Consider the following 55827-nt stretch of genomic DNA (forward strand, 5'->3'; position numbering starts at 1 on the left):
CGCGCTGCCGGGCCCAAAACCCAAGAAGGGTCGGCGAAGCCGGGCCGCCGCGGGTGCGGGAGCCTTTGGTCTGTTTAGGTCAGGTCCTTGTAACTGATCTCGCGCGTGTCCGCTCCGGGGCCTGCTTTCTCACGACGCATGATCAGACGGTTCAGCGCGTGGATATACGCCTTGGCCGAGGCTACGACGGTATCTGTGTTTGCAGATTGGCCGGTGGCGATCATGCCGTCTTCTTCCAGACGCACCGAGACGGTGGCTTGCGCGTCCGTGCCTTCGGTCACCGCGTGCACCTGATAGAGCTGCAAATGCGCTTTGTTGGGGTAAATCGCACGGATCGCCTTGAAGGTGGCATCGACCGGCCCATCCCCATGTTCGGTTGCGATGATGTCCTTGCCGTCCATCTCCAGCTCGACCGTCGACTCGGCCTGTCCGCCAGTGCCGCAGGTGACCTTCATCGACACCAGTTGCAGGTAGTCATCCGCCTCGTCCAGCGTCATCAGGGCGATCAGGTCGTCGTCAAAGACCTCTTTTTTGCGGTCGGCCAGGTCCTTGAAGCGGACAAAGATATCGCGAAGCTGGTTGTCCCCGACCTCAAAGCCAAGCGTCTCAAGTTTGTCGCGCAGGGCGGCGCGGCCCGAATGTTTGCCCAGCGGCAGGGATGTGCCGGTAAGGCCGACATCTTCGGGGCGCATGATCTCGAAATTGTCACGGTTCTTCAGCATACCATCCTGATGGATGCCGCTTTCATGAGCGAAGGCGTTCTTGCCGACGATGGCCTTGTTGAACTGCACGTTAAAGCCCGACACGGTGGCGACCCGGCGTGAGATATGCATGATCTTGGTGGTATCGATACCGGTGTGGTAGGGCATGATATCGTTGCGCGTGCGCATGGCCATCACGACCTCTTCCAGCGCAGTGTTGCCCGCACGCTCACCCAGACCGTTGATGGTGCATTCGATCTGACGCGCGCCGCCGATGACGGCCGCCAGCGAGTTCGCCGTCGCCATGCCCAGATCATTATGGCAGTGGGTCGCAAACACGATCTCATCCGCGCCGGGCACGGTTGCGATCAGACGCTTGATCAAATCAGCCGATTCCAGCGGTGCGGTATAGCCCACCGTGTCGGGGATGTTGATCGTGGTCGCACCCGCCTTGATCGCAATCTCGATCACACGGCACAGGTAGTCCCATTCAGTCCGCGTTGCATCCATCGGCGACCACTGCACGTTTTCGCACAGATTGCGGGCATGGGTGACGGTGTCGTGGATTTTCTCGGCCATCTCGTCCTGGGTCAGGTTCGGAATGGCCCGATGCAACGGAGAGGTGCCGATAAATGTGTGAATGCGTCTTTTCTCGGCGTGTTTGATCGCCTCCCAGCACCGGTCGATATCGTTGAAATTGGCGCGGGCCAGACCGCAGATGCGGCTATTCTTGGCGCGTTGAGAAATTTCGGTGACGGCTTTGAAATCGCCTTCCGAGGCGATGGGAAAACCCGCCTCGATGATATCGACGCCCATCTCGTCCAGCAGTTCGGCGATCTCCAGCTTTTCTTCATGGGTCATGGTGGCGCCGGGGCTCTGCTCGCCGTCGCGCAAAGTGGTATCGAAGATCAAGACGCGGTCTTGGTCGGTCACGTTGGTCATGGGATTTCTCTTTCTTCTTCTGTCCTAAAGCCTATGGCGCGCGGGCGTCCTCCTCTGAGCGGGCGCGCCGGATGGCACGCTCAGAGGCGGATTAGGATCAGTAGGCCACGCAGCGACGTACCGCCAAAGGCGGTGTCGGCAAAAGGGATATCTGCGCGGTTGATCATGGGCGAAACTTATACAGAGCAGAAGGGGAATGAAAAGAACCAATTTTCAGGCTTTGCGGATTTGGTCCGGTTTCTTTTGCTTTGCGTGTTGAACCCATCTGTGCTGCCGCTAGGTGGGGCGGTATGAAGACAGCTTTGATCATTGGTGCATCCGGGGGGATCGGTGGCGCGATCTGCGACCGGCTTGTGGCACAGCGCGTGGCGGTGACAGGCCTGTCCCGGTCGCAAGACGGGTTCGATCTGACCCGGCCCGAGGTGGCGTTGGCGCGTCTGGATGACCTGCAGGGGCCGTTCGATCTGGTTCTGGTCGCCTCAGGCGCATTGGAGATCAATGGTGCACAGCCCGAGAAAACCATGCGCGCTGTGACGGCGCAGGCCATGATGGATCAGTATGCTCTGAATACGGTCGGCCCTGCGCTGATCCTTGGCCGGGCGCATCGGTTGCTGCCGCGCGACAGGCGATCCGTGATTGCGGTTTTGTCAGCGCGGGTCGGATCGATTGGCGACAATCGAATGGGCGGGTGGGTCAGTTATCGCGCGGCCAAGGCTGCGGTTAATCAGGTGGTTCACACGGCGTCTATCGAGTTGGCCCGGACGCACAAACAGGCGATTTGCGTCGCCTTGCACCCCGGAACGGTCAAAACCGAGTTCACGCGGAAATACCTAGGCCGACACCCCGCTGTCGCGCCAGAGGAGGCTGCTGAAAACCTGCTGCGTGTGACGGGGGCGCTGACCCAAGACGACACGGGTGGGTTCTTCGACTGGGCCGGGAAGCGGGTGCCCTGGTAGCAGGTCAGTTCTCTGCGGGGGCCTCGGTTTCCGGTTCCCCGGCGCTTGGCGCATCCGGTTCTGCGTCTGGTGTGCCCTCGGTGGGTGCCGCATCTTCTGACGACAGGGCGTCGTTGTCCCAAAGGCCCGATTGCTCTTGCCCGTTGGCATAGCGCATTGTGCCCTGTCCCTGACGTTTGTTTTCGAAAAAGCCGCCCTCATACACATCGCCCGAAGCATAGGTTGCCACGCCTACACCGGTGATTTTGCCGTCAAACCAGTCGCCGGTGTAGGTAAAGCCGCTGGGGGCCGTGATCGTTCCCTTTCCATGGCGAGCGCCATCGATGAAATCGCCCTCGTACACCGTGCCGTCGGCAAAGGTTGATTTCCCTTTGCCTTGCCGCGCACCGTCGATCCATTCGCCTTCATAGCGATAGCCATTGGCAAAGGTGACCGTGCCGGTGCCGTGGCTCAGGGCGTTGCGGAACTGGCCTGAATAGACCGTGCCATTGGGGTAGGTCGCCGTGCCGCGCCCCTCAAAAACCCCGGCAATCCAGTCGCCGTCATAGACGGTTCCGTCGGCATATGTGCTTTGGCCCTTGCCGTGCGGCAGATCTGCGCTCAGCTCACCGATATAGGCCGAGCCGTCCGGATAGGTGATCTCGCCAAAGCCTTCGATCTGGCCTTGCGACCATTCCCCGGAATAGCGGTAGCCATCGGTGCCAACGAAGGTGCCCTTGCCATGGCGGCGGTCGTCTTCATAATTGCCCTCGTAGACGCTGCCATTGGCGTAGGTTTCTTTGCCCTTGCCTTGACGGCGGCCTTTCGCAACTTCGCCTTCGTAGACATCGCCATTGGCCAGCGTCATTCGCCCGGTGCCGGTCATCAGGTTCTCGACCCACTGGCCGTCATATTCCAGACCGTCCGACTGGATCCAAAGACCCTGCCCATGGCGTTGGCCCTGCTGCACGTCGCCGTCGTAAACCGACCCGTCCGGGTAGGTGATCCTGGCCTTGCCCTGCATTTGGCCATCAGCCCAATCGCCGTCGTAGACATAGCCGCTGGGGTCCGTGCGCGTGCCCGTGCCATGGTGGCGCGAGTCCTTAAATTCACCCTTGTAACGCACGCCGCTGGCGTATTCCGCGACACCGGTGCCGTTGATGCCGCCACCTTGCCATTCGCCTTCGTAGGAACCGCCATCGGCATAGCTGATCTTGCCCTGACCCTCGGGCTTGCCTTCGGCGAATTGCCCGACATAGACCGACCCGTCGGCAAAACGCGCCGTGCCCTGGCCCTGAATGACGCCTTCGACCCATTCGCCGGTATATTCAAACCCGTTGGGTAGGCGGTAGGTTCCGGTGCCATGGCGCAGCCCGTTTTCGAACGTGCCCTCATAGACGCCGCCGACCTCGTCATCCTTGGTGATCACCGTCCCGTCCTGGGCAAATGCGGCTGTCATCGTCAGGGACAGAATCCCGACTGTGAGAGAGTTGCGGATCAGCTTCATGTATCGTCCTGCCTGCCCGGTGATCGTTTTCGCTTTGGTTGGCGCAAAAATAAGGGACCGCACAGGTCAGAGCAACGGCTTTTGCGGCATTGGTCTTTCACTCGCGCAACGATCTGCTAAATGCATTAGCACCAACGAGGGCAAGAGGGCAGCATGGCCGACCGTTTCCGCATCACTCTGGCACAGCTTAACCCCACCGTGGGCGATATCGAGGGCAACGCAGCCAAAGCCTTGGCCGTGTGGGAGCAAGCCCGCGAGGCCGGGGCCGATCTTGTGGCGTTTCCCGAGATGTTCATCACCGGGTACAACACGCAGGACCTGATCCTGAAGCCGGTCTTCCACCGTGCCGCGATGGCAGCGGTGCAGGATCTGGCCGCGCAATGCGCGGATGGTCCGGCTGTGGCGATTGGTGGACCTTGGGCCGAGAACGACAGCCTGTTCAACGCCTATCTGATCCTCAAGGGCGGGCGGATCACCAGCAAGGTTTTGAAACATCACCTGCCGAACGAGACGGTTTTTGACGAGGTGCGCCTGTATGATTCCGGCCCTCTGGGCGGGCCGTATTCGGTCGGGAACTCGCGCATCGGCAGCCCGATCTGCGAGGATAGCTGGCACCCGGATGTTGCCGAAACGCTGGAAGAAACCGGGGCCGAGTTTCTGCTGATCCCCAATGGCTCGCCTTATTTCCGGGACAAATACGATGTGCGCCTGAACCATATGGTCGCGCGGGTGGTCGAGACCGGCCTGCCGCTGATTTACCTGAATATGGTGGGTGGGCAGGACGATCAGGTGTTCGACGGTGCCACATTCGGCCTGAACCCGGGCGGAGAGCTTGCCTTTCGCATGCCGGTTTTTGACGAAACCGTCACCCATGTGGACCTTGAGCGGGGCGATGACGGCTGGCGGATTATCCCCGCCGAGATTGTGCCTCAACCCGATGCGTGGGAACAGGATTACCGCGCCATGGTGGAATCCTTACGCGATTATATGGGGAAGACCGGTTTCAAAAAGGCGTTGCTGGGTCTGTCGGGCGGTGTAGATTCCGCTCTGGTCGCGGCCATAGCCGTGGATGCCATCGGGGCAGAGAATGTGCGCTGCGTGATGCTGCCGTCGGAATACACCAGCCAGGCCTCACTGGACGATGCCGAGGCGGTCGCCAAAGCGCTGGGCGTGCACTACGACTTTGTTCCGATCTCGGACAGCCGGGCTGCGGTAACGGATACGCTGGCCCCCCTGTTTGAAGGGCGCGACGCGGACCTGACCGAAGAGAACATCCAGTCCCGCCTGCGCGGTGTGCTGCTGATGGCGATCTCGAACAAATTTGGCGAGATGTTGCTGACCACGGGCAACAAATCCGAGGTCGCGGTGGGCTATGCCACGATCTATGGGGACATGAATGGCGGCTACAACCCAATCAAGGACCTCTACAAGACCCGCGTGTTCGAGACCTGCCGCTGGCGCAATGCCAATCACCGTGCGTGGATGATGGGCCCGGAGGGTGAAGTCATTCGCCCCTCGGTCATCGACAAACCTCCAAGCGCGGAGCTGCGCGAAGATCAGAAAGACAGCGACAGCCTGCCGGATTATCCGGTGCTGGACGGTATTCTGAACATTCTGGTGGATCAGGACGGTTCCATCGCCGATTGTGTCGCGGCCGGATATGGCGAACAGGACGCCCGCAAGGTCGAACATCTGGTCTATATCAGCGAATACAAGCGGTTCCAGTCTGCCCCCGGCACCCGTCTGACCAGCCGTGCGTTCTGGCTGGACAGACGCTATCCCATCGTGAATCGCTGGCGGGATCGGGGCTGAGGCCGATACGCGGCCTTGTTTCTGAAAACAGTTCCGCATCATGACCTTATATTGTTTCCATTTGTGGGTCATTGAGGCTGAAATCATGGCCCCAAAGGGGTTCTTAACCTTGTTCGGCTGACATTTTTCTGCCACATTTATGCTTGGAAGTTGCCCAATGTGGGGCGGATGTGACGCATTGCTGTTAAGTTCGCAGTTTTTCGACAAGTGATTTTTGTCTCGTGCGGCGCATCCGGGGTTGGATGTCTGAGTTAATAGTGTGGTGTTAACATGTACGAGGAATACGATAAGTCTCTGCACGCGCCGTGGCAGTACAGAACGATGGAATCTCCGGCGCAGGAACTGGATGAAGAAAAGCTGGACGCGGCCATTGCTGACCTGCTTGGCGAACAAGCAGCGGAAGACAAGGCCGAACCATCGCAGCGGCTGGAATTTCCCGATCTGAAATCGCAAAAAGAGGTTTCGGCGCAAGCCGACGCAAAAGAGGCCGGATTGTCGGCGTCACTGCGTCAGAAATGGGCTGAACTGTCCGGCGCCGCCTAACTCTGAGTCAGAACCTGAAGTGACCCGCCGGGCGTATGCTTTGGCGCGGCTGCCACACGTCCGCACATTTGATAGGGCTGTGCTGAAAACCTGTTGTCAGGACCGGCAAGTTCAGCATCCTTGTACTCTGATAAATTGAGTATGAGCGGTAAATGCCCGGTCCCAAACCGACCCCATTTGAATCCGATCTTTCCCTGCCAAAATCCGTAGACACCGTCGTGATCGGCGGCGGTATCATTGGCGTTTCAACCGCGCTGGAACTGGCCGAACGGGGCGTGTCCGTCCTGTTGTGTGAAAAGGGGCAGATCGCGGGGGAACAAAGTTCGCGCAATTGGGGTTGGGTGCGTCTGGGGATGCGCGACCCGCGCGAAATTCCGTTGATGCAGGAAGCCACCCGGATCTGGCAAAACCTGGACAATCGTCTTGGACGGCAAACCGGATACGTGCAATCGGGCATCCTGTTCGGTGCATCAGGGGCGCGGGAGGCCGGCAATCTGCAATGCTGGTTGCGCCATTTGGACGGATTGCAAACCGGGGCGCGGATTGTGCCAGCGTCTGAACTGGCGGAAATGTTGCCCGGCTATACCGGCACACTCGATTGCGCGCTGCACATGCCGCAGGACGGGCGCGCCGAGCCTCAGCTTGCGGCACCTGCGATTGCCGAAGGGGCCCGCGACCGGGGGGCGGCGATCATGACCAATTGCGCCGTGCGCAGCCTTGACGTGCAGGGCGGACGCGTTGCCGGCGTGTTCACGGAACGCGGGCGCGTGGCCTGCGACAGGGTGGTGCTGGCAGGCGGCGCGTGGTCGCGCTTGTTTGCGGGCAATGCAGGCATTGATCTGCCGCAGCTGAAAGTGCTGAACACCGTCCTGCGAAGCTCACCTGTCGAGGATGGGCCGGACACAGCGCTGTGGTCCGATGACTTTGCAATCCGAAAACGCGCGGATGGAGGGTATTCCATCGCCTCGGCCCATCAAAACACCTATGACATCGTACCCGACAGCTTTCGCCTTGCATGGCAATTCCTGCCTGCGTTTTTTCAGGAATGGAAATCCCTGCGCTTTCGGCTCTCTGGTCGTTGGAAGGCCGAGGTGGCGCAGGACCGGTCGTGGGTGCCTACCGACGTGACCCCGTTCGAGCATTGCCGCGTTCTGGACCCCGAACCATCGCCGAAGACCCTGCGCACATCCTGGGCCAACGCGATAAAGGCCTTTCCGGCGCTACAGCAGGCCGAAGTGGTGCAAAGCTGGGCCGGGCTGATCGATGTGACGCCCGACGCGATCCCGGTGATCTCGGGCGTTGAGGATATCCCCGGCATGTTCATCGCCACCGGGTTTTCGGGCCATGGCTTCGGTATCGGGCCCGGTGCAGGTCGCCTGATGGCCGATCTGGTGATGCAGTCCACGCCCTGTGTGGATCCGGCCGCCTTCCGCCTGTCGCGTTTCACGGATGGCTCAAGGGTGCGGCCGGACCCCGGGTATTGAGGCGTCAGCCCATCATCTGATAGCTGACCGGGACAAAACGGAACCCTTCGCCGCGGGTCTCGACATACCCGGCAGCCGGGAACGGCATGTGATAGCCGATCATCGGCACCTTGTCGGCGGCCAGCAGACCCAGGATTTTGCGGCGGGAGTCAGTGGCTGCAGCCTTGTCCATGTCAAAACGAACCTCCCATTCGGGGTGCGCGAAGGACCAGACATAGTGATTGGCAAGGTCTGCCGTCAGGATCAGCCGCTGGCCATTGCTTTCCAGGTGATAAACCATATGGCCAGGCGTATGGCCGAACGTCGCCATTGCCGTCACACCAGAGACAACGTCGCCGCCATCTTCGATGAACGTCATTTTCTCGGCCAAAGGTGTGACTTTTGCCGCGACCAGATCACCGACCCGGTTGCCAGCCTCCTGCGCGGACCAGAAATCATATTCCTGCGCGGCGGTGACATAGCGCGCATTGGGGAATGTCTCAGCGTCATTGGTGGTCATACCGCCAATGTGGTCGGGATGCATATGGGTGATGACAACGACGTCGATCTGATCCGGTGTCACCCCGGCATCTGCAAGGGCCGCCTGAATGCCGCCCTGACCAAGCCCGGTGTCGAACAGAGCCAGCTCGGCCCCCGTATTCACCAGCGTCGGCGTAAAGAAGAACTGCGCAACGTCGGGCGAAATGAAGTTTTCCGCCGAGACGCGTGCAAAGTCTTCGTCTGATGCACCGCCGCCAAAGATCTCTTGCGCACCATCGCGCGGCAGACTGCCGTCCAGCAGCGTTGTGACGGTGAAGTCGCCCAACTGGAACGATCTTGCAATGGTCGAGTTCGCCTTGGTCTCGGCCCCGGCTGCCAAAAGCGGGGTTGTTGCGGATGCAAATGGAAGGGCTGCGGCGGCGCCCAGGGCCGCTCTGCGTGTTAAGTTGATGGCCATGTCTTCGTCTCCCTGTCAGAACGCCAGATAATAAGTTAGTTCGTTGCGGGTCGTGCGCCAGTGTATAGCCCGGTTTGGCGCGCAATTGGATGAACATTACGTGTTCCATGGTTTTCGCCCCGCGATCTTGAAGCTGGGTATAGTGCGAACGATCCGAAACCCCTGCTGGACAAAATCGCGCCTTTGTGACAAGAGCCGCGCCAACAGGAGACACCCATGACAACCACCCGTTTCGCCCCGTCGCCCACCGGTTACATCCATGTGGGCAACCTGCGCACCGCCCTGATGAACTATCTGATCGCCCGCAAGGCAGGCGGTACGTTCATCCTGCGCATCGACGACACAGACCCCGAGCGGTCGAAGGAAGAATATGTCGACGCGATCAAGCAGGATCTGGAATGGCTGGGGCTGCATTGGGACAAGGTCGAGCGTCAGTCGGACCGTCTGGACCGCTATGCCGAAGCCGCCGACAAGCTGCGCGAGATGGGCCGGTTTTACGAGGCGTTCGAGACGCCGACCGAGCTGGATCTGAAGCGCAAGAAGCAACTGAACATGGGCAAGCCGCCGGTCTATGACCGCGCCGCGCTGAACCTGTCGGACACTGAAAAAGAGGCGCTGCGGGCCGAGCGGGGCAACGGCGTCTGGCGGTTCAAGCTGGATCATGAGCGGATCGAATGGACCGATGGCATTCTGGGCGACATTTCCATTGATGCGGCGTCCGTTTCGGACCCGGTGCTGATCCGTGGCGACGGTCAGGTTCTTTATACGATTGCGTCTGTGGTCGACGATACCGAGATGGGCGTGACCGACGTGGTGCGCGGTTCGGACCATGTGACCAACACGGCGACGCAAATTCAGATCATCGAGGCGCTGGGCGGAACTTGTCCGCGTTTTGCGCATCATTCGCTGCTGACCGGCCCGCAGGGTGAGGCGCTGTCGAAACGTCTGGGCACGCTGGCGTTGCGCGATCTGCGCGAGCAGGGTGTTCAGCCGATGGCGCTGCTGAGCCTGATGGCGCGGCTGGGGTCGTCTGATCCGGTCGAGCTGCGCTCGGACATGGCCGAGTTGATCGATGGTTTTGATGTGAACCGCTTTGGGGCTGCGCCGACCAAGTTTGACGTGCAGGACCTGTTCCCGCTGACCGCGAAACAATTGCAATCGCTGCCGCTGGCGGAAGTTGCTGATGCTGTGGCCGATGCGGGTGTTCCTGCCGAACTGGCCGAGCCGTTCTGGGCCATGGCGCGTGAAAACATCACCACTCTGTCCGATCTGAAAGGCTGGTGGGAACTGTGCCGGGATGGGGCCGAGCCCTTGATCGCGGATGAAGACCGGGAGTTCATCTCGGACGCCATGGCGCTGCTGCCCGAAGGCCCGTTTGACGGAGAGACCTGGGGCACCTGGACCAAAGCAGTAAAAGAAGCGACGGGCCGCAAAGGCAAGGGCCTGTTCATGCCGCTGCGCAAGGCGCTGACGGGGATGGAGCGCGGGCCTGAAATGGCGGCGCTGCTGCCCTTGCTGCAGGTGATCCGCGCGCGGGGCTGAATGCCCCTGACAATCTAGAACTTGAATGAGGCAGGCAGTTCGTCTGCCTCTTTTTGTTGTTGTGGTTGGATGATCTTCACCGACGCGCGCTGCAGGCGGTCATCCACAAAGGCGATCTCGTCCGGTTTGAGTTGTTGGTGGCGCGGATACCTCGGTTCGGCCCGGTCATTCAACACAGGTGCGTCCCAGCCATCGGTCGTGGCAAAGAACCGGTCCACCCCGTCTGGTCCGAAAATGCGCAGGTACCCTTGCACGACAACGTCAATGTAGCTGAGCAGTAAAGGATGGTGATCGGTCGGCGCATTATGCCGGGCCTGCGGGACGGCATAGACCGCTATTTCAACGTCATGGGTCAGCGGATGTGTGACCGATTGCGTCGCGGGTATCCGGTCGTAGGCCCATTCCCTTTCATCCAGCGCGGCCCAGTCGTTCTTGGGAACATGCGCGATCATGCCTTCGATCTCGGACTCGGGGTCCGGAACCGCCGTCAGAAAGGCGACCGGACGCAGATCGGTGTGTTTCCAGGCCCGCCGCCAGCCCTTCAGTTTTGCCGGTCGTGGGTCGGGAAAATCATGGGTGGCCAGGTTCACAAGGCTGCCATAGCCAAAGAAATAGGGGTCTGCCATCTGCGAACGCGCCTTTCGATCGATTGATGTATGTCAAACCGCTTTTTTCCCGGACATGCAATAAGGCTGCATCATTATGTGAGGGAGGCCCATATGCGGATTACCAAACGAACGAATATTGCTGTGCGCCTGCTGATGTATTGCGCGGCGCACCCGGACCGGCTGGTGACGAAATCCGAGATCGCCGAAGTGTGCAACATCTCGGAAAACCATCTGGCGCAGGTGATCAATCAACTCGGACAGTTGGATTATCTGAGCACGCAGCGCGGCCGGAATGGTGGCATGTCTCTGGCGCGCCCGGCGGATCAGATCCGCATTGGTGCCGTATTCCGGCATGTGGAAGGATCGCTGCCGATTGCCGAGTGTTTTGCGGATGCCGACAATACCTGTCCGCTGACCGACGCCTGCCGCTTGCGGGTTGCCTTGCAGGACGCAGCCGAGGTGTTTTACGCATCGCTCGACGACATCACGCTGGATGCGCTGGTCTGCGATAATGATCCGCTGCTGAAAATCCTGCAGCCGGTCGCGTGTATGCGTTAAACTCAGTCGCTGGCGCGCAGAATGCGGGCGGGTCGGACGGATAAGGGGCGCAGCGCAAAGATCAGCCCCGCGCCAAGGGTGACGATGACCCCTGTGATCACGATGCCCAGTGCCGAGGGCCAGATCACCGCGAACCCGGTGTCGAAGATATAGGTCGCCACAGCCCAGCCGCCCAAGATACCGACCAGCAGGGCGACGCAGCCTGCGGCAGCACCCAGCAACATCGCACGCAGGGTGAAGCTGAGCAGAATGCGGCGGCGGTCGGCCCCGATTGTTTTCAGGATTGCAGCCTCGTACCGACGGGCCGGTTCTCCGGCTGCGGCTGCGCCGATCAGCACCAGAAACCCGGTCAGCAGCGACACCCCGGCTCCGTAGGACGTTGCCGAGGCCAGCCCCGCCAACAGGCCCGAGACCCGGTCGATCGCATCGCGCACCCGGATGGCCGTGATATTGGGGAACTGACCTGCCAGATCGCGCAGGATGGCGGCCTCGGCCTGTTCTTCGGCATAGACGGTGGCGATGAAACTGTGCGGTGCGCCCGCCAGCGCCGACGGGTTCATCGACATGATGAAGCCGATGCCGGCGGTCGAAAAATCAACCTCGCGAAAGGATGTGATCGTCGCGGTGATGTCGCGGCCCAGAATGTTCACGGTCAGCGTATCGCCCAGGGACAGGCCCATTTCTTCGGCCTCTTCAGCGGCAAAGCTGATCTGGGGGTCACCTGCATAGCCCTCAGCCCACCATTCGCCTGCCGTGATGCGCGCATTCTCGGGCGGGAGGGCAGAGTAAGTGATGCCCCGGTCTCCCTCCAGTACCCAGTGGCTGCCTGCAACCTCGCGGGCGGGCTGGCCGTTGATCCGGGTGATGATCCCACGCAGCATCGGGGCGCTTTCAAGGCGACTGACGGCGGGGTCGGTTTCCAGACGCTCGGTAAAACCGGGCATTTGATCCTTCTGGATGTCGACAAAGAAATACGAGGGCGCAACGTCCGGCAGATTGCCCGAGATGGCATTGCGCAATGTACCATCGATCTGGCCCACGGCGGCAAGCACAGAAAGGCCCAGACCAAGGGACAGAACCACAGACCCCGCGCCTTCGCGTGGGTCCGAGATGGCGGCTAGCGCCCATCGCAGTGGCGGGTGGCCGCGCGACCACGGAACGCCCTTGCGGGCCAGCCAGCGAATTGCGAAAGCGGCCAGTGACAAAAGGAACAGCGCCCCGACCAACCCGCCGCTGGTCCAAAGCGTCAGCCGCGCCGAGCCGTTGAACCACGCCGCCGCTGCGATCAGAATGGCCAGACCCAGCCCGGTTGCCAGAACGTAAATCAACCGGGGTATCCGCCGGGCCGAGGTCAGGGCGTCGCGGAACAGGGTGGCGGCGCGCACCTCCTCGGTTCGGGCCATCGGCCAGAGGGTGAACAGAAACGCTGTCAGCAAGCCATACAGGGCAGCCTCGGCCAGGGGTTGGGGATAGATCGAAAACACCGCCGGGACGGGCAATTGGCTTTCGATGATGGGGGCCAGCAGGACAGGGGCCAATCCACCCAGGGCCAATCCAATGACGATGCCGATCCCGGACAACAGCCCGATCTGGATCATATAGGTCTGAAACACGGTCGCCCGATCCGCCCCCAATGTGCGTAGTGTGGCGATGGTTTCCGTTTTCTGCGACAGGTACGCCCGTACGGCGGCGGACACGCCGATACCGCCCACGGCCAAGCCAGACAGGCCCACCAGAACCAGAAAGGCGCTGAGCCGCCCGACGAATTCGGCAATGCCGGGCGCTCCGTTTCGGGCATCCGTCCAGCGCATTCCGGTGCCTTCAAAGGTCTGGGCGGCCTCGGTTGCGGTTACCTCAAGATTGGCTGTTTCCGGAAGGTCCAACCGGTATTTGGTCGAAAACAAAGTGCCGGGTTCCAACAAGCCAGACGCGCTAAGATCTGCGGTGCGAACCAGCGTTCTGGGGCCAAGGCCAAACCCGTCTGCGGCCCCGTCAGGCTCGGCGGTCAGGGCGGCCCTCAGAACGAAATCCTGCGTTCCCAGCGCAAATACATCGCCCACCGAAAGGCCAAGCCGGTCCATCAGGACCTGTTCCATCACCGCGCCCGGTAGATCGTTGTGCCCCTCCAACGCATCAGACAGCTGCATGTCAGGGTTCAGCCCGACCTCACCAAGCAAGGGATAGGCGGCATCAACGGCCTTCACCTGCGTCAACGCGCGCTCGGTGCCCGTTTCAAGCGGGGCAACCGCCAGTGATCGGAAATCCACAACCTCCGAGACCGCCTCGGCGGTGTTTTCCATCCATGCACGCTCTTCTGCGGTGGCAAAACGGTAAGTGAATTCCAACTCGGCGTCGCCGCCCAGCAGTGCCGCGCCTTCCTGTGTCAGCCCGGTCTGGATGGCGTATCGGACCGATCCCACAGCGGCGATAGCCGCGACCCCAAGGGCCAGACAGGCCAGAAAGATACGAAATCCGCGCAGGCCTCCGCGCAGTTCCCGCCGCGCCAGCCGCCCGGCCAGTCGTAGGCTCATTCTGCAGCCTCTTTCCGTGCATCCTCGGCAATGCGCCCGTCGCGCAGGCGGACAACGCGGTCGCACCGGTCGGCCAGTGTATGGCTATGGGTCACGAGGATCAGCGTCGCGCCGTGTCTGTCGCGCAAGCCAAACAGCAAATCGACAATGGCGGCCCCGTTTGCCTCATCCAGATTTCCCGTGGGTTCATCCGCCAGCAGGATCTGCGGGCGCGGGGCCGAGGCCCGGGCCAGTGCCACGCGTTGCTGCTCACCGCCCGACAACTGCGCCGGATAGTGGTCGCGCCGATGCGACAGGCCAACCGAATCCAACTCGGCCTCGGCCCGGGCAAAGGCATCCTTGTGACCGGCCAGTTCCAGTGGCGTGGCTACGTTTTCCAGCGCAGTCATGGTCGGGATCAGGTGGAAGTTCTGAAACACCACACCCATCGTATCGCGCCGGAACCGCGCCAGATGATCCTCGTCCATCCCGGTCAGGTCCTGCCCCAAGGCCGTGACGGAGCCTCCGGTCGCCTGTTCCAGCCCACCCATCAGCATCAGAAGGGATGACTTGCCCGACCCGGATGGCCCAACCAGCCCCAAGGTCTCACCCTGCTTTACCGACAGCGTGATGCCATGCAGAATATCCACACGCCCGGCATTGCCATCCAGCGACAAAGCGGCATTTTGGAGCGAAAGAACAGGCTGAGTCATAGGTCTTTCCAAATGGAGGCAACACTTGTGGGATATGGAGCGGATACGACTTTGCGCAAGACTTTGATCGCAGGCCTTTTTGCAAGCTGCGGTTTTGCGGCCACAGCCGAACCTGTGATTATCGCCGCATTGGGGGACTCGCTGACGCAAGGCTATGGGCTGGTTGAAGAGGACGGGTTTGTTTCGCAACTGGAACGGTGGCTGCAGGCGCAAGGCGCGGATGTCCGGTTGATCAATGCGGGTGTTTCGGGCGATACCACGGCCGGTGGTGCTGCGCGAGTGGACTGGACCCTGACGCCCGAGGTGGATGGGATGATCGTCGCGCTGGGCGGCAATGATCTGCTGCGCGGGATCGACCCGGATGTGTCTCGATCAAACCTCGAGAAGATCCTGACCACCGCGCAAGCGGGGGAGGTTGAGGTGTTACTGGTGGGCATGCAAGCCCCCGGCAATTATGGCCCGGACTACAAGCAAAGTTTTGACAGCATCTTTCCCGATTTGGCGCAGCAATATCAGACGTTTTATGCTGACAGTTTCTTTGAAGGGTTGGCGGCGGTTGACGATCCGAATGCTGTTGGCGCGTTCATGCAGCCCGATGGCATTCATCCCAACGCCAAGGGCGTCGCCCTTATTGTCGAGGCTTTGGGGCCAAAAGTGCTGGAACTGGCCAATGAGGTCGCAGAACAAGGGTAGCTCATGCCGGGACGGTTCTTTCTGACGCGACCTATCGCCGAAATCGCCGATTTGCTTAGTGTTTCGGCGGATGCCCCCGAACAACCGCCCCGCAGCAACATCCAGCCTGGTCAAGAGATGCTGGTTATGACGCAAACCGGGCTGGTACCGATGCGCTGGGGCATGATTCCGGTCGGTCGGGTCAACGCCCGAGGGCGCCCGGTGATGGAGACCATCATCAATGCCCGCTCCGAGACCGTGTTCGACAAGACCGCGTTTGAGGGCGTTGGCCGCGCAGTTGTCCCGGTGGATGGGTGGTACGAATGGACCGGAGAGAAACGCCGCAAGACAGCGTGGCGTATCTTGTCGGCTGACGGCGCGCCACTGTTCTTCGCGGCGATTACCGACACCTGGCAGGCCCCGGGTGGGTTGCAGGTCGATCAGTTTGCGGCCGTCACCTGCGAGCCGAATGGCGACGTGAAACCCATCCACCACCGGATGGGCGTGCTGCTGGATCGCGCAGGCATTGATTTATGGCTGACCGGCTCGGAAGATCAGGCCAAACAGTTAACGCGCCCGTGGCCGGACGGGCTGCTGCATATCGAAGAAGTAAAGGACGCAGACTGGTCCGCGCCCTGACCAGCCGGTCAGACCACGGTTACAACCGTTCCAATCGGAACCCGGTTATACAGATCGACCACATGTTCGTTCAGCATACGGATGCAGCCGTTCGAGGCCGCCCGTCCGATGGTCTGCGGCTGTGTCGTCCCATGAATGCGAAAATAGGTATCGACCCCGTTCTGGAAAAGATAGAGCGCACGGGCGCCCAGCGGATTGTCCCCTCCGCCCGGTTGCACATAATCGTTGTCCTTGAACTTGGCGTAAGCCACCGGATCACGTTCGATCATCTCATCGGTGGGCCGCCACGTGGGCCATTCCTTCTTGACGTCGATGGTCGCGGTGCCCGTGAACTCCAGCCCCGCCTTGCCGACACCGCAACCGTAACGGATCGCCTTGCGCGGTTCGGTCACGTAATAGAGGTAGAAGGATCGGGGCACGACCAGCAATTGACCGGGGACGAATTGCTTCTTGATCCGCACAAATTGCGGCGTTGGATCATACTCGACCGCCTTCTTGGCGCTGGCGATACCCGGCAGCAGGCTGGCAGCCGTTCCGGCAAGAAACACACGGCGTGTGAACATGGATGAGCCTCTTCAAATGACCAATGCAATCATGACTATACTGTCAGGATGATAGCAAATCTGGTCATTTCTAGGGCAAATATAACGGAAACGTGATGTGTTCCGCTTGCGCGCTGCGCCGTAAGTAAAAAAGGGTGAGGATTGCGCCTCACCCTGTGACTGGCTTAGGCCAGCTCGATATTGTCGGCGCTTTCGCGACCGTCACGACCCGAGCGCAGCTCGTATGTGACTTTCTGGTTGTCGGCCAGACCTGTTAGGCCCGAACGCTCGACAGCCGAGATGTGAACGAAGATGTCTTTGCCGCCATCTTCGGGTGCGATAAAGCCGTAGCCTTTGGTGGTGTTGAACCATTTTACGGTGCCTGCGGGCATATCCGTTGTCTCCTGATTGGTGCTGCCCACGTGGATGCGGCAGCCTGGCGTCGTAGTCTGGATCGAATGACTGAGCGCCGTAGAAGGAGACAGTAGGTCGAAAAAGAAAAACGTAAGCCCTTTGCATATGGCATTGGGGTGGGCATGTGGCAAGGGTGGAGTGCCATAGTTCGCTTAATTTAGCCGTTAGAATTGATGATCTTGGCATTGTGCGGCTCAAGATTTGTTTGACTGAGCGCTTCATTTCGGCAACACTGTTAGAACAGATTTAGGGATACTATCATAAGCGTTATCCCTATCTTAGCGCGACTGACATTTTAGCTGTCCCTTTTGGGTACTGATCAACCTCGGATAATTTCAGTTTCTACTTTGTTTGAATAAAGAAGTGTCTTTGGATTATGGTCAATGAGCATTAGAGAGCGAATAGAGAATAACATAATTGTGGTTTTAGTTAGTTGTTCGATCGCAGCAGGCGGCGTGGCAGCAGCAGTTGATAGTTTCTTTTGGTCCAGGGAAGTTAAGCTGATCGAAAAAAACCACAGAAACAATGTTCAGGCGGTTGAGGCTCGGCTCACAAGCGAGATTTCCAGCTTGAAGACTTTATTAGCGTCAATTGAGCGTCGTGTGGGTGATGAAAAGTTATTTCTAGATGTTACTAGAATTCCCATTTCTCTGGATCAAATTTCAATGATTGCGGCGACGCATAAGTCATTTCAAAATGGGGCTTTTTTTGTGGCCCCGCCAGATTTTGAAGAGTGGGAGCTTGTTGAAGCTTCGCAGCTCGACCTGCTACCCCTATTCCTTGGAGAATCGGCGAGCGACGAGATGCTAGGTTTCATTGGAGGTGCTCTGGACCCTATCGACAAAAAGAATGCCTATTTGTGGGTTTCCAATGATGGTGTTGAGGTTGAACTTTCCGCGTCCGAATTCTTAGCTTTTATGGGCATTGAGAAAATCAGCTTGAAGCCCTTCGTATTTGCAATGCAAGTTGATGAAGAACTCTTCAACGCGACGGCACAGGCTATCGCAGGTTTGTTAAGTGATGAGCCTATAGACTATTTCAGTGATATCGATGTTCCACTTGAAGAAATTCAAGGCATTGAGGAGCTTCTTTCATCGGACGCGGTAGATCCGAAGGAAGTTTCGGACGAGTTGGAGAAATTAACCCGATCAGATTTAACTGGTTTTATGTTTGTGGACTCTTTGCTGTCAAACTTTTTGCAGTGCACACAAATGTTCTCGGGTGAATTTAGTATAGCATCCGCCCAGAAGAAGGGAAACGTAGCCTACTTAAGAATTCATTGCAATGTAGCTGCAAGAAATACTGACACAGACCTATCGGAAACTTTGATCATTGACCAAGAGATTTTCTTGTTCGCAACGTTAAGAGGCGGGATATTGGTTAGAACAATGGTTCCCTCTTTGTCATTCAATTCCACAGCATATTCGTGGACGCAAGCTTGGTTAAACACGCTTCATATCCCGATTCGCTAGGGAAGTGATCACCGCGCAAACTTCTTATGCTTCAACCGCTTGGGCTCCAGCGCATCCGGTCCCAACCGCCGTTTCTTGTCCTCTTCGTAATCCTCGAAGTTGCCCTCGAACCACTCCACATGCGCATCCCCCTCAAACGCCAGAATATGCGTGCAAATCCGGTCGAGGAAGAAGCGGTCGTGTGAGATCACAACGGCGCAGCCGGCGAAGTCGACCAGAGCGTCTTCCAGCGCGCGCAGGGTTTCGACGTCCAGATCGTTGGTTGGTTCGTCGAGCAGCAGGACGTTGCCGCCCTCTTTCAGCAGGCGAGCCATGTGGACGCGGTTGCGCTCACCGCCTGATAGCAGCGAGACCTTTTTCTGCTGGTCGCCGCCCTTGAAGTTGAACGACGAGCAATAGGCGCGGGAATTGACCTGCGCGTCGCCCAGTTGGATGATCTCGGCACCGCCGGTGATCGCCTCCCACACGGTGTCGTTGTCCTTGAGGTCGTCGCGGGACTGGTCGACATAGGACAGCTCGACCGTGTCGCCCAGCGTGATGGTGCCGCTGTCGGGCTGTTCCTGACCGGTCAGCATCTTGAACAGGGTCGATTTGCCCGCACCGTTGGGGCCGATGACGCCGACAATGCCGCCGGGGGGCAGGGCAAAGTCCAGCCCTTCGATCAATTGCTTGTCGCCCATGTGCTTTGACAGGCCCTCGACCTCGATCACCTTGCCGCCAAGGCGCTGGCCGTTGGGGATGACGATCTGGGCGCGGGTCAGCTTTTCGCGTTCGGACTGTTCGGCCAGCTCGTTATAGGCGTTGATCCGGGCCTTGGATTTGGCCTGACGGGCCTTCTGACCCTGACGCATCCATTCCAATTCGCGCTGCAGGGTTTTCTGCTTGGACTTGTCCTCGCGCGCTTCCTGTTCCAGCCGTTTTGCCTTTTGTTCCAGCCATGCGGAGTAGTTGCCCTCGTAAGGAATACCCCGGCCACGGTCGAGTTCAAGGATCCAGCCGGTGATGTCATCCAGAAAATAGCGGTCGTGGGTGACGATCAGGATGGTGCCCTTGTAGTCGATCAGGTGCTGTTGCAGCCAGGCGATGGTCTCGGCGTCCAGGTGGTTGGTCGGTTCGTCCAGCAGCAGCATGTCGGGCGCTTCGAGCAGCAGCTTGCAGAGCGCCACGCGGCGTTTCTCACCACCCGAGAGGTTGGCGATGTTGGCATCATCCGGCGGGCAGCGTAACGCCTCCATCGAGACGTCGATCTGGCTGTCGAGGTCCCACAGGTTTTCCGCGTCGATGGCGTCCTGCAGGGTGGTCATTTCCTCCATCAGCTCGTCCGAGTAATTCTCGGCGATCTCCATGGCGATCTCGTTGAAGCGGTCGACCTTGGCCTTTTTCGCAGCCACGCCCAGCATGACGTTTTCGCGGACGCTGAGGCTTTCATCCAGTTGCGGTTCCTGTGGCAGATAGCCGACCTTGGCACCTTCGGCCGCCCAAGCCTCACCGGTGAAATCGGTGTCCAGACCAGCCATGATCTTCATCAGGGTCGATTTACCCGCGCCATTGACGCCGACAACACCGATTTTCACGCCGGGCAGAAAGCTCAGGTGGATGTTTTCAAAGCACTTCTTGCCACCGGGATAGGTCTTTGAGACACCCTGCATGTGGTAGACATATTGATAGGCGGCCATGTCGCGTCCTCTGGGTCGGGGAAATTGGGTTGGGCGGTGTGATAGCGGATGCGTTGGGTGGGGGCAATGATGCCCGTCAATGATTGTTGAGTGGCTGAAACACCTCTAGGTAATCGTTGATGAGTGCGGAGAGAAGCTCTGTGCGCGGTACGTTCCGAAGATCGTCAGGAACAAAGTCGTTCTCAAAATTAAGTTCACTCTGACCGAGTACCGGTCTGTCACCAAAGGCAGGGTCCAAGTAATAGTGCCATATCAATATTAGCATATGTCGCTGGCTATTGCGGGGCTTGCTGTGTTCATCAAGTTCTACGCGCGCCAAGCTCAACTGTTCGAGCACTTCGTTTTTTGGAAGTTTTCCAGCTCTCAATGATGTGTAGAGCTCCGGCCTTTTGATTTTGATAAGCAGCAGACCCGGCACCAACCATGCCGCGTACTTCCCACCCCAGTCAGTGTCTATTGGAGCGGCAATGGAAGCCAAAGCACACACCCTTTCCGCTTCGCGAAGTGTCAATTCGCGAGTTGCTGAACCGTGCTTGGTGTAGAGGTTTAGTAGACCGACACCTTGAGTGTTCTTGCTCTTGGTATGTTCAGCGACGAGGGCTAAATACTTTGAAAGTGTTGTTGCTGATGCCTTGCCTGTTTCTAATGGCAGTTTGAACTGAACGTGAATGAATTTCTGTAGATAGGCATTTGCGTTTGTCTGTCTTCCATACCGAGCGCGAACTGAGTTCTGTAATTCCTCTAGATTTACGCCCAAAACGAACTGGACGCCTGCCACGTCGAAAAAGTGTTTGATCGTTTCCAGAACGGAGAGTGCAAAGTCGGGTCGACAACGATCCAGTTCGTCAATCACAACGATCAGTTTTCGGTTTGGCGCTCCGCTGGCATCTGGCTCGGTCAGATCGACCAGTGCCCGTCTGAAACCCTCCATTGCCGCGCGTTTACCATTTTCTAATTTCCAGAAATCAGTCACGGCTTCATCAAGCTCACCGGCAACGGTTTTGATCGCGGCCTCCGCCAATTCGTCTGCTTTGGTTACTAGACCCGCAGTCACGACGGACGCGCCGGTACGAACAAGTGCGCGCGCGAGGGCAGGGGCGACCTGCTTGGCTGTCTTCCAAGCCTTTTGAGCCGCTTCGTCGTTCGTTTCTTCGAACCGTTCGGCAATCGCTCCGGTCAACGCAATCAAAGGATCGTCCAGAAAGTCATGTTTGAACGCGTCGAAGTAAACGGTTTGGGTCGTGTTTCCTGCTCGCTTCAGATGCTCGCCCACCCAGCACTTTAGGAAGAATGACTTGCCGGAGCCCCATGCTCCGTCCAAAGCGATCACAAGTGGGTCGTCGATGCGCTCGACCAGTTCCGACAACTTGTCGCCGGTGGGTTTGCGTGAGAGTTTGTCGTGCTCGTCAAACCCATCTTTGTATAGCTTGATCTTGGGTTCGGGGATGGTCAGGCGCATGTTTGGTTCCAATTCACAAATCAATCAGCATTACTATTAGCGGCTGCCGCAGGAACGGCCAGACTGCTAGATGAGGGGAGGTGTGAAAATCTCGGAGCCTTTGATGTCCCTGAAAGATCTCATTGCTGGTTGGGCACAGTCGGGACGTGTTGAATGGATCGGCCTTCGGTCTGAGCGGCGGTCGGAGGTGATTATTGTGGACGAGGCCATGATCTCTGCCGATGGGTTGGACGGCGACCGCAGTCGCGCAGGCAAGCGGGCGGTGACTCTAATTCAGCAGGAGCATCTGGCGGCGATAGGCTCGTATCTCGGGCAGGGGCCGGTTTCGCCCGACATTCTACGGCGCAATCTGGTGGTTTCCGGGATCAATCTGGCGGCGCTCAAAGGGCGTGAGGTGCAGGTGGGCGAGGCCATCTTGCGCTTTACCGTGATCTGTGCGCCGTGCAGCCGGATGGAGGAGGCGCTGGGCAAAGGGGGTTATTCTGCCGTGCGGGGGCATGGTGGTTGGTGTGCGGAAGTCCTCCGGCCCGGGCGCGTCAAGCTGGGTGATGCGGTGCAGCCGGTTGATTGACAACGCCCGCCAGTTCTGAACATCAGCGTGGGATGGAGCGATACGACATTCCATATGCGCGGCCCGGGCAGGTGATCGGGCTGTTCGGCGGGTCCTTTGATCCGCCGCACAAGGGCCATGTGCATGTGACGCTTGAGGCGATGAAGGCGTTTGGGCTGGATCGGGTGTGGTGGCTGGTGTCTCCGGGCAATCCGTTGAAGGAGCGCGGACCGGCCCCTCTGGCGCAGCGGGTCAAGGCCGCCCGGGGGGTCATACAGCACCCGGATGTCGAGATCACGGATATCGAGGCGCTGACAGGAACGCGGGCGACGGCGGACACTCTGGCGGCGCTATGCCGGTTATATCCGCAGGTCAAATTTGTCTGGCTGATGGGGGCCGATAATCTGGCGCAGTTTCATCGCTGGAAAGACTGGCGGCAGATCATGGACAGCGTGCCGGTGGGTGTGGTGGCGCGTCCGGGGGATCGGATCAGTGCCCGGATGTCGCCTGCGGCGCGACTCTATGCCCGCTACCGGATCGACGGGCAGGCGCGGCATTTGCTGGGGCGGGCACAGGCTCCGGCCTGGTGTTTCGTGAATGTACCGATGGTCGATGTCAGCTCGACCGAGTTGCGCAATCGCGGCGATTGGCGCAACGGAGTGTTGCCGGAATAGCCACATCACCTGCATATTATCATGCGATGGTTGTCTGATTTTAATCTCTGGGATTTTAATTGCCCCATGGTTGATCGCATTTCACGACGGTTTTTTCTGGGGGGTATCGGGGCGTCCCTGATCCCGGCGACGGGATTGGCGCAGGCCCCTTTGGTCTCGCTTCGGCCGCAGGCGCGCGGGCCGCAGCTGACCGGCGCCGAACGTCTTGTCCGGGCGGCCGGTCTGAAAGGCGACATCGTGTTCGCGGTGGCCGATGTTGGCACCGGTGCGCAGCTTGAGGCGTTTCAGGGCGAGATGGGATTGCCGCCCGCCAGTGTGGGCAAGGCGCTGACCGCGCTTTACGCGCTGGACGTGCTTGGACCCGATCATCGCTTTGAAACAAGCCTGATCGCGGCTGGGCCAATTGAAAACGGCATATTGCAGGGGGATCTGATCCTGGCCGGCGGAGGTGATCCGTTGCTGGACACCGACAATCTGGCCTCGATGGCGGCCAATCTGCGCGAGGCGGGCATTACCGAGGTGCGCGGCGCGTTCAAGGTTTATGACGGCGCGCTGCCTTTCGTGTTCAGCATCGACCCCGGACAACCGGATCATCTGGGCTATAGCCCGGCCATCAGCGGTATTTCACTGAATTTCAACCGGGTTCACTTTGAATGGAAACGGGACGGCACCAATTACGACGTCACAATGGACGCCCGCACCGCCAAGTATCGCCCGGATGTTGACGTGGCGTCGATGCGGGTCGAAGGGCGCAGCCTGCCGATTTACACTTATCAACCCAGTGCGCGGCAGGACCGCTGGTCCGTCGCCAAAGGAGCCTTGGGCAACGGCGGTGCCCGTTGGTTGCCGGTGCGCAAACCTGCACTTTATGCGGGGGATGTGTTCAAAACTCTAGCCCGTGCCAACGGGATCGTTCTGGACCGGGTTGAAGTCACGCGCGAGGCGCCGCAAGGCACCACCCTCATTGTCCATCAAAGCGATCGTTTGGACAGTATCCTGCGCGGAATGCTGAAATACTCGACCAATCTGACAGCCGAGATGGTGGGAATGGCAGCGACCAAGGCGCGCGGAGTGATGCCGCAGGACCTTGCGGAATCGGCGGCAGAGATGAACCGCTGGGCGCTTGAGGTCTATGGGGTCGATCAGATTGCAATGGTGGATCATTCCGGGCTGGGCGACGCATCGCGCATGGCACCGGAGGCTTTGGTTGCGGCCTTTGTTCAGGCGCGCAAGGCCGGGGCGCTGCGCCCTTTGTTGAAGCCGTTTTCCCTGACCGACAAGAATGGCACGCCCGTAAAGGATCACCCGATCAAAGTGGATGCCAAAACGGGAACGCTGAACTTCGTTTCAGGTCTGGGCGGCTTTCTGACAACGGCGGATGGATCGGAGCTGGCCTTTGCGATCTTTACTGCAGATGTCGATCACCGCGCGACGATCCCTCGTGCCCTTCGCGAACGCCCCGAGGGCGCGCGCGCCTGGAACCGGCGGTCGCGCAAATTGCAACGGGCGCTGATTGAGCGCTGGGGCGCGCTTTACGGCAGTTGAAACCGTCAGACCACGTGACGGGCGCGTGCGCCACGCTCGATGGCGGCGGCGTGCAGGCGGTCAATGCTCAGCTCATACCGGATTTCTTCCAGCAGGCGCAGCTCGGTCTCGGCCAGTGATCCGTCGGCAGCGGCCACGTCGCAGGCCAGCGCATAGGCGGTTTCGTTCAGACGCTCGGGCAGGTTGTCCCGGATCAGGCCAAACAAGGCGTCCAGACCATCCTCTTGCTCGAACAGGTCGAACACGATTTGCGAGACATGCCGGGTGCGGTCCGCGTCATACCCGGCAAAGACCGGCAGCATGTTCACCGCGCCCTGGATCTTGACCAGCTCAGCCGTGCGGATGTTTTCGTCCGATGCGGAGACCGCGACCATGATCGCCACAAGGCAATCCTGCGGGGACATGGGATGAGGGGTTTGATCGGTCATGAGCTACGTCCTGATTGAAGGCCTTCAGAGGCGCACGATAGGCACCGCTGCGCGCGGGTTCAACAGCTTGTTTGGTCGCAGATCGAGTACCGATAAGAATTGATAAGGACCTGAGCGGGATGGGTCATCCCGGTCTTGCGCGTCATTGTCAGTCGAACGTGGAGACTGATGAGAAGTCCGAGGCGACGCGGATCATACCCGACAACTTGCCCTCACCGATCTTGAGGTCCTCGCATTGCTGTCCAATCAAGGCGGCAGGGACCGAGGTTGCAGCTTGCAAGGCGTCCTCCGGCGGGATGCCGACTTTGTTGACCATCACGCCCAGTGCTGTGGTCAGATCCAGATCAGCGCCCGCCAAAGTGCCATCCGACAAGGTGAGGATCCCGTCACGACGCAGGATCGTGCGCCCGTTCAGTTGGAACTCAGTTTCGCTTGTCCCGGCCACAGCCATGGCGTCGCTGACCAGATACAGCCGACCCGGCCCGCTTTTGGCCGCCCACGCGGCGCGGATTGTCTCCGGGTGAACGTGGACGGCATCGGCAATCAACCCGGACGAGGCCGCACCATTGGCCAGAACCGCGCCAACCAACCCTGGTTCGCGATTGCCCAGCTGGCTCATGGCGTTGAACAGATGCGTCGCACAACGCGCACCAGCCGCGAAGTAGCGCATGCAGGTGTCGAAACCGGCGTCTGTGTGCCCCAGCGAAACCAGCACCCCGGCCTCGATCAACGTGCTGACCTGCTGTTCGGACACAGATTCCGGGGCGATTGTGACTTTGAGACACGGCAATTGGGCGGCGGCAGACAACAAGGCATCAAGATCGTGCTGCTCCATCGGTCGGATCAGGCTGGCGTCATGCGCGCCTTTTCGGGCAACCGACAAATGCGGCCCTTCCAGATGCAAACCCGCAATGCCGGGAATACCCGCGCGAACGGCTTGGATGGCAGCATCTATGGCAGCCTGAGTTTTGTCGGCGGTATCCGTAATCAGTGTCGGTAGCAGCGAGGTGACCCCCAAACGACGATGGGTGCGAGCCATTCGGCGCAGCGTGTCTACCGAGGGATCGTCATTGAACAACAGCCCATCGCCGCCATTGACCTGCAGATCGACATAACCGGGGCTCAGAATATCTCCGCCAAGGTCAACGACATGTCCTGCGTCAGAGATGCGCGTATCCGGCCCGAACTCTGCCACGTGCCCATCGACGACCCGTAACGCGTGGTTCTGCCACAGCTTTGACCCGTCAAAAACAAGCCCGTTCCGGAATGTCACCACATCCTGTGTCATACCGTTTCCGTCACCTTGTTCAGGTGCCGCGGCGTGTCAGGATTGATCCCGCGCTGGACCGCTACGGTTTCAACCATCCCGTAGAACGAAACGATGGCCGCAATCGGGTCGGTCAGCCAGTGATCTGTTCGCACATAAGGCAGACGCGTCGCCGTGTTGACCTTGTCGGACAAGGCAAAAACGCGCGCGCCCTTGGCGGCCATTGCGTCCGCCGTCTGCGCGACGCTGTCTTCAGCTGCGTCTGCGGCAGCAAAGGCGATCACGGGAAAGTCCTGCTCGACGATCGAGACCGGGCCATGCAGCACCTCGGCCGATGAATAGCTTTCGGCGTGGATCAGGCAGGTCTCCTTGAATTTCAGCGCGGCCTCGTTCGAGATCGCCCAGCTTGGCCCCCGGCCCAGCGTAAACAACGATCGGCCGTCGACGGCCTCTGCCGCAGCGGACCAATCGCATTGGGTCGCCGCCTCCAGCCTTTCCGGCAGGGTCATGATCGCTGCGATCAGCGCGGCGTCCTTTTTGATTTCGGCTATCAACCAAAGGCCCGCGACCAGTGACGTGACGAAGGTTTTCGTTGCCGCGACGCTCAGCTCGGGGCCTGCGTGGATCGGCAGCGTGGTGTCGGCAATTCCGGCCAGCCGGGACGTCGAGTCATTGGTGATCGCAACCGTAAATCCGCCGGTCTTGCCCAGCACTTCGGTCATGCGCGCGATGTCGGGGCTTTGCCCGGATTGCGAGATCGAGATGCACAGGGCGCCTTCGGCCTGCAACGCGACATCGTAGATCGAACTGACGGATGGGCCGACCGATGCCATGGGGCGTTTCAGGATCAACTCGCTGGCGTATTTCAGATAAGTGCAGGCGTGATCCGAAGACCCCCGCGCCACGGACAGCAAATAGCGCGGGTCGATCTGCCGCGCCGTATCGGCGGCTTGCGCGATCGCGTCACCGCCCTGGGTCAGAAGCCTGTCGACAGCGCCGGGGATTTCCAGAATCTCGCGGCGCATCTGCGTGATTTGATGTGGCATTCAGATCGGCCTTTCCGGTCTACAAGCGCAATTCGGCGACGAAATCATACGCATCGCCGCGATAGATGGAGCGGGTGAGTTCCGCGACCCGCCCGCTGTCAAGGAATGAGGTGCGTTCGATGCGCAACCCGGCATCCCCTTCGGCAACATCCAGCAACTCGGCCTCGCGCGCTTCCAGATTGATGGCCGAGATTTTCTGCACCGCGCGCGTCGGGCGGTTGCCGGACTTGGCGAGCAGATCATACAGGGACGTGGACACCTCGGTCGGATTGGGCAGCAAATCCAGCGGCAGCGCGGCGCGTTCCAGTGCCAGCGGGCGCCCATCCGCCTCGCGCAGGCGATAGATGCGCGAGACCTGATCGCCGGTGGCAAGATCCAGCGCCGCCACCTCTTCGGGTGTAGCCATGAACACGCCGCGTTCCAGCCAGCGAGAGGTCGTCTCCATCCCCCGCCGGGTCATGTCTTCGGTGAATGAAGTCAGTTGCTTTAGCGACTGCTCCATCCGTGTCACCGGTTCGCGAATGAACGAGCCAGAACCTTGCCGCTGTTCGATTAGACCTTCACGGACAAGTTCCTGAATGGCCTTGCGGACGGTGACGCGGGACAGGTCGGTAATTTCGGCCAGTTCGCGTTCGGGCGGCAGGGACGAGTTCGGTGGTAGGATACCCGAGGCGATGCCTTCTTCCAGACGCCGCCTGAGCTGCACATAGCGTGGCCCGCCGGTTTCGCCGAGCCAGGTCTTAGACCGCAGGAATTCGATGGCGCTCATGCGATGACCTCCTCAGCGAAATCACGGGCCAATGACAGAGCGCCGTCCAGAGGCGACTTGAGCGGTTGGGTCACGCAGTCCTGCATCGAGGTCGGCAGATACGCGCGGAATTCCGGGCCGATCCCGCCGGTCAGACAGACGGGAAGTCCGGGCGCCCAGCCGATCTGTTTCAGGCTGCGTTCAATCTCATCCGCTCCGGCCTGCATGGTGGATTGGGCTAGATGATCGCCTTCTGCCGCCAGTTCGGTGACGGTTTTCGCCAATTCGCCAAACTCATGCGGGCGGGCGGTTGCGGCGAAGCGAACAAGCCCTGCTGGGGATTGGAATTGGGTCAGAAAACGTTGGGCCACGTGGGCATCCGGAATGCGACCATCCACGCTTTCCAACGTCAGGCGCAGGGCGTTTCGGCCGATCCATTGTGCCGAGGCTTCGTCCCCAAGAACAGGGCCCCAACCGCCTGCGAATTTCGCGGTTGCACCAAACTGTGCGGCATAAAACGACCCCGTCCCGCAATGGGCCAGAACGCCGTCCTGCCGTCCCAATGCGCCGCGCAAAGCGGCGCGCCGGTCGTCTTCGATGCGCAGGTGCGACAAGGGCAGGGCCTGTCGCAACCGATCCGCGATGGCTGGCCCGGTCACGCCTGCCAGCCCGACAAAGGCCGGTGTGTTGTGGATCACGTCTTGAGGCAGGCCGGATTTGGCTGCCAGCAAGTCCAAACCTTGCACAATCGACCGGACGGTGCCGTCAAAATCGCTGGATACATTGGCCGATCCGGTCTCGACCGAGGTCACGGTTTGCCCCTGCGCCAGCGCGATCCGGCACCGGGTGCCTCCGCCATCGATGGCGAGAATTGGGGTTTGAGATTCGGCAGCCATAGGAGACTCCATTAAGATACCTGTGCGGGTAAGTAAATACCTTTTAAATACCAAAAACGCGAAAATCGCCTGTATTTTATCGCCAGGAAGGTCTCAAAAAGATTCTTGTGGACAAAAGGTATTATAAAGGTATTGTTTCCGGAGTTGGAGGGGGGGAATCAGGTGCATTCCACACAGACAGAAGCGTTGCACGGATTGGCAAAGGGGCTGGATGCACGCCCGTTGGCCGATGTTGCGGCTGTGCTGGCGGATGCACAGATCGAGGCCGCGACGGCGGTCCGGGCTGCCGTTCCCGAAATTGCTGCCGCAGCGGCGCAGATGGCGACGACCCTCCGTGGCGGTGGCGTCCTGCACTATGCGGCGGCGGGGTCTTCCGGGTTGATGGCGGCTGCAGATGCGCAGGAGTTGGGCGGAACCTTCTCGATCCCGCCTGCGCAGTTGCAGATCCATTTCGCGGGCGGTTTGCCAACGGGCGTCGAAATGCCGGGCGCAACCGAGGATGATACCGCCGGGCTGGACCGTGATCTTGAGACCCTGACGGCGCGCGACCTGCTGATCGGCGTTTCGGCCAGCGGCACGACGCCTTTTACCGTCGAAGCCGCCCGGATCGCCCGGTCCCGAGGGGCCGCCGTTGTGGGGATCGCCAATAATGCGGGCTCGACCTTGCTGGAGCTCGCGGATCACGCGATTTGCCTGAGCACGCCGCCCGAAGTGCTGTCCGGCTCGACCCGAATGGGCGCGGGGACGGCGCAGAAAATTGCGCTGAACATGCTGTCGACGCTGATGGCGATGGAATTGGGCCATGTTCATGACGGGATGATGGTCAACCTGCGGGCCGATAACGCAAAACTACGGGCGCGTGCAGCGTCTATGGTGGCGCGGATCGCGGGCGTTGATGTTGCTGCGGCATCCGCCGCGCTGGATCAGATCGGGGGGCAGGTCAAGCCCGCTGTTCTGGTGGCAAACGGGGTTGCCCCCGATGCGGCCCATGCGCTGCTTCATGAAACCGAAGGAAACCTGCGGGCCGCGCTGTCGCGGCTTGAATGACAATAACCTGGGAGGACTATGATGAAACGCAATTCACTATCGCTGGCGATGGCCACCACTGCCTTTGTGGCGACGGGGGCCTATGCCGAGGATATCACGCTGACCATTGAAAGCTGGCGCAACGATGACCTGACACTGTGGCAGGACAAGATCATCCCGGCCTTTGAGGCCAAGCATCCCGGCATCAAGGTCCAGTTCACGCCCTCTGCACCTGCCGAGTACAATGCCGTTTTGAACTCGAAGCTCGACGCAGGGTCTGCGGGTGATCTGATCACGTGCCGTCCCTTCGATGCCTCTTTGGCGCTGTATGAGGCGGGGCACCTGACCGACCTGTCTGATCTGGATGCGATGGGGAACTTCTCGGACGTGGCGAAATCGGCATGGCAGACGGATGACGGATCGGCCAGCTTTTGCGTGCCGATGGCGTCGGTGATCCACGGGTTCATCTACAACAAGGATGCCTTCGCTGAACTGGGTCTTGAGGCTCCGACCACCGAAGATGAGTTCTTTGCGGTGCTCGATGCTTTCAAGGAAGACGGCAATTACATCCCGATGGCCATGGGCACGAATGACCAGTGGGAAGCGGCCACCATGGGCTATAACAATATCGGCCCGAACTATTGGAAGGGCGAAGAAGGCCGTCTGGCTCTGATCGCGGGCGAGCAGAAGCTGACCGACGCGCAATGGACTGCGCCTTATGCGACGCTGGCGCGCTGGGCGGATTATCTGGGCGACGGGTATGAGGCGCAGACCTATCCCGACAGTCAGAACATCTTCACCCTGGGACGCGCAGCGATTTATCCCGCCGGTTCGTGGGAGATTTCGGGCTTCAACGCGCAGGCCGATTTCGAGATGGGCGCGTTCAAGCCGCCGGTCCAGAATGCGGGCGACACTTGCTACATCTCGGATCACACCGATATCGGCATTGGAATGAACGCAGCCAGCGAAAATTCCGAGGCCGCGCGCACTTTCCTGGCCTGGGTTGCCAGCCCTGAATTCGCCGAGATCTTTGGCAATGCCCTGCCGGGTTTCTTCCCGCTGTCCTCGACCCCGGTCGAGTTGGAAGACCCGCTTGCCAAGGAAATCGTCGGGTGGCGTGGCGAGTGTGAAAGCACGATCCGTTCGACCTATCAGATTCTGTCGCGCGGTACGCCGAACCTTGAGAATGAAACCTGGGGTGCCTCGGTTGCCGCCATCAAGGGCAGTGCCTCACCGGACGAGCTGGGCCAGCAGCTTCAGGATGGTCTGGCCAGCTGGTACGCGCCGCATCAGTAAGCCCACCGCTGTTGCACACATCCCGGGCGCATCTGTCGCCCGGGTCCTTCTACCCCCGGAGATCGAACCATGAACCCCGGCCGCATTCGCTGGCATATCGTCGTATTCCTTGCGCCAGCCGTGATCGTCTACACCGCCGTGATGATCTTTCCCCTGTTCAACACCCTGCGTCTGGCGCTGTATTCGCGCATCGATCAGGAGAGGGTGTTTGTCGGGCTCGACAATTTCAGAACGCTGTTTTTCGATCCCATCTGGGCCGAGCAATTCTGGAACGCGCTGGGCAACAATTTCTGGTTCTTTCTCATCCACATGCTGGTACAGAACCCGATCGGCATCGCGTTGGCTGCGCTGCTCAGCCATCCGCGCCTGCGCTTTGCTGCGCTTTATCGGTCGGCCATCTTCATCCCAACGATCCTGTCTTTTGTGATCGTCGGGTTCGCCTGGAAGCTGATCCTGTCACCCATCTGGGGCATCGCGCCATCAATGCTGGATGCGGTCGGGCTGAAATTTCTGTTCGCGCCGTGGCTGGGCAAAGAGGAATACGCCCTGACGACGCTGGCGCTGATCTCGGTCTGGCAGTTTGTCGGTATTCCAATGATGCTGATCTATGCCGCGCTGCTGACCATACCCGAAGAGATTCTTGAGGCCGGAGAGATTGACGGCATCACCGGAATGTCTGCGTTCTGGAAAATCAAGCTGCCGCTGATCCTGCCCTCGATCGGGATTATCTCGATCCTGACTTTCGTGGGGAACTTCAACGCGTTTGACCTGATCTATGCCGCGCAGGGCGCGCTGGCCGGGCCTGACTTTTCAACCGATATTCTGGGCACCTTCATGTACCGCACCTTCTTCGGTTTCCAGTTGCAACTGGGCGACCCGCATATGGGATCGGCCATCGCCGGGGCCATGTTCGCGATCATTCTGGTGGGCGTCTGTATCTATCTGTTTGGTATCCAGACCCGGATGCGGAGGTATCAGCTATGAGCAAAGCGCGTACGAATCCATTGAACGCATTCGGTATGCACGGGGCGTTGATCCTGTACACGCTGATCGCGCTGTTCCCCGTCTTTGTCATCCTGATCAACAGTTTCAAAACCCGCAAAGCGATCTTTCGTCAGCCGCTGGCCTTGCCCGATGCCGACAGTTTCTCGCTGATTGGCTACCAGACAGTGATGAAACAGGGGGATTTCTTCCTCTACTTCCAGAATTCGATGATCGTCACGGTCGCGTCGCTGTTCTTTATCCTGCTGTTCGGCGCAATGGCGGCTTATGCGCTGAGCGAATACCGTTTCAAAGGCAACCTGCTGATGGGCCTGTATCTGGCGCTGGGCATCATGATCCCGATCCGCATCGGCACCGTTGCGATCCTTGAGATGATGGTGGCCACCGGTCTGGTCAACACGCTATGGGCGCTGATCCTCGTTTATACGGCGCAAGGGTTGCCGTTGGCGGTGTTTATCCTCAGTGAGTTCATGCGGCAGGTTTCGGACGATCTGAAAAACGCGGGCCGGGTTGATGGGCTGTCGGAATACGCGATCTTCTTCCGGCTGGTCCTGCCGTTGGTGCGCCCGGCCATGGCGACGGTTGCGGTGTTCAACATGATCCCGATCTGGAACGACCTCTGGTTCCCGCTGATCCTTGCCCCGGCCGAGGAGACCAAGACGCTGACGCTGGGCTCGCAGGTATTCATTGGCCAGTTCGTGACCGACTGGAACGCGGTCTTGTCGGCGCTGTCCATGGCGATCCTACCGGTGTTGATCCTGTACGTAATTTTCTCGCGGCAATTGATCCGCGGTCTGACTTCGGGGGCTGTCAAATGATCCGTGTTCTTGTTGCCGGTCTTGGGAATATGGGCCTGAGCCATGCGCTGGCCCATCACCACCATCCGGAGGCCGAGATTGTTGGTCTGGTGAACCGCAGCGGGGAGGTCTCGCATCCCGATCTGGCCGGGTATCCCGCGTTTAACGATTTCGAGGCGGCTCTGGCGGACACCACTCCGGACCTTGCCGTTATCGCAACCTATACCGACACCCACGTGGACTATGCCTGCAAGGCGATGGAGGCAGGGGCGCATGTGTTTGTCGAAAAGCCTCTGGCCATGACCGTGGCCGATGCCAAGCGGGTTGTCGAAACCGCGCAGCGCACCCGGCGCAAACTGGTCGTCGGGTACATCCTGCGTCATCACCCGTCGTGGATTCGGTTGATCGAAGAGGCGCGGGGGCTGGGTGGGCCATATGTCTTCCGTCTGAACCTGAACCAGCAATCCTCGGGCGCGGAGTGGGAGACGCATAAGGCGCTGATGCAGACCACCAGCCCGATTGTGGATTGCGGCGTGCATTACGTCGACGTCATGTGCCAGATCACGGATGCCGACCCGGTGCGCGTGCATGGCATGGGCCTGCGGCTGACCGACGAGATACCGGAAGAGATGTACAATTACGGCCAGTTTCAGGTCGTCTTCGCGGATGGCTCGGTCGGATGGTACGAGGCTGGTTGGGGTCCGATGATGTCCGAGACGGCGTTTTTCGTGAAAGACATCGCCTCACCCAACGGATCGGTCTCGATCACGGACGGCAACAAAGGCGCGTCCGCAGATATTGACGGCCACACCAAGGTTGGCAGCATTCTTGTACACAGACCGGATGGTGACACCACCGTCGAGATGCCGGATGAGCCGGGCCATCAAGAGCTCTGCGATGCCGAGCAGGCCTACATGTTGCGCGCCATCACGGACGACATCGACCTGACCCGTCACATGAACGACGCCGTGCAATCGCTGGCCGTATGCCTGGCTGCGGATGAAAGCATTCGCACCGGCCACCCCGTTTCGCTGAAGGAGGACGCCTCATGACCGCGCTGACCCTGAAAGATGTGAACAAGTCCTTTGGTGAGGTTCACGTTCTGAAAGACATCAATCTTGACGTCGAAGAGGGCGAGTTTGTCGTATTCGTCGGCCCCTCGGGTTGCGGCAAGTCCACCCTGCTGCGCGTAATTGCGGGGCTTGAGGATGCAACCTCGGGCGAGGTGCAGATCGGCGATGAGCTGGTCAATCTGACCCCACCGTCCAAACGCGGGATCGCGATGGTGTTCCAAAGCTACGCGCTCTATCCGCATCTGAACGTGCGCGGGAACATGACGCTGGCGTTGAAGCAGGAAGGCCAGTCCAAGGCGGTGATCGAAGAGCGTATCGCCAAGGCCAGCCAGATGCTGGATCTGGGCCCCTATCTGAACCGCTACCCGTCCGAGCTGTCTGGTGGGCAGCGTCAGCGCGTGGCCATCGGTCGGGCCATCGTGCGTGAGCCCAAACTGTTCCTGTTTGACGAACCGCTGTCGAACCTTGATGCGGCGCTGCGCATGAACACGCGGTTGGAGATTGCAAACCTGCACCGCCAGCTTGGCGGGTCGATGATTTACGTCACCCATGACCAGACCGAAGCGATGACCCTGGCCGACAAGATCGTTGTCCTGCGCGACGGGCGCGTCGAACAGATAGGCTCGCCGATGGAGCTGTATAACAACCCGGCCAACCAGTTCGTTGCCGGGTTCCTGGGCTCACCTTCCATGAACTTCTTCCCCGCCGGGCTGATGCAGGAAGGGGATGACAGGACCATGGGTGTGCGCCCCGAGGATCTGGTGCTGGACGACAACGGCGCGCTTCAGGCACGGGTCAGCCATGTCGAGCATCTGGGCGGTGACACCAACGTCATTGCCAAGGTTCAGGACCACCAGATCACCGCCCGCCTCTTCGGGCAGCATCGGGTCGAAGAAGGGCAGGACATCCGCCTCGCCTTCGATCCGCAGAGCGTTTACATGTTCGACCAAAGCGGCGCGCGGTTGTCCTGAGCTTTGATCAGGTCTTGCGCCCTTGCCAGCCCAGCAGGCTGAAACAGGCGAACAGCACAGCCGCGACGCAGACGATTGAGGGGCCGGCGGGCGTGTCGAACACATAAGCCGCCCTCAGGCCGACGATCGATGAGGTCGTCCCGATAAGGGCGGCAATCACGGCCATGGACTCGGGCGATCGCGCCAGACTGCGGGCTGCGGCAGCGGGGATGATCAGCATGGCGGCGATCAGCAACACGCCAACCACCTTGATCGCAACCGCGACTGTTACCGCCAGCGACAGGGTCAGGATCAACTGCTCGCGTTTGGGGTTGTAGCCGCTGGCAAAGGCCAGTTCTTCGTTCAGCGTCGCGGTCAGCAGGTGGGACCAACGCCAAGAAATCAGGGCCACCACCAAAGCGGCTCCACCCCAGATGACGGCCAGATCGCTTTTGGAAACGGCCAGAATATCGCCAAACAGATAGGCCATCAGGTCGATCCGCACCCCGGACAGGAACGATACGGCGACAAGGCCGAAAGCCAGTGCGGAATGGGCCAAAACACCCAGCAGAGTGTCCATGGCATAGCCTTTGCCGGACAGCAGCGTGACTGCCAGCGCCATCACCAAAGCAACGGCCAAAGCCCCGGTGAACACAGACATCTGGAAGGTCAACGACAAGGCCACACCCAGAATTGCGGCATGGGCGGTTGCATCGCCGAAATAGGCCATTCTGCGCCAAACGACGAAACAGCCCAGCGGGGCGGCGGCAAAGGCCACACCAACGCCAGCAAGCGTTGCGCGGGTCATGAAATCATCAAGCATTATTCTGCAGCTTCCTGAGAGTTCGGGCCATGATCATGTTCGTGATCATGATCATGGTCATGACGATACAGCGCCAACGCGCCCCCCGTGCCTGTCCCAAACAACGCCCGGTATGCAGGGGCCGAGGCGACCACGGCGGGCGAGCCTTCGCAGCAGACATGACCGTTCAGACAGATCACGCGGTCCGACGCGCTCATGACCACATGCAGTTCATGGCTGATCATCAGGATGGCGCATCCGGTTTCCCGGCGCACGTCTTCGATCTGGCGGTAAAAGGCGGCAGAGCCAGGTTGGTCCAGCCCTTGAGTGGCTTCATCCAGCAACAGAACTTCGGGTCGGTTGATCAGCGCACGCGCCAGCATAACCCGCTGAAACTGACCGCCGGACAGCTGCGACATCTGCCGGTTCAGCAGGTCCGGGACACCGGCGGTTTTCAGGGCCGCCGCGCAATCCTGTTTTGAAACCCGATCCGTCAGGCGCATGAACCGCTCGACCGAGATCGGCAGCGTCGGATCGATATGCAGCTTTTGCGGCACATACCCGATCCGCAGCCCTTTTTTGAGCGTGATATGCCCCGCAGCGGGTTGGGTCGCGCCAATGATGGCGCGCAGCAGGCTGGTTTTGCCCGACCCGTTCGGACCCACGATGGTCACGATCTCGCCCGGCTCAACGGCCATGTTTACGTGGCGCAATACGGTGTTTGCGCCGTAGCGGACGCTGAGACCCTTTACAGAAACCAAAGTCATGATCAGGCTTTCTCGGTGCAGTCGGGGCAGATGCCTTCGGCTTCGACGACGGTGCGTTCGATCTCGAACCCGACGGCGCGCGCGGCAGCGCCTAGCGCGCCTTTGGCGGGGGCGGAATACGCCTCGGCCACGGCATCGCATTTGCGGCAGATCATGAAGGCCGGGGAATGCGAAGCCCCGGGATGCGCGCAGGCGACAAAGGCATTCAGTCGCTCGATCTTATGGGCAAACCCATGCTCGACCAGAAAGTCCAGCGCACGATAGGCCACCGGCGGTTGCGACCCGAAGCCTTCTTCACGCAAACGGTCGAGAATCGCATAGGCCCCAAGCGCCCGATGCTCTTGCAGCAACATTTCCAGAACCTTCTGGCGCACAGGTGTCAGGCGCAGCCCTTCTGCCTGGCAATGCGCCTGGGCATTGGCCAAACCGGTTGCAACGCACGAGGCGTGGTCGTGCTTGTTGAACCCAAGCAGGGTGGCTTCTTCAGCCGTGGCGGGCGGTGTCTCACTTGTCATGTTATTATATATCATGTATTTCGCTGGTAACGTTATAAAATCACATAGGGTTCCCGATGTCCAGAAAGCTCCTTCCCGTTTCGATCACAGCCGCGTTGATGGGGGGCACGGCGATTGCCGATGTGCCGAATGTGGCAGTTGATATTGCGCCGGTGCATTCGCTTGTGGCGCGGGTCATGCAAGGCGTTGGCGAGCCGGACCTGATTATCCCGGCTGGGGCTTCGCCGCACGAATACAACCTGCGCCCATCCGAAGCTGAAGCGCTGCAAGAGGCGGATCTGGTGTTTTGGCTGGGTGAGGATCTGACGCCCTGGATGGAAAGCGCGGTGGAAACACTGGCCGAAGGTGCAACTGTTACGGCGTTGCTTGAGGCCGATGGCACCGTTCTGCTGGATTTCCGTGAAAGCGCGCTGTTTGAGGCGCATGATCACGGGGACCATGATGATCATGATGATCATGACCACGAAGACCACGCGGATGACGATCATGACGACCATGATCACGACGATCATGAAGATCACGCCAAAGACAAAGACCATGACCATGATCACGAAGATCATGCGGACTCGGATGGTCACGACGACCACGATCACGACGACCACGATGATCATGCCGACGCCAAGGATCATGATGACCATGACCATGAAGACCACGCGGGACATGATGACCATGACGATCACGACGGCCATCACCATGGCGCGCATGACCCGCACGCCTGGCTGTCGCCCGAAAACGCCGGAACTTGGTTGAACGTGATCGCGGCCCAACTGTCGGCGGCAGACCCTGACAATGCCGGTGCCTATTTCGCCAATGCGGCCGCCGGCCGGGAAGAGCTTGAGGCGCTTTCGACCGAGGTTGCACAGATGTTGGACCCCGTTCGCGGTGGCAGTTTTATCGTCTTCCACGATGCCTATCAGTACTTTGAGGATGCGTTTGATTTGCCCACCTCGGGGGCGATTTCGATTGGCGACGCAGCCGACCCCAGCCCCGCGCGGATTACCGAGATTCAGGGCAGGATCACGGAAGAGGGGATCGATTGCGTTCTGGCCGAGCCGCAATTCAACCCGGGGATCATTGAAACCGTTCTGGGCGGCACCGACGCAAATACCGGCGTCATCGACCCGCTGGGCTCGGACCTTGAACCCGGCGTGGACCTGTACCCTCAGGTCATCCGGAACATGGCAAAGACCCTGGCCGAGTGCCTTTAATTCCTGATCATCCCGGACAATGCCGAGAGAGTTGTCCGGGATATCCAAAGTTGGGGGTGACGCGGGTTAATTGTTCCCTTTCGTCAAAAGTGGCGTTGCCCCCAACAACCGGCTGAGGCCGGCTGATAACCCTGGTAAATCCTGCATTCCTACCACGTGAAGTTGTGCCCTTGATTGGCGCTACAGCGCGGCTGATAAGATTTTCTGTTGCCGAAACCGGTTTCGGAAACAAAAAATGTAGACATGGGAGCGAATCTTACAAATCGGCAATACGAAACGGCGGGTGAAAATCCGCAGTCTTCGCGCCGTGTAAAGATCGATGAACTTGCGGCCCGTCTGGGCTTGTCCAAAAGCACGGTTTCGCGGGCTTTGAACGGTTATCCGGACATTTCCGAAACCACCCGAAAGCGGGTCGAAACCATGGCGCGCAAGCTTGGGTATCGTCCGCTCAGCCACGCGCAGGCCATTCGGACCGGGCGTGTTCGTGCGCTGGCCATGGTGCTCAACACAGATGAGCCGGACGGTCACAACCCGTTCCTGCAAGAGTTTCTGGCAGGCGCATGCGAGGCGGCCAGCGGTTTCGGCTGGACCATGACGATTTCAACGGCGCATTCGGAGCAGGACACGCTCAAGGTGCTTGGCCGTCTGGTCGAGGAACACAAGGCAGACGGCTTTATCCTGCCGCGTACTGCCGTCACCGACGCGCGGGTTCGGTTCCTGCGCAATCTGGGCGTGCCGCATATCCTATACGGACGCACCGGCTATGGCGGGGCCAAAGTGCCGGATGATATTTCGTGGTTCGATATTTCGGGCGAATCCGCGATGCTGAAGTCGGTTCTGCGGCTGGCAAGCCATGGGCATACGCGCATCGGCTATGTCGGCAGCGATCCCAAGTTCAACTACAGCCATCTGCGCCGGGACGGGTATATCGAAGGGCTGCGCATCGCCGACCTGCCATTCGACCCCGATCTGATCCGTGAAGGCGCGCGAACACGCGAAGAGGGCGCGATCGAAGCGCGTGCCCTGATGGCGCTGGACCGTCCGCCAACTGCGATCATCTTTGCCACCGATCTTGCGGCATTGGGCTTCTATCCCGTTGCCGCTGAGCTTGGCTTGCAGATTGGCCGGGATGTTTCGGTGACCGGATATGACGGCGTTCCGGAGTGTCAATACGCCAACCCGGCCCTGACAACCTTCAGCGTCGATTCTCGCGCCGCGGGTGAGCGTCTGGCCACCCTGCTTATCCGTCAGATCCGGGGCGAAGCACCGGGCACACTGCGCGAGCTGGGTGAGGCGATGCTGATCGAACGGGCCTCGGACGGTCCGCCGCTCCTTGGCTCGGACGCGCTGGCAACGAAAATCAAAGAGACGACAGAAAGTAAATTGGGAGGAAACCAATCATGAAACTCACGCCGAAAGCAGCCAAGCTGATGTTAGGCTCGTCCCTGGCACTGGCGCTGACCGCGCTGTCAGTGCAGGCGGATACGATCCGCTTCTGGACCACCGAAGAACAGCCCGAGCGTCTGGCCAAGCAGCAAGAGATGGCCGATCAGTTCAAGGCCGAAACAGGCACCACGGTCGAGGTCATTCCGATCACCGAAAGCGATCTGGGCACGCGCGCAACAGCCGCGTTTGCCGCCGGGGACCTGCCCGATGTGGTCTATCACCCGCTGCAATACGCGCTGCCCTGGGCCGAGGCCGGAATTCTGGACACCGAAGCCGCAACCGAAGTGATCGAAGAACTGGGCGCAGACACGTTCGCTCCTGGCGCGTTGGGAATGGCGGCGTTTAACGATGAAACCGCATCTGTTCCGGTGGATGGATGGACCCAGATGGTGGTCTATCGCAAGGACCTGTTCGAAGGGGCCGGTTTGGATGCGCCGGACAGTTTTGCGGGCATTCAGGCCGCGCTGGAGGCTTTGCATAACCCGCCCGAGATGTATGGCTTTGTCTCGGCCACCAAGGTTGACGAGAACTTCATGAGCCAGGTGCTGGAGCATGTCTTCCTGGCCAATGGCGTCTCGCCCGTTGGCCCCGACGGCTTTCAGCCGCTGGATGAGGCCAAGACCACCGAGGTTCTGGATTTCTACAAAGCGATCTCGCAAGCGTCTCCTCCGGGTGAGCTGTATTGGAAGCAGTCGCGCGAGCTGTATTTTGACGGCAAGGCCGCGATGATCATCTGGTCGCCCTTCATTCTGGACGAACTGGCCGGTCTGCGTGACAGCGCCCCGCCGACCATCAATGACGACCCGACCTCGCGCGATCTGGCCAGCAAGACCGGCATCGTGACCAAACTGTCCGGCCCGTCGAACCCTGACGGTGCGGCTTGGGGTGACGTGCGGTACTTCGGCATCACCAACGACGCGGATACCGACGCGGCGATGGAGTTCGTGAAATTCGCGATGGACGAAGGCTATACCCAAACGCTTGCCATCGCACCCGAGGGCAAATTCCCGGTCCGTCGCGGCAACGCCGACAACCCGACCGCGTTTTCCGAGGCCTGGGCAGACCTGCCCGTGGGTGTCGACCGCAAAGCGCCGCTGGGTGAGCTGTACGAACAGGCCATGATCGACGAGATCGTCGGCGGTCTGGACGTGGCCCAGCGTTGGGGCGTGGCCGAAGGCCAACTGGCGCTGGCCTCGAAAATGGTCAACAGCCAAGCGATCAACCGCGTTGTCCGTCAATATATCGACGGCGAAATTGACGCCGCAGCTGCTGTTGCAGCCATGAACGAAGAACTCGCCAAGGTCGAGTAACGCCACCTTCCAATGGCACTGCAGCGGCGTTCGCGCCGCTGCCCCCATCCCTTCGAGGTATCCCAAATGTCTTCGGCCACCCCACCGACCGGAACCGGGGCGTTAGCCAAACGCGAGGCGCGTCTGGCCTGGACGCTGCTGGCTCCGACCGTGATCAGTGTATCGCTTGTGGTGATCCTGCCTTTGCTGGCGATCATCTGGATCAGCTTCAAGCCTTTCACACTGTCCGACCTGCGCCCACCCGCGCCTGTTGTCCGCGAAAGCCTGCGCGGATCGGGCGACGATCTGCAAATCGAATACCGCCTGCGCAACTCCAGTCAGGAGATCGCCATCGACGGCGTGACCCTCAGCGATGTGTTGCCGGACGGCGTGGCACCAATTGGCGAGGTCGCAGCGCCCTGTGCCCTGAACGGGCAAGAGTTGTTCTGCGACTTCGGAACGCTGGAAGGCGGTCAGCGCGAGCGCATCCGCATCCCTGTCTCCGTCGATGGCGACCCGGACGTGTTCGAGGATCTGGTCGAAGGGTCCGAACCGGCCACCACCGGCAGCGGGCCGAGTGTTCTGACGAATTTCGAATTCAGCCTTGAAAACTTCGCCCGCGTGTTTGATGGGTCTGAATTCTGGGGCGTGCTGTGGGTCACCCTGTTCTACACGGTCTTTGGCACCATTGGCGCATTGGTCATGGGCCTGTTCGCGGCGCTGCTGCTGAACAAGAGCTTTCGGGGGCAGGGCTTTATCCGCGGCCTATACCTGTTCCCCTATGTGGCGCCTGTCATTGCCGTGGCCTTTACTTGGGTGACGCTGTTCGATCCCTTCTCGGGCTCGGCCAATGCGCTGCTGGTGCAGATGGGCCTGACCAGTGATCCGATCAACTTCTTCGGCGAACGCCCTCTGGCCCTGATCATGGTCACGGTGTTTGAGATATGGCGCTATTTCCCGTTGTCTTTCCTGTTCATCCTCGCGCGGATGCAATCCATCGACTCCAGCATGTATGAAGCGGCGGATATGGATGGCGCTTCGCCCTTCCAGAAGTTCTGGCTGCTGAGCATACCGCAACTGCTGGGCATCCTGTCGGTCCTGTTCCTGCTGCGCTTCATCTGGACGTTCAACAAGTTCGACGACATCTTCCTGCTGACCGGCGGCAATGCGGGCACCCGCACGCTGACCGTGAATGTTTACGAGCAGGCCTTTGCGGTCTCGAATATCGGGGCGGGCGCGGCGGTGGCCGTGGTGATCCTGATGTGCCTGATCGCGTTCAGCTTTGTTTTCTTCAAATTCATCAGCCGTGAGGAGGGTTTGTGATGCGCAACGGCTTTGTCACCGGCCCCGTACTGGGCGCGCTTTGGTTGGTGGTGATTGCCACCACCATCGCGGTCACCATGTCCTTCGCAACAGGGGCGGCCTTCCGCCCACAGGTTCTGCTGAGCCTGATCTGGGGCGCGGTCGCGGGTCTGGCCTATGTCCGGTTCCCGGAACGCCATGCCCCGGCACGTCTGGGCGTGTCGGCCCTGTTGGGCCTGTCCTGCCTGACCCGCTTTGGCCCGGTTCTGATCGGATCGGACACCACCCTGCAAGCCACGCTGATCACCGTGATTTCGCTTGCGGTGGTGATGCACCTGTCGATGGCGGAAATCCTGAAAGAGCTGCCGTTCGGCGAACTCACCCGCCATGAATTCGAGGACGCGGTGATCCGGTTCTGCACCGGCTTTGGCTACATCTTTTTCACCGCCATTGTCATCATCCCATTCTACGTCATGGTGATGACCAGCCTGAAATCACAGCAGGCATTGCTGCAAAACCCGCTGGATTTCTCGGTTGATCTGTCACAGGGCTGGGCGCTGTTGCGCAGCTATACCGAGCTGTTCCGGGACTTCAACTTCGGCACCTATCTGTGGACCTCGTTCTACGTTTCGGTCCTGACGGTGTTCATCACGCTGGCCTTCAGTGTTCCGGGGGCTTACGCGGTGGCGCGGTTCCGGTTCAAAGGGCAAAAGGCGTTCTCACGCTCGATCCTGCTGATCTATATGGTGCCGATGATCGTTCTGGCGTTGCCGATCTACATCGCGTTCTCGCTGACCGGCCTGCGCAACTCGATCCTTGGCATCGTGATGATCTACCCGGTCACGACGATCCCGGTCGCGCTGTATATGCTGCAAGGCTACTTCCGGGGTCTTCCGACTGAGGTGGAAGAGGCCGGTCTGATGGATGGCCTGTCGCGTCTGGCCGTGATCTGGAAGATTACCTTGCCGCTGAGCCTGCCTGCGCTGGCATCTGTGTCGCTTTACGTCTTCATGATCGCCTGGAATGAATTCCTGCTGGCCTTCATGCTGCTGGACGATCCGTCGAAATTCACCCTGACCCGAGGGGTGACGATGCTGAACTCTTCCGAAATCCCCCGACAGCACCTGATGGCCGGTGCGGTGATTGCCACAGTCCCGATCATGGCGCTGTTCCTGGGGCTTGAACGTTTCATGACCAAGGGCCTGACTGCGGGGTCTGTCAAAGGATGACCGAAATGAACCAACATACCAACCCCGACCGCGAGGCGCGCAACATTCTGGTTGCCAATGATCGCGGCGGTTACACCATCCCCACCGAAGGGCTGTATCCCTATCAGTGGAACTGGGACAGCGCGATTGCCGCACTTGGTTTTGCCGAGTTCGACATCGACCGCGCCTGGGTCGAGCTTGAGACGTTGTTCTCGGGCCAGTGGGATGACGGCATGGTGCCGCACATCCTGTTCCACCAACAGGATGACGGCTATTTCCCGGGCCCCGATGTGTGGGGCTGCCATGGGCCGATCCCGTCCTCGGGTATCATCCAGCCGCCGATTGCCGCGACGATGGCGCGCAAAATCTGGGAACAAGACCCAGACGCGGGTGAGGCGCGCATCCGGGCGCTGTTTCCGGCCATGCTGGCCTGGCATCGCTGGATCGTGAAATGGCGTCTGGACGAGCATGACGCCGTATGCACCACCCATCCCTGGGAGGCCGGTCGCGACAATGCGCCCGACTGGGACAAGACCATGGCGCGCATGGACGCATCCGATGTTGGTGAATACCAGCGCCGCGATACAGCCCATGTGAACAGCGAGGATCGCCCGACCAAGTTCGACTATGACCGCTATATCAAACTGGTGCAGATCGGACGCGATGCCCAATGGGATCAGCAGAGATTGCTGGCGGACAACCCGTTCCGCGTGGCTGACCCGACCATGACATTCACCACATTGCGCGCCGCGCGGGATTTGCTGGCGGTCAGTGAGGCGTTGCATCTGAGTGCCGATGGTTTGGCGGATGACATAGCGCGGCTTGAGGCCGGCGCGCTGTCGCTGTGGAACGAGGATCTTGCGTCCTTCGACTCGCGCGATGCCCATTCGGGCGAATGGTCGGGCACTGTGTCTAACGCGTCCTATATGTGCTGGTTCGCGGGTGTCGACTCGGATGCCATGCTGGACCGGATCAGGACGGTGCTGAACACCGTCCCGCATCCGGTGCCAAGCTACGATCCAACCTTGCCCGGCTTCGACGCCCGCCGCTATTGGCGCGGGCCGACCTGGGCAATCATGAACATGATGATCGGCTTCGGCCTGAAAGACATGGGCCATACAGCCGAGGCAGACCACTTGCGCCGCAAAACGGCCGAGCTGATCTCGACCTTCGGGTTTGCCGAGTATTTCGATCCAACAACCGGCAGCCCCGCTGGTGGTAACGCATTCACCTGGACAGCCGCTGTCTGGCTGCACTGGGCAGGGAGGTCCTAATGGGTAGCATCGAACTTAAAGGCGTCGAAAAGTGGTTTGGAACCGCGCAGGTCATCAAAGGCATCGACTTGCAGATCGAGGAGGGCGAGTTCGTCGTGTTTGTCGGCCCGTCCGGCTGCGGCAAATCCACGCTGTTGCGCATGATCGGCGGGCTTGAAGATATCTCGCGCGGTGAGCTGTTGATCAACGGCAATGACGTCACGGATCATCCGCCCTCCAAGCGGGGCCTGACCATGGTGTTCCAGTCCTATGCGCTTTATCCGCATCTGACCGTGGCCGAGAATATGGGCTTTTCGCTCAAGGTCGCAGGGGTCGCCAAGGCCGAAATTCACGAGCAGGTCGGCAGGGCGGCCGAAGTTCTGAAACTGGAACCGTTTCTGGAACGGCGGCCCAAGGATCTGTCCGGTGGCCAGCGGCAGCGCGTTGCCATCGGGCGCTCGATCGTGCGGGATCCGACCGCGTTTCTGTTCGATGAACCGCTGTCGAACCTCGACGCCGCGTTGCGGGTCGAGATGCGGTACGAGATCGCGAAACTGCATCAGAACCTCAAACGCACGATGATCTATGTGACCCACGATCAGGTCGAAGCGATGACGCTGGCAGACCGGATCGTGGTGCTGGAATACGGCAAGATCGCTCAGGTCGGTACGCCGCGCGAATTGTATGAACGCCCGGCCAATCTGTTTGTCGCCCAGTTCATCGGCAGCCCGAAGATGAACATCATGCCCTGCACAACACGGGATGGTGCCTACCATCTGGATAATGGCGGGTCCGGCACGTTCGACCTGACGGGCGAAGCGACCCGCCTGGGCATCCGCCCCGAACATATCGAGGTGGTCGCCCCCGGTGCAGGTCAGACGGATGGCACCATCGAAGTGGTCGAGTATCTGGGTGCCGATACGTTCCTGATCGTCGATTGCGGCTTTGAAGAGAAAGTGACGGTTCGTCTGAACGGCGATACGGATCTGACCGCAGGAACCGGGATCGGGCTGCATTTCCTGCCCGAAAAACTGCGTTTCTTCGATGCGGACGGGCAGGCTGTCGAGGGTTAGTGCAACGGTATAAATCGGGTACCCCGACGCGCCGATCACCCGGCGCGTCGCTGACACTGATGTCTTGCGGTGGTTACGCATGGTGTCGCAAAGTGCAAGTTGCGCCTGTCTCTGATGAGGGTATTTGCATCATGGCCCACCCGCCGATCCTTTGGTCTTTTCGCCGCTGCCCCTACGCAATCCGGGCGCGCCTTGCGATCCTCAGCGCCGGTGTGCAGGTCGAATTGCGGGAAATCCTGTTGCGGGACAAACCCGAGGCCTTTCTGGACACATCACCATCGGCCACGGTTCCGGCCCTACGGATGAAAGACGGGGTGCTGGATGAAAGCCTTGAGGTTATGCTCTGGGCATTGAACCAGAATGACCCGGCCCGTCTATTGGACATGCCACAGGCAGGTTGGGATTTGATCGAAACCAATGACGGCCCGTTCAAAGCGGCTTTGGATCACACGAAATACGCAACGCGGTATCCGGATCTGGACCCCGCGACCGAACGTGGGAAAGCGTCAGCGCATCTCCTAAAGCTTGATGCGAAACTCACCGGACAGCGCTGGCTGTTTGGCGAGCGTCCAACGCTGGCCGATCTGGCCATTTTGCCCTTCGTGCGCCAATTCGCTTTCATCGACAAGCCGTGGTTCGACGCGCAGCCCTGGCCGAATTTGATCGGTTGGCTGAAGCGGTTTCTGGAGAGCACATCTTTCGAACAGGTTATGACAAAATACCCGACATGGTCAGAAGGGGACGCACCTGTTTGGTTTGGCTTATCGACCCAGCCAATGCCCCGGGGCGCGGGAAGCCAGGGTCTGACACGCGCCGACTGACGCCGGGGCGCTATGGCTCCTGTGCGTTACGATCCAAGGCGGAATTTGGTCGGCGTCATGCCGGTCTGGCCGCGAAAGAAACGCGTGAAGTGGGACTTGTCTGAATAACCAAGCATGAGACCGATCTCGGCAATTGTTCTCTTGTTTTCTCTAAGATGCTCTTTGGCCACATCGACACGCAGCCGTTTGACCTCGCGGGTCAAGGTTGTCCTTTGGTGCCTAAGGGCTTTCAGTAACCGCTCGGGCTGTATGCCCAACAGCCCGGCCACCACCTCTGGCCCCAGATTGGTTTCGTCCAGTTTGTCGCGCAGGACGGATCGCAAAGCAGCCACCACAGTTACTTCCTCGTGCCGCCGGGGTGAGAACTCAGCGGTGGCGGCATCTTGCGAGACATGGTGCAAAAACAACCATTCTACAGGAAAGCTGATCTGCATGCCGGGATCGGTTCCAAGACCAACCTCAATCCCCTTGTAGCCAATGGGCAGGCCATTAATGTATCTGCTTTCCCATCGCACTCGGGACGGATCCCATGACGATCCGACGACGGTCTGCAAGAGGCGCACATAGATGGCGGCGCCGAAGCCGGTCACCTGAACGGGTGGGACTGTTGGTTCCTGTTGCCTCTGGATTCGATAGATCGCCTTGTCCGCGTCAACGACAAGGCTGTGCCTTACAGAATTGGACTCGCGCGGGACAAGCCCCACGAAACGGGCGAAAAATTCGAACAGGGTATGTGTCGATTGCAGGGCCTGAGCGAACGGAGGCCACGCCTGCAGGTCAAACGTTTCCCCCACTTTCAACCCAAGATACCGATCCCCTGCCAAGTCCGCGAAGGCATTTATCAGACCATAGACCAGTTCTGAATGGACATAGACAGATGGGTCAGACAGCAGCTCAGCCTTCAATCCGACCTGATCCAGGGCGGGTTGCGGATTGATTTTGCGGTCAGTGAGATATTGCAAAAACGGAGACGCCAAAGCGAGGCGGATAAAGCCTTCGCTATGTTCCGAAATCGTGGAGTTGAAAGGCAAGCTTGTCACCCTTTGTCGGTTTGCTCAGTGGCCACTTTTACAGTCACATTCGAACATCCTAACTCGAAACTGGCAACCGGACCAAGAATTTCCGGGATACAGTTAGGAATTGGTGAATATGAAAGGGAGACCCTATGCCCGGCTTACAATTGCCCCTTCGCACAACGGTGATCTTTGCGGCGGCCCTGACACTGTCGGCGCCCGCACAGGCTCAGGACCAAGCGGAACCTCAAACGCTGTTTACCAACGTCCACGTCTTTGACGGTGTCAACGAACAGCGTATCGAGAATGCCAGTGTTCTGGTCGAAGGCAATCTGATCACGTCGGTTTCAACGGATGCTATCGATGCCCCTGATGCCATCGTGATCGACGGCGGCGGGCGCACGCTGACACCGGGCTTTATCGAGAACCACGCGCACCTGATGCTCATGGGGCCATCGATTGCTGAGATGGAAACCAACTCGACCTGGGAGGATTTCGCCATCCACGGGACCCGGATGGCCGAAATGTACCTGATGCAGGGCTTCACGACCGTTCGCGATGCCGGGGGAGCTGGTGGCGGGCTGCGGCGCGCAATAGACGCCGGCCAGATCGTCGGCCCCCGCTTTTATCCTTCCGGGGCATTTCTCGGAACACGTGGTGGTCACGCCGATTTCGCATCCTTCACATCTCCGCCGGGCGGGGTGACCAACTTTGGCACTCTGAATATGGCCCAACAGGTCAACGGTGTTGACGAAATTTACATGTATGGCCGCAACAACTTGCGCATGGGTGCCACGCAACTGAAGTTCATGCAATCAGGTGGGGTGATTTCGGCATTCGATCCATGGCAGTTGCTCGCCGGTTCGAAGGAAGAGATCGAGGCTGCTGTTCAGGTTGCCAACGAGTACGGCACCTATGTCATGGCACATTCCTACCGCAAAGAAGCGATCATCAATGCCCTGAATGCAGGGGTTAGAACCATTGAACACGGATTTCACTTTGACTGCGAAATTTCTGCTTTGATGAAAGAAAAAGGAGCGTACATCACGACGAACATCACGGCATTTGATCCGGGCCTTCTTGACGTTCCGTCCGTGAAAAACAACCCTAACAGTTTGAGGAAAGCCAAATCGGCCTCGGCGACCTTCGAAGCCTATATTCCCAGCATGAAGGAATGCCCGGCGCCGCGCGGATTCCAAACCGATTGCGTGGGCTCAGTCGAAGCGTGCAACATCCAGATCGCCTACGAGAAACATTTGAACAACCATTTCTTCGGCCCCTATGCGTCGATGGTAACCCTGACTTCGGTAGGTGGCGAGATCGCGGCACTTAGCGGTGATTTCATGAACCCCTATCCGGAAGGAAAACTGGGCGTGATCGAGGAAGGTGCCTATGCCGACATCCTGCTGATAGACGGCAACCCGCTTGAGGATTTCTCGGTCGTTGGCACCGGCGACCAGTGGTTCGGCGCAGACCCGAGGCCCGAAAGCCCTGAAACGATCCGTCTGATTATGAAAGACGGCGTGATCTACAAAAACACATTGGATTGATCGGTAGATAGACGTTGGAGAGTTTCATGCGTCAATGGCTCCAAGTTTTTACCATCGCAACGCTGGGAATGGGTTGTCATTCCGCCATGGCGGCATCCGGCACTTCGCTGGACTGGTCTGACCTGCCGGATCCGTCAACACAGATCTTTGACGACCCGTATCGCGATCTTGCCCCCGAACAGTTCGACGATGTCCTTTTCGTCGTGCGCCTGCGCGGCAGACTGCAGCAGAATGTCGGCAGCGTTGAGGAAAGACAGAAATGGCAAGAGCTGCTGACTGAAACCGAAGGCGCATTGTCGGCAGACGGAATTGATGTCGACTGGCTGCTCGATCAGCGAGAGGTTGTGACAGAACGCCGAAGAAAGGCTGGCACACAAGGAAATCCGCAATTCGATGGCCAGACAATCACACTTGCGGGCTTTGCCATTCCAGCCCCGACCGATCCTGACGGGCGATCTGTGGTTTATCTGGTTCCGGAACGTGGAATGTGCAGTCACATGCCCCCGCCGCCGCCGAACCAGATGATCCGCGTGCGGTTGAACGGAGATTGGACGCCCAGCTATTTTCATGAACCCGTGAGACTTACAGGAACGCTGACGATTGACCCTTCGGTTCAAAACATGATGGTCGTGGATGGCTTGATGCCCATGAGTGCGACTTTCCAGTTGGAGACGGATACAGTCGAAACGCTGGAGACTGAGGCAGACAGGCTGGAATGGAAACAGCGTGCCGCCGATCGCATCCGCGCGGCGGGTAATCGCAAGACGGGTGGGGCGCGCGCATCGGAATGATCAGAAGCCTGCTTGCCTTATTTTGTTTTGCTTTTGCTGGTTCAGCGATGGCGCAGGGATTATCCGGACCTTCTTCCGTTGAAGCTGATCTTGAGCCCGGAGATGGTCTGACCGACCCGCAGTACCGGTCGGATTTTCCGCGTAACATCGCTGCTGGCTGGTTCCAGTGGAAGGACAGGCTGGCTGAGGACGGGTTTCGGTTCAACATTGATTACCTGGCGTTGGGCCAAATAACGAATGCCGATCCGGGAACCGGCGAAGCGGCCAGTGGAATCGCGCGTATCTATGGCAGTTGGCAGGCGACGGAACGGGGTTCGCTGACGTTCAAGATCGAAGATCGGCACCGTTACACGGATGTTGTCCCGCAGTTTCTTGGCTTGGATGGCGGCGCACGCGCGATTACGGGAACAGCATTCAACGACAACGGTTTGCTGTTGACCAACCTGTTCTGGACCCAAAGGGCCAGAGATGGCTCTTGGACATTGCAAATCGGGCAAATCGACGTGACGGACTTTGTGGATATCTACGGGCTGGTCAGCCCTTATAGTGGGTTCCAGAACCTGTCCTTCAACACCAACCCGACCATTAACACGCCCAATCAAGGTCTTGGCGTTGCCGGTGGGATAAAGCTCAGCAAAAACGTCTATGCCGTCGCCAGTGTCTCTGACGCAAACGCCGACCCGTCTGATCCAAATTTTGATGTGTTCAGCGATGGCAAACTCTTCAAATCACTCGAACTTGGCTACACCTCTGGCTTTGATCGCATCTATTTCGACAATATCCACCTGACCCTCTGGCATGCGGATGCAGCCGACGATGGCAGCCGTCCGGAGGACTATGGCGCCGCGTTCTCCGCGGCCTGGTTTATCGACAACAGATGGATGCCATTCTTTCGGGCCGGGGCCTCAAAAGGGACGGCCGCGCTTTATGACCGGTCGGTCTCGGCCGGTTTGGGCTATTACGGTCGCAATACCGATCTGGCCGGGCTTGGCCTGAATTGGGCCGAGGCAAGAGGCATAGACGGCACACAGTTCACGCTTGAGGCATTCTATCGCTTTTCAATCTCACCCGGGCTGCAGATCACTCCATCGCTGCAGTTCATTTCCAACCCGCTCGATAACCCCGATCAGGACAGCATCACGCTGATAGGTCTACGAACCCGGATCGTTTTCTGATGCGGGTCTCATGCAGCATCTGTCTTGGATTTCTATCTGGAGGTACCGCAATGAAGACTCTGTTGACCGCAAGCATAGTCGCTTTTGCTTTTGCTGGCGCATTGCACGCAAGCGAAGAAAGCAAGACATGGGACGCATCAGATGAAGCGAAGCAATTTGTTCAGGACACAATCGTGCTTGGCATGTTGGCCAGCCCTTACGGGACCGGTTGGACCGAGTATGAGCAGCTGCACACTTACTTCACACGGGCCCGGGAAAACGGCATCACGGGGCATGAGATGACGCTCGCTGCGGCGGATATGTCCTTTGAGACTTTTCTTGAACAGCATTACCATTTCCGCGCGGCGATGGCGCAGCAACCGGAAAACTACCTGATCGTGAACGAAACCCGCGATATTGAAGCCGCCCATATTCAAGGAAAGACGGCGGTCATCTGGAACAGCCAAACGGCCACGATTCTGGACGGCGATCTAAAGAAGATGGCCCTGCTCAAGGATATGGGGATCAAGAGTATGATCCTGGCCTACAACGACATCTTCTGAACCGGATCAGGGCAATTGGCGGCCTATAACGGGCGCGACATCGGGCTGACCCCTTGGGGGAAGTCTGTCATTGATGAAATGGTGCGGTTCGGTATCCTGCTGGACCTCAGCCACACTGGTTCCAAAACAGCTAATGACGCCATGGATTACATGGATGAGACCTACCCCGGTGTACCCTATGTTTACACGCATTCAGTCCCTGCCGGTCTTTATGCGACCGAACCCAATGCCACGCCGCGCGGGTGTTATCGGGCGATTCCCGATGATGAGGCGCTGCGCGCGGCCAAATCGGGGGGATATGTTTCTCCGACATTCACCGAATGGATGATGGACGGTGTCTGGCCCGAGGATATCTCTCCCAAACAAGCCGCTGATATGATCGACTACTACGTTCAACTTGTGGGCGTCGACCATGTCGGGATCGCAACGGATGACATGTTCTCGCTCGAACTGGTCGTGGAGTTCGCGACTGCAAACGCGAGCATGTACGATGACGGAGGGTACATGATCGATGCCTTCAACAAAGGGGCGACCGGCAACGGCGAACTTGCCAAAATACTGGCCGCGATTACCGATGATCTTTGGGCGCGTGGCTATTCCAACGAAGACCTTGCAAAGATCTATGGCGGCAACAAGATGCGGGTCTACGCGCAAGTCTGGGAAGGCAAACCGCCCGAGCAGTTTCTGAAGGAATACCCCGAGCGTTTGCGCCTCAGGCAAGAGCTTCGTGATGGGTTCTATTCGCGATAGAAACGCAAGCGTGTGCATGAAGCTGGTCGACTAGGCGTGGCCAATTCATTTTGGGCAAGTTGGCCCGGCTCTCAGCCTTTCAACGCATCGACAGCCGTTTTCAGCCGCGTGTTCGCCCACAGGTTAGCTGCCGCCGCGGAACGGATATCAGAGTTGAACAAACCCATCGGACCCATCACCGCGGGCCGGAACCCGCGCGCAGAAACCGGCGAGGTGACTGTCAGGCAATCCACTGGTGCAGTGCTGGGATGGGGATGGTGGGTGATGAGAGACTCGAACTCCCGACATCTTCGGTGTAAACGAAGCGCTCTACCAACTGAGCTAATCACCCGTGACGGTGCATGTAGCCAAGCCTGCGGGCGGGCGCAAGAGGGTGGGGTGGAATTTCTTGAATAGATTTGTTTCACCGGGAACGGTGGGAGGACCGCACGCCCAATGCCTGGGCCTTTGGCCAAAAACGTTGTCCGATCGAAGTTTTTTCTACCTTATCCAAAGTGCGTCAGGAAACGCGCTTGCGTGGTCCATGCAGCCTCCGATATTCCCAAACAGGATGGTAACTTTCCAGTCGGGAGTTTTAATGGCCCTTTCAATGGCCCGCCGAACAGTTTTTGCCTCTATGGTTCTGATCGCAGTTCTGCTGGCTCCGATACGGGCTGGGGCAGAGGGGATATTGGTATTCGCTGCAGCCAGCCTGAAAACCGCGCTGGATGAGATTGCGTTGGACTACACGCAGCAGACGGGCGTGGATGTGATCGTGTCATATGCGGCCTCGTCGGTCTTGGCGCGCCAGATTCAATTGGGTGCGCCGGCGGATGTGTTTATTTCCGCAAACCGGGATTGGATGGACGCGCTGCAAGGGGGCGGATGGATCGACCCTAAATCGCGGGTGGATCTGTTGGCAAATGGGCTGGTTCTGATTGGACCGGCGGACCGGGCGTCGGATGGACAGCTTGCCCCCGGATATGATCTCTCGGGTCAACTGGCGGGCGGTTATCTGGCTATGGCTTTGGTGGACGCGGTGCCTGCGGGCATTTACGGCAAAGAGGCGTTGCGGACTCTTGGCTTGTGGGATGCGGTGCAGGGGCAGGTGGCGCAATCGGACAATGTCCGCGCGGCGCTGGCTTTGGTTGCAACCGGCGCAGCCCCGCTGGGGGTTGTCTACCGATCTGATGCTATCGCTGAAACGCGTGTCGGCGTTGTGGGCACGATACCGTCCGAGGCGCATCAGCCGATTGTCTACCCTGCTGCTTTGACCGGTGCTGCCAACAAAGACGCCGCGGGGTTTCTGGATTATTTACAGACCAAGGACGCTGAGGTCGTGTTTCTGAACCAGGGCTTTGCCCTGCCGGGCGAGTGACGCAGATGGAGTGGTTGGGTCCGGCAGAGTTGGAGGCGTTGAAGCTGTCATTGCGCGTGTCTTTCTGGGCGACGCTGGCAACTTTGCCCTTCGGCATATTTGTGGCCTACGCGCTGGCGCGCTGGCGGTTTCCGGGTCGTCAGGTCCTGAACGGGTTGGTGCATTTGCCGCTGATCCTGCCGCCTGTCGTCACTGGATACCTGTTGTTGCTGACCTTCGGCATTCAAGGCCCGATGGGCCGGTTTCTGGCCGAGTTTGGAATTGTCGTCGCGTTTCGCTGGACCGGGGCGGCTTTGGCCGCAGGGATCATGGCCTTTCCACTGATGGTCCGCGCCATTCGCCTGTCGATCGAAGCTGTGGACCCACGGCTGGAACAGGCCGGGTCAACGCTTGGGGCCTCGCGTCTGATGGTATTCGCGACTGTAACTCTGCCGATGATCCTGCCGGGGATCATCGCGGGCTCGATCCTCGCGTTCGCCAAAGCGATGGGAGAGTTCGGGGCAACCATCACCTTTGTGTCCAACATTCCGGGGCAGACCCAGACCTTGCCCTCGGCCGTATACGCCTTCCTGCAGGTTCCGGGCGGTGAGGCCGCTGCGACCAGATTGGTGATCATTTCGATCATCATCGCCATGTCTGCGCTGCTGCTCTCGGAATATGTAGGGCGGCGCGCCGCTGCCCGGGTGGCCGGGACATGAGCCTTTCTGTTCGCCTGCAACACAGCCTGCCGGGGATCGATCTGGATCTGACCTTTGACGCGCCGCCGGGGGTGACGGTTCTGTTCGGACGCTCCGGGTCGGGCAAAACCACGGTGGTCAACGCCGTCGCCGGGTTGCTGCGGCCACAGGCCGGTCGGGTCGCCGTGGATGATTGGGTTTTGTTCGACACCGATCACCAGAACTGGCTGCCCCCGCACAAACGGCGTCTGGGCTATATCTTTCAAGAGGGGCGCCTGTTCCCGCACCTGACCGTGCGCCAGAACCTTGCCTATGGCCGCTGGTTTGCGCCGCGCAAGGCAAAGCGGGAAAACCCCGACAAGGTCATCGAGATGCTGGGCATCGGTCATCTGCTGGATCGCCGTCCGGCCATGCTGTCGGGCGGTGAGAAACAGCGCGTTGCCATCGGTCGGGCCTTGCTGGCCAGCCCGCGCCTGATCCTTGCGGACGAGCCTCTGGCCGCGTTGGATGACGCGCGAAAGGCTGAGATCCTTCCCTATTTCGAACGCCTGCGCGATGAAGTGTCGGTCCCGATCCTTTATGTTACCCATTCGGCGGCCGAGGTTGCGCGTCTTGCGACGTCGGTGGTCGCGCTGCAGGACGGCAAGGTGGCGCGTCACGGTCCGGCGTCCGAGGTTCTGTCCGACCCGTCCGTCGCCCCTGCCGGTATTCGCGCCGTGGGGGCCGTGCTGCAGGTGCGGGTGCGGGAACATCATTCTGACGGTTTGACCGAGTTGGATGCCGGTGGCGAGCGGTTGTTCCTGCCGCGCATCGCGCATCAGGTCGGGGAAACCCTGCGCATTCGTATCCCCGCGCAAGAGGTTATTCTGTCCAGCAACCCGCCCGAGGGTCTGTCGGCCCTGAATGTGCTGAGCGGGCAGGTGGATTCGATCCGCGCGGGTGATGGGCCGGGGGCGATTGTGTCGGTAAAAACGCCAGCGGGCATTGTTCTGGCGCGGGTCACGCGACGCTCGGTCTCGGCGTTGGGTCTGCAACCCGGCGTGGCGTGCCATACGGTGATCAAAACCGTTGCGCTGGCACCGCAGGATGTTGGCGGGCGGATCTTGCAGGACAAATGACAGGGGGTCCTCTGACCGCTTTACTCATGCTGCACGACATCTATGTTATTGACAGAGAACGGAGTTCATTCAGGGTGTTTTGCCTATGAGACTTTTATCAGCTCTTTTGGTCACAGGCGGGATGGTTATGCCCGATTTGGCGCAAGCTGTCGGATTTGGCCTGAGCGTTCAGCCCCAGTACCGGACCGAGATCACTCAGGTCGGTG

52 protein-coding genes, 1 tRNA gene and 1 pseudogene (1 of these 54 only partly in view) are annotated in these 55827 nt (G+C 59.5%); 34 read left to right on the plus strand and 20 right to left on the minus strand.

Going from position 1 to position 55827, the window contains the following annotated elements:
• Positions 1-74: 74 nt before the first annotated feature.
• Positions 75-1643 (minus strand): 2-isopropylmalate synthase, encoded by a 1569-nt coding sequence (locus ACR0KJ_RS17410; protein WP_480627274.1) that lies wholly within the window; start codon positions 1641-1643, stop codon positions 75-77.
• Between the two features lie 290 nt (positions 1644-1933).
• Here ACR0KJ_RS17410 and ACR0KJ_RS17415 point away from each other — a divergent pair, with 290 nt between their 5' ends.
• Positions 1934-2599 carry an SDR family NAD(P)-dependent oxidoreductase gene (locus ACR0KJ_RS17415; RefSeq protein ID WP_480627275.1) on the plus strand — a complete coding sequence of 222 codons (666 nt, stop codon included), beginning with the start codon at positions 1934-1936 and terminating at the stop codon, positions 2597-2599.
• 4 nt (positions 2600-2603) lie between these two features.
• Here the strand turns inward: ACR0KJ_RS17415 and ACR0KJ_RS17420 are convergent, their stop codons facing one another.
• Positions 2604-4085 (minus strand): MORN repeat-containing protein, encoded by a 1482-nt coding sequence (locus tag ACR0KJ_RS17420; RefSeq protein WP_480627276.1) that lies wholly within the window; start codon positions 4083-4085, stop codon positions 2604-2606.
• Positions 4086-4238: 153 nt separating this feature from the next.
• On the opposite strand from ACR0KJ_RS17420, the gene ACR0KJ_RS17425 reads away from it, so the two are divergent.
• The 3 genes from ACR0KJ_RS17425 (at position 4239) to ACR0KJ_RS17435 (ending at position 7924) form a co-directional block, all read left to right on the plus strand.
• Complete coding sequence (locus tag ACR0KJ_RS17425; RefSeq protein ID WP_480627277.1) at positions 4239-5897, plus strand: NAD+ synthase; 1659 nt, start codon at positions 4239-4241, stop codon at positions 5895-5897.
• Positions 5898-6167: 270 nt separating this feature from the next.
• Complete coding sequence (locus ACR0KJ_RS17430; protein WP_170455532.1) at positions 6168-6440, plus strand: hypothetical protein; 273 nt, start codon at positions 6168-6170, stop codon at positions 6438-6440.
• A 152-nt stretch (positions 6441-6592) separates the two neighbouring features.
• The gene (locus ACR0KJ_RS17435; protein ID WP_170455530.1) at positions 6593-7924 is read left to right on the plus strand and encodes an NAD(P)/FAD-dependent oxidoreductase; all 1332 of its coding nucleotides are present in this window, start codon (positions 6593-6595) and stop codon (positions 7922-7924) included.
• Between the two features lie 4 nt (positions 7925-7928).
• Here the strand turns inward: ACR0KJ_RS17435 and ACR0KJ_RS17440 are convergent, their stop codons facing one another.
• Complete coding sequence (locus ACR0KJ_RS17440) at positions 7929-8861, minus strand: MBL fold metallo-hydrolase (protein WP_480627278.1); 933 nt, start codon at positions 8859-8861, stop codon at positions 7929-7931.
• A gap of 216 nt (positions 8862-9077) precedes the next feature.
• On the opposite strand from ACR0KJ_RS17440, the gene gltX reads away from it, so the two are divergent.
• Positions 9078-10403 (plus strand): glutamate--tRNA ligase, encoded by a 1326-nt coding sequence (gene gltX, locus ACR0KJ_RS17445; RefSeq protein WP_480627279.1) that lies wholly within the window; start codon positions 9078-9080, stop codon positions 10401-10403.
• Between the two features lie 14 nt (positions 10404-10417).
• On the opposite strand, the gene ACR0KJ_RS17450 is transcribed toward gltX, so the two are convergent.
• Positions 10418-11029, minus strand: a complete 612-nt coding sequence (locus tag ACR0KJ_RS17450; protein WP_170522355.1) for a gamma-glutamylcyclotransferase family protein — start codon at positions 11027-11029, stop codon at positions 10418-10420.
• A 93-nt stretch (positions 11030-11122) separates the two neighbouring features.
• Between ACR0KJ_RS17450 and ACR0KJ_RS17455 the strand changes: the two genes are divergently transcribed.
• Positions 11123-11569 carry an Rrf2 family transcriptional regulator gene (locus ACR0KJ_RS17455; RefSeq protein WP_170522357.1) on the plus strand — a complete coding sequence of 149 codons (447 nt, stop codon included), beginning with the start codon at positions 11123-11125 and terminating at the stop codon, positions 11567-11569.
• 2 nt (positions 11570-11571) lie between these two features.
• Here ACR0KJ_RS17455 and ACR0KJ_RS17460 read toward each other — a convergent pair whose 3' ends face one another.
• On the minus strand, positions 11572-14100 hold the full coding sequence (locus ACR0KJ_RS17460) for an ABC transporter permease (protein WP_480627280.1): 2529 nt from the start codon (positions 14098-14100) through the stop codon (positions 11572-11574).
• Positions 14097-14792 (minus strand): ATP-binding cassette domain-containing protein, encoded by a 696-nt coding sequence (locus ACR0KJ_RS17465; protein ID WP_170455518.1) that lies wholly within the window; start codon positions 14790-14792, stop codon positions 14097-14099. Before ACR0KJ_RS17465 ends, ACR0KJ_RS17460 begins: the two co-directional genes overlap by 4 nt.
• A 12-nt stretch (positions 14793-14804) precedes the next feature.
• On the opposite strand from ACR0KJ_RS17465, the gene ACR0KJ_RS17470 reads away from it, so the two are divergent.
• Both ACR0KJ_RS17470 and ACR0KJ_RS17475 read left to right on the plus strand, forming a co-directional pair.
• Positions 14805-15485, plus strand: coding sequence for an arylesterase (locus ACR0KJ_RS17470; RefSeq protein ID WP_480627281.1), 681 nt, complete (start codon positions 14805-14807; stop codon positions 15483-15485).
• A 3-nt stretch (positions 15486-15488) separates the two neighbouring features.
• Entirely contained in the window at positions 15489-16103 is a 615-nt protein-coding gene (locus tag ACR0KJ_RS17475) for an SOS response-associated peptidase (RefSeq protein ID WP_170633181.1), read from the plus strand.
• Between the two features lie 8 nt (positions 16104-16111).
• On the opposite strand, the gene ACR0KJ_RS17480 is transcribed toward ACR0KJ_RS17475, so the two are convergent.
• Positions 16112-16666, minus strand: coding sequence for a L,D-transpeptidase (locus ACR0KJ_RS17480; protein WP_170455512.1), 555 nt, complete (start codon positions 16664-16666; stop codon positions 16112-16114).
• Positions 16667-16830: 164 nt separating this feature from the next.
• The gene (locus tag ACR0KJ_RS17485) at positions 16831-17037 is read right to left on the minus strand and encodes a cold-shock protein (protein WP_170378838.1); all 207 of its coding nucleotides are present in this window, start codon (positions 17035-17037) and stop codon (positions 16831-16833) included.
• Between the two features lie 405 nt (positions 17038-17442).
• Between ACR0KJ_RS17485 and ACR0KJ_RS17490 the strand changes: the two genes are divergently transcribed.
• Positions 17443-18531, plus strand: a complete 1089-nt coding sequence (locus ACR0KJ_RS17490) for a hypothetical protein (RefSeq protein WP_480627282.1) — start codon at positions 17443-17445, stop codon at positions 18529-18531.
• A gap of 8 nt (positions 18532-18539) precedes the next feature.
• Here the strand turns inward: ACR0KJ_RS17490 and ettA are convergent, their stop codons facing one another.
• Entirely contained in the window at positions 18540-20207 is a 1668-nt protein-coding gene (gene ettA, locus ACR0KJ_RS17495; protein WP_170327107.1) for an energy-dependent translational throttle protein EttA, read from the minus strand.
• 76 nt (positions 20208-20283) lie between these two features.
• The gene (locus ACR0KJ_RS17500; protein ID WP_480627283.1) at positions 20284-21666 is read right to left on the minus strand and encodes a KAP family P-loop NTPase fold protein; all 1383 of its coding nucleotides are present in this window, start codon (positions 21664-21666) and stop codon (positions 20284-20286) included.
• A 103-nt stretch (positions 21667-21769) separates the two neighbouring features.
• Between ACR0KJ_RS17500 and ACR0KJ_RS17505 the strand changes: the two genes are divergently transcribed.
• From ACR0KJ_RS17505 to dacB, 3 genes are all read left to right on the plus strand, one after another.
• On the plus strand, positions 21770-22237 hold the full coding sequence (locus tag ACR0KJ_RS17505; RefSeq protein ID WP_170455505.1) for an MOSC domain-containing protein: 468 nt from the start codon (positions 21770-21772) through the stop codon (positions 22235-22237).
• A 32-nt stretch (positions 22238-22269) separates the two neighbouring features.
• The gene (locus tag ACR0KJ_RS17510; protein ID WP_170455504.1) at positions 22270-22890 is read left to right on the plus strand and encodes a nicotinate-nucleotide adenylyltransferase; all 621 of its coding nucleotides are present in this window, start codon (positions 22270-22272) and stop codon (positions 22888-22890) included.
• Positions 22891-22956: 66 nt separating this feature from the next.
• Positions 22957-24435, plus strand: coding sequence for a D-alanyl-D-alanine carboxypeptidase/D-alanyl-D-alanine endopeptidase (gene dacB, locus ACR0KJ_RS17515; RefSeq protein ID WP_480627284.1), 1479 nt, complete (start codon positions 22957-22959; stop codon positions 24433-24435).
• A 5-nt stretch (positions 24436-24440) separates the two neighbouring features.
• On the opposite strand, the gene ACR0KJ_RS17520 is transcribed toward dacB, so the two are convergent.
• The 5 genes from ACR0KJ_RS17520 to ACR0KJ_RS17540 form a co-directional block, all read right to left on the minus strand.
• Complete coding sequence (locus ACR0KJ_RS17520) at positions 24441-24863, minus strand: tellurite resistance TerB family protein (RefSeq protein ID WP_170455499.1); 423 nt, start codon at positions 24861-24863, stop codon at positions 24441-24443.
• A 148-nt stretch (positions 24864-25011) separates the two neighbouring features.
• Positions 25012-26151, minus strand: coding sequence for an N-acetylglucosamine-6-phosphate deacetylase (gene nagA, locus ACR0KJ_RS17525; protein WP_170455498.1), 1140 nt, complete (start codon positions 26149-26151; stop codon positions 25012-25014).
• On the minus strand, positions 26148-27176 hold the full coding sequence (locus ACR0KJ_RS17530) for an SIS domain-containing protein (RefSeq protein WP_170737118.1): 1029 nt from the start codon (positions 27174-27176) through the stop codon (positions 26148-26150). The genes nagA and ACR0KJ_RS17530 overlap by 4 nt, the downstream gene beginning before the upstream one ends.
• A 19-nt stretch (positions 27177-27195) precedes the next feature.
• Complete coding sequence (locus ACR0KJ_RS17535; RefSeq protein WP_170737116.1) at positions 27196-27945, minus strand: GntR family transcriptional regulator; 750 nt, start codon at positions 27943-27945, stop codon at positions 27196-27198.
• Positions 27942-28820, minus strand: coding sequence for a glucosamine kinase nucleotide-binding domain-containing protein (locus tag ACR0KJ_RS17540; protein ID WP_480627285.1), 879 nt, complete (start codon positions 28818-28820; stop codon positions 27942-27944). The genes ACR0KJ_RS17535 and ACR0KJ_RS17540 overlap by 4 nt, the downstream gene beginning before the upstream one ends.
• A 162-nt stretch (positions 28821-28982) precedes the next feature.
• On the opposite strand from ACR0KJ_RS17540, the gene ACR0KJ_RS17545 reads away from it, so the two are divergent.
• The 6 genes from ACR0KJ_RS17545 (at position 28983) to ACR0KJ_RS17570 (ending at position 34985) form a co-directional block, all read left to right on the plus strand.
• Positions 28983-29867: an N-acetylmuramic acid 6-phosphate etherase gene (locus ACR0KJ_RS17545; protein WP_480586496.1), complete on the plus strand. Its 885-nt coding sequence runs from the start codon at positions 28983-28985 to the stop codon at positions 29865-29867.
• A 21-nt stretch (positions 29868-29888) separates the two neighbouring features.
• Positions 29889-31142, plus strand: coding sequence for an ABC transporter substrate-binding protein (locus tag ACR0KJ_RS17550; RefSeq protein ID WP_170455487.1), 1254 nt, complete (start codon positions 29889-29891; stop codon positions 31140-31142).
• Between the two features lie 69 nt (positions 31143-31211).
• Positions 31212-32126 carry a carbohydrate ABC transporter permease gene (locus tag ACR0KJ_RS17555; protein WP_170455486.1) on the plus strand — a complete coding sequence of 305 codons (915 nt, stop codon included), beginning with the start codon at positions 31212-31214 and terminating at the stop codon, positions 32124-32126.
• A complete protein-coding gene (locus ACR0KJ_RS17560) occupies positions 32123-32962 on the plus strand; it encodes a carbohydrate ABC transporter permease (RefSeq protein WP_170455483.1) in 840 nt (279 codons plus the stop codon). Before ACR0KJ_RS17555 ends, ACR0KJ_RS17560 begins: the two co-directional genes overlap by 4 nt.
• A complete protein-coding gene (locus ACR0KJ_RS17565; protein WP_480627286.1) occupies positions 32959-33993 on the plus strand; it encodes a Gfo/Idh/MocA family protein in 1035 nt (344 codons plus the stop codon). The genes ACR0KJ_RS17560 and ACR0KJ_RS17565 overlap by 4 nt, the downstream gene beginning before the upstream one ends.
• Positions 33990-34985: an ABC transporter ATP-binding protein gene (locus tag ACR0KJ_RS17570; protein WP_480627287.1), complete on the plus strand. Its 996-nt coding sequence runs from the start codon at positions 33990-33992 to the stop codon at positions 34983-34985. The genes ACR0KJ_RS17565 and ACR0KJ_RS17570 overlap by 4 nt, the downstream gene beginning before the upstream one ends.
• Positions 34986-34992: 7 nt before the next feature.
• On the opposite strand, the gene ACR0KJ_RS17575 is transcribed toward ACR0KJ_RS17570, so the two are convergent.
• From ACR0KJ_RS17575 to ACR0KJ_RS17585, 3 genes are read right to left on the minus strand one after another with little or no spacing between them, the layout of a single operon-like run.
• Complete coding sequence (locus ACR0KJ_RS17575) at positions 34993-35787, minus strand: iron chelate uptake ABC transporter family permease subunit (RefSeq protein WP_480627288.1); 795 nt, start codon at positions 35785-35787, stop codon at positions 34993-34995.
• The gene (locus tag ACR0KJ_RS17580) at positions 35787-36533 is read right to left on the minus strand and encodes a metal ABC transporter ATP-binding protein (RefSeq protein ID WP_480627289.1); all 747 of its coding nucleotides are present in this window, start codon (positions 36531-36533) and stop codon (positions 35787-35789) included. Before ACR0KJ_RS17580 ends, ACR0KJ_RS17575 begins: the two co-directional genes overlap by 1 nt.
• 2 nt (positions 36534-36535) lie before the next feature.
• On the minus strand, positions 36536-37048 hold the full coding sequence (locus tag ACR0KJ_RS17585) for a transcriptional repressor (RefSeq protein ID WP_170455473.1): 513 nt from the start codon (positions 37046-37048) through the stop codon (positions 36536-36538).
• A 56-nt stretch (positions 37049-37104) separates the two neighbouring features.
• On the opposite strand from ACR0KJ_RS17585, the gene ACR0KJ_RS17590 reads away from it, so the two are divergent.
• The 8 genes from ACR0KJ_RS17590 to ACR0KJ_RS17625 all read left to right on the plus strand — a co-directional run bounded on the left by ACR0KJ_RS17590 (position 37105) and on the right by ACR0KJ_RS17625 (position 46648).
• The gene (locus ACR0KJ_RS17590) at positions 37105-38256 is read left to right on the plus strand and encodes a zinc ABC transporter substrate-binding protein (protein WP_480627290.1); all 1152 of its coding nucleotides are present in this window, start codon (positions 37105-37107) and stop codon (positions 38254-38256) included.
• Between the two features lie 243 nt (positions 38257-38499).
• Entirely contained in the window at positions 38500-39660 is a 1161-nt protein-coding gene (locus ACR0KJ_RS17595) for a LacI family DNA-binding transcriptional regulator (RefSeq protein WP_480627291.1), read from the plus strand.
• Entirely contained in the window at positions 39657-41012 is a 1356-nt protein-coding gene (locus ACR0KJ_RS17600; protein ID WP_170455467.1) for an extracellular solute-binding protein, read from the plus strand. The genes ACR0KJ_RS17595 and ACR0KJ_RS17600 overlap by 4 nt, the downstream gene beginning before the upstream one ends.
• 66 nt (positions 41013-41078) lie before the next feature.
• The gene (locus ACR0KJ_RS17605) at positions 41079-42314 is read left to right on the plus strand and encodes a carbohydrate ABC transporter permease (RefSeq protein ID WP_170522410.1); all 1236 of its coding nucleotides are present in this window, start codon (positions 41079-41081) and stop codon (positions 42312-42314) included.
• Positions 42314-43522, plus strand: coding sequence for a carbohydrate ABC transporter permease (locus ACR0KJ_RS17610; protein ID WP_480627292.1), 1209 nt, complete (start codon positions 42314-42316; stop codon positions 43520-43522). The genes ACR0KJ_RS17605 and ACR0KJ_RS17610 overlap by 1 nt, the downstream gene beginning before the upstream one ends.
• Positions 43523-43527: 5 nt before the next feature.
• Positions 43528-44775 (plus strand): MGH1-like glycoside hydrolase domain-containing protein, encoded by a 1248-nt coding sequence (locus ACR0KJ_RS17615; protein WP_480627293.1) that lies wholly within the window; start codon positions 43528-43530, stop codon positions 44773-44775.
• Positions 44775-45827, plus strand: coding sequence for an ABC transporter ATP-binding protein (locus ACR0KJ_RS17620; protein WP_480627294.1), 1053 nt, complete (start codon positions 44775-44777; stop codon positions 45825-45827). Before ACR0KJ_RS17615 ends, ACR0KJ_RS17620 begins: the two co-directional genes overlap by 1 nt.
• A gap of 131 nt (positions 45828-45958) precedes the next feature.
• On the plus strand, positions 45959-46648 hold the full coding sequence (locus tag ACR0KJ_RS17625) for a glutathione S-transferase (protein WP_480627295.1): 690 nt from the start codon (positions 45959-45961) through the stop codon (positions 46646-46648).
• Between the two features lie 26 nt (positions 46649-46674).
• Here the strand turns inward: ACR0KJ_RS17625 and ACR0KJ_RS17630 are convergent, their stop codons facing one another.
• Complete coding sequence (locus ACR0KJ_RS17630) at positions 46675-47679, minus strand: helix-turn-helix domain-containing protein (RefSeq protein WP_480627296.1); 1005 nt, start codon at positions 47677-47679, stop codon at positions 46675-46677.
• A 134-nt stretch (positions 47680-47813) separates the two neighbouring features.
• On the opposite strand from ACR0KJ_RS17630, the gene ACR0KJ_RS17635 reads away from it, so the two are divergent.
• From ACR0KJ_RS17635 to ACR0KJ_RS17650, 4 genes and pseudogenes are all read left to right on the plus strand, one after another.
• Positions 47814-49211, plus strand: a complete 1398-nt coding sequence (locus ACR0KJ_RS17635) for an amidohydrolase family protein (RefSeq protein ID WP_170522420.1) — start codon at positions 47814-47816, stop codon at positions 49209-49211.
• A 26-nt stretch (positions 49212-49237) separates the two neighbouring features.
• Positions 49238-50002, plus strand: coding sequence for a DUF3299 domain-containing protein (locus ACR0KJ_RS17640; protein WP_480627297.1), 765 nt, complete (start codon positions 49238-49240; stop codon positions 50000-50002).
• 47 nt (positions 50003-50049) lie between these two features.
• Complete coding sequence (locus ACR0KJ_RS17645; RefSeq protein ID WP_480627298.1) at positions 50050-51177, plus strand: carbohydrate porin; 1128 nt, start codon at positions 50050-50052, stop codon at positions 51175-51177.
• A 182-nt stretch (positions 51178-51359) separates the two neighbouring features.
• Positions 51360-52469: pseudogene (locus ACR0KJ_RS17650) on the plus strand (dipeptidase).
• A 255-nt stretch (positions 52470-52724) separates the two neighbouring features.
• Here ACR0KJ_RS17650 and ACR0KJ_RS17655 read toward each other — a convergent pair.
• Positions 52725-52800, minus strand: a tRNA-Val gene (locus tag ACR0KJ_RS17655).
• A 246-nt stretch (positions 52801-53046) separates the two neighbouring features.
• Here ACR0KJ_RS17655 and modA point away from each other — a divergent pair.
• From modA to ACR0KJ_RS17675, 4 genes are all read left to right on the plus strand, one after another.
• A complete protein-coding gene (modA, locus tag ACR0KJ_RS17660) occupies positions 53047-53826 on the plus strand; it encodes a molybdate ABC transporter substrate-binding protein (protein ID WP_170455445.1) in 780 nt (259 codons plus the stop codon).
• Positions 53827-53831: 5 nt separating this feature from the next.
• On the plus strand, positions 53832-54524 hold the full coding sequence (gene modB, locus ACR0KJ_RS17665; protein ID WP_170455694.1) for a molybdate ABC transporter permease subunit: 693 nt from the start codon (positions 53832-53834) through the stop codon (positions 54522-54524).
• Positions 54521-55621: a molybdenum ABC transporter ATP-binding protein gene (gene modC, locus ACR0KJ_RS17670; RefSeq protein WP_170455443.1), complete on the plus strand. Its 1101-nt coding sequence runs from the start codon at positions 54521-54523 to the stop codon at positions 55619-55621. The genes modB and modC overlap by 4 nt, the downstream gene beginning before the upstream one ends.
• 85 nt (positions 55622-55706) lie before the next feature.
• Positions 55707-55827, plus strand: the start of a protein-coding gene (locus tag ACR0KJ_RS17675; RefSeq protein ID WP_170455441.1) for a hypothetical protein. The gene runs 287 nt beyond the window's last position; only the first 121 of its 408 coding nucleotides appear in the window; its start codon is at positions 55707-55709; its stop codon lies beyond the right edge, outside the window.

It is taken from the genome of Ruegeria sp. AD6 (assembly GCF_056542325.1).

Excerpts from the sequence above, each read along its gene's own strand:
- ACR0KJ_RS17410 (WP_480627274.1), bottom strand. The coding sequence starts at position 1,643 with ATGACCAACGTGACCGACCAAGACCGCGTCTTGATCTTCGATACCACT.
- ACR0KJ_RS17415 (WP_480627275.1), top strand. The coding sequence starts at position 1,934 with ATGAAGACAGCTTTGATCATTGGTGCATCCGGGGGGATCGGTGGCGCG.
- ACR0KJ_RS17420 (WP_480627276.1), bottom strand. The coding sequence starts at position 4,085 with ATGAAGCTGATCCGCAACTCTCTCACAGTCGGGATTCTGTCCCTGACG.
- ACR0KJ_RS17425 (WP_480627277.1), top strand. The coding sequence starts at position 4,239 with ATGGCCGACCGTTTCCGCATCACTCTGGCACAGCTTAACCCCACCGTG.
- ACR0KJ_RS17430 (WP_170455532.1), top strand. The coding sequence starts at position 6,168 with ATGTACGAGGAATACGATAAGTCTCTGCACGCGCCGTGGCAGTACAGA.
- ACR0KJ_RS17435 (WP_170455530.1), top strand. The coding sequence starts at position 6,593 with ATGCCCGGTCCCAAACCGACCCCATTTGAATCCGATCTTTCCCTGCCA.
- ACR0KJ_RS17440 (WP_480627278.1), bottom strand. The coding sequence starts at position 8,861 with ATGGCCATCAACTTAACACGCAGAGCGGCCCTGGGCGCCGCCGCAGCC.
- gltX (WP_480627279.1), top strand. The coding sequence starts at position 9,078 with ATGACAACCACCCGTTTCGCCCCGTCGCCCACCGGTTACATCCATGTG.
- ACR0KJ_RS17450 (WP_170522355.1), bottom strand. The coding sequence starts at position 11,029 with ATGGCAGACCCCTATTTCTTTGGCTATGGCAGCCTTGTGAACCTGGCC.
- ACR0KJ_RS17455 (WP_170522357.1), top strand. The coding sequence starts at position 11,123 with ATGCGGATTACCAAACGAACGAATATTGCTGTGCGCCTGCTGATGTAT.
- ACR0KJ_RS17460 (WP_480627280.1), bottom strand. The coding sequence starts at position 14,100 with ATGAGCCTACGACTGGCCGGGCGGCTGGCGCGGCGGGAACTGCGCGGA.
- ACR0KJ_RS17465 (WP_170455518.1), bottom strand. The coding sequence starts at position 14,792 with ATGACTCAGCCTGTTCTTTCGCTCCAAAATGCCGCTTTGTCGCTGGAT.
- ACR0KJ_RS17470 (WP_480627281.1), top strand. The coding sequence starts at position 14,805 with ATGGAGGCAACACTTGTGGGATATGGAGCGGATACGACTTTGCGCAAG.
- ACR0KJ_RS17475 (WP_170633181.1), top strand. The coding sequence starts at position 15,489 with ATGCCGGGACGGTTCTTTCTGACGCGACCTATCGCCGAAATCGCCGAT.
- ACR0KJ_RS17480 (WP_170455512.1), bottom strand. The coding sequence starts at position 16,666 with ATGTTCACACGCCGTGTGTTTCTTGCCGGAACGGCTGCCAGCCTGCTG.
- ACR0KJ_RS17485 (WP_170378838.1), bottom strand. The coding sequence starts at position 17,037 with ATGCCCGCAGGCACCGTAAAATGGTTCAACACCACCAAAGGCTACGGC.
- ACR0KJ_RS17490 (WP_480627282.1), top strand. The coding sequence starts at position 17,443 with ATGAGCATTAGAGAGCGAATAGAGAATAACATAATTGTGGTTTTAGTT.
- ettA (WP_170327107.1), bottom strand. The coding sequence starts at position 20,207 with ATGGCCGCCTATCAATATGTCTACCACATGCAGGGTGTCTCAAAGACC.
- ACR0KJ_RS17500 (WP_480627283.1), bottom strand. The coding sequence starts at position 21,666 with ATGCGCCTGACCATCCCCGAACCCAAGATCAAGCTATACAAAGATGGG.
- ACR0KJ_RS17505 (WP_170455505.1), top strand. The coding sequence starts at position 21,770 with ATGTCCCTGAAAGATCTCATTGCTGGTTGGGCACAGTCGGGACGTGTT.
- ACR0KJ_RS17510 (WP_170455504.1), top strand. The coding sequence starts at position 22,270 with ATGGAGCGATACGACATTCCATATGCGCGGCCCGGGCAGGTGATCGGG.
- dacB (WP_480627284.1), top strand. The coding sequence starts at position 22,957 with ATGGTTGATCGCATTTCACGACGGTTTTTTCTGGGGGGTATCGGGGCG.
- ACR0KJ_RS17520 (WP_170455499.1), bottom strand. The coding sequence starts at position 24,863 with ATGACCGATCAAACCCCTCATCCCATGTCCCCGCAGGATTGCCTTGTG.
- nagA (WP_170455498.1), bottom strand. The coding sequence starts at position 26,151 with ATGACACAGGATGTGGTGACATTCCGGAACGGGCTTGTTTTTGACGGG.
- ACR0KJ_RS17530 (WP_170737118.1), bottom strand. The coding sequence starts at position 27,176 with ATGCCACATCAAATCACGCAGATGCGCCGCGAGATTCTGGAAATCCCC.
- ACR0KJ_RS17535 (WP_170737116.1), bottom strand. The coding sequence starts at position 27,945 with ATGAGCGCCATCGAATTCCTGCGGTCTAAGACCTGGCTCGGCGAAACC.
- ACR0KJ_RS17540 (WP_480627285.1), bottom strand. The coding sequence starts at position 28,820 with ATGGCTGCCGAATCTCAAACCCCAATTCTCGCCATCGATGGCGGAGGC.
- ACR0KJ_RS17550 (WP_170455487.1), top strand. The coding sequence starts at position 29,889 with ATGAAACGCAATTCACTATCGCTGGCGATGGCCACCACTGCCTTTGTG.
- ACR0KJ_RS17555 (WP_170455486.1), top strand. The coding sequence starts at position 31,212 with ATGAACCCCGGCCGCATTCGCTGGCATATCGTCGTATTCCTTGCGCCA.
- ACR0KJ_RS17560 (WP_170455483.1), top strand. The coding sequence starts at position 32,123 with ATGAGCAAAGCGCGTACGAATCCATTGAACGCATTCGGTATGCACGGG.
- ACR0KJ_RS17565 (WP_480627286.1), top strand. The coding sequence starts at position 32,959 with ATGATCCGTGTTCTTGTTGCCGGTCTTGGGAATATGGGCCTGAGCCAT.
- ACR0KJ_RS17570 (WP_480627287.1), top strand. The coding sequence starts at position 33,990 with ATGACCGCGCTGACCCTGAAAGATGTGAACAAGTCCTTTGGTGAGGTT.
- ACR0KJ_RS17575 (WP_480627288.1), bottom strand. The coding sequence starts at position 35,787 with ATGCTTGATGATTTCATGACCCGCGCAACGCTTGCTGGCGTTGGTGTG.
- ACR0KJ_RS17580 (WP_480627289.1), bottom strand. The coding sequence starts at position 36,533 with ATGACTTTGGTTTCTGTAAAGGGTCTCAGCGTCCGCTACGGCGCAAAC.
- ACR0KJ_RS17585 (WP_170455473.1), bottom strand. The coding sequence starts at position 37,048 with ATGACAAGTGAGACACCGCCCGCCACGGCTGAAGAAGCCACCCTGCTT.
- ACR0KJ_RS17590 (WP_480627290.1), top strand. The coding sequence starts at position 37,105 with ATGTCCAGAAAGCTCCTTCCCGTTTCGATCACAGCCGCGTTGATGGGG.
- ACR0KJ_RS17595 (WP_480627291.1), top strand. The coding sequence starts at position 38,500 with ATGGGAGCGAATCTTACAAATCGGCAATACGAAACGGCGGGTGAAAAT.
- ACR0KJ_RS17600 (WP_170455467.1), top strand. The coding sequence starts at position 39,657 with ATGAAACTCACGCCGAAAGCAGCCAAGCTGATGTTAGGCTCGTCCCTG.
- ACR0KJ_RS17605 (WP_170522410.1), top strand. The coding sequence starts at position 41,079 with ATGTCTTCGGCCACCCCACCGACCGGAACCGGGGCGTTAGCCAAACGC.
- ACR0KJ_RS17610 (WP_480627292.1), top strand. The coding sequence starts at position 42,314 with ATGCGCAACGGCTTTGTCACCGGCCCCGTACTGGGCGCGCTTTGGTTG.
- ACR0KJ_RS17615 (WP_480627293.1), top strand. The coding sequence starts at position 43,528 with ATGAACCAACATACCAACCCCGACCGCGAGGCGCGCAACATTCTGGTT.
- ACR0KJ_RS17620 (WP_480627294.1), top strand. The coding sequence starts at position 44,775 with ATGGGTAGCATCGAACTTAAAGGCGTCGAAAAGTGGTTTGGAACCGCG.
- ACR0KJ_RS17625 (WP_480627295.1), top strand. The coding sequence starts at position 45,959 with ATGGCCCACCCGCCGATCCTTTGGTCTTTTCGCCGCTGCCCCTACGCA.
- ACR0KJ_RS17635 (WP_170522420.1), top strand. The coding sequence starts at position 47,814 with ATGCCCGGCTTACAATTGCCCCTTCGCACAACGGTGATCTTTGCGGCG.
- ACR0KJ_RS17640 (WP_480627297.1), top strand. The coding sequence starts at position 49,238 with ATGCGTCAATGGCTCCAAGTTTTTACCATCGCAACGCTGGGAATGGGT.
- ACR0KJ_RS17645 (WP_480627298.1), top strand. The coding sequence starts at position 50,050 with ATGGCGCAGGGATTATCCGGACCTTCTTCCGTTGAAGCTGATCTTGAG.
- modA (WP_170455445.1), top strand. The coding sequence starts at position 53,047 with ATGGCCCTTTCAATGGCCCGCCGAACAGTTTTTGCCTCTATGGTTCTG.
- modB (WP_170455694.1), top strand. The coding sequence starts at position 53,832 with ATGGAGTGGTTGGGTCCGGCAGAGTTGGAGGCGTTGAAGCTGTCATTG.
- modC (WP_170455443.1), top strand. The coding sequence starts at position 54,521 with ATGAGCCTTTCTGTTCGCCTGCAACACAGCCTGCCGGGGATCGATCTG.